A 43226-nucleotide genomic window follows, 5' to 3' on the forward strand; every position below is an offset into this window, starting at 1 on the left:
GCCTTCCAGCGGGCCCTCCGGGCGCTTCGTTCTTTCGTGTTTCCAGCTTATCAGATGTTTTCCGCTCCGTTTTCCGGAGTTTCATTCATCGGATTTGGCTTTCGCCTTTCGGCGCTCCCGAACTCTATCAGAGTTTCTCGGTCCGTTTTCCCGGATGTTCTCGAATTCGCATTCGAGGACTTCCTTGGGGCTCGTCCCGTGGGGCAACCCGGAGAACATTACGCACCGGGTCGCCCCACGTCAAACCAGCCTCAGCCGGGTCGGACGAGGGTCGGAGCGGAGGCTCAGACCTCGACGACGACCGGCAGGATCATCGGCCGGCGGCGGTAGTTGTCCGCCACCCACTTGCCGATGGTCCGACGGACGAGCTGCTGCACCTGGCGGGGCTCCAGCACGCCGTCGCTCGCCGAGCGGTCCAGGGCCTCCTGGAGCTTGGCGACGACCGGCACGAAGGCGTTGTCGTCGATACCGGAGCCGCGGGCCTGGATGGTCGGGCCACCGATGATCTTGCCGTTGGTCGAGTCGACCGCGACGAAGACCGAGATGAAGCCCTCCTCGCCGAGGATCCTGCGGTCCTTGAGCGAGGCCTCGGTGATGTCGCCGACCGAGGAGCCGTCCACGTAGACGTAGCCGGCCTGCACCTTGCCGACGATCCGGGCGACGCCCTTCTCCAGGTCGACGCAGACGCCGTCCTCCGCGATGACCACGCGGTTGCGCGGCACACCGGTCGCGATGCCCAGCTCGGCGGCGGCCCGCAGGTGGCGCCACTCGCCGTGCACCGGCATGAGGTTGCGCGGCTTGCAGATGTTGAAGAAGTACAGCAGCTCGCCGGCCGAGGCGTGGCCGGAGACGTGCACCTTGGCGTTGCCCTTGTGCACGACCTTGGCGCCCCAGCGGGTCAGGCCGTTGATCACGCGGTAGACCGCGTTCTCGTTGCCCGGGATCAGCGAGGAGGCCAGGACGACGGTGTCGCCCTCGACGATGCGGATCTGGTGGTCGCGGTTGGCCATCCGGGACAGCGCGGCCATCGGCTCGCCCTGGGAGCCGGTGCAGATCAGCACCACCTCCTTGTCCGGCAGGTCGTCCAGCTGCTTGACGTCGACGATCATGTTGCCCGGCACCTTGAGGTAGCCGAGGTCACGGGCGATGCCCATGTTGCGGACCATCGAGCGGCCGACGAAGGCGACCTTGCGCTTGTACTCGTGCGCGGCGTCCAGGACCTGCTGGATGCGGTGCACGTGGCTGGCGAAGGAGGCCACGATGATGCGCTTGTCGGCGTTCGCGAAAACGTTTCGGAGCGCGGCCGAGATGTCCCGCTCGTGCGGGATGAAGCCGGGTACCTCGGCGTTGGTGGAGTCCACCAGCAGCAGGTCCATGCCCTCCTCCGCCAGCTTGGCGAAGGTCGGCAGGTCGGTCAGGCGACCGTCCAGCGGCAGCTGGTCCATCTTGAAGTCACCGGTGGCCACGACCATGCCGGCGGGGGTGCGGACCGCCACCGCGAGGGCGTCCGGGATGGAGTGGTTGACCGCGATGAACTCGCAGTCGAAGGGACCGATGCGCTCGCGCTCGCCCTCCTTGACCTCCAGCACGTACGGCCGGATGCGGTGCTCGGCGAGCTTGGCCTCGATCAGGGCGAGGGTCAGCTTGGAGCCGATCAGCGGGATGTCCGGGTTCTCCCGGAGCAGGAAGGGGACGGCCCCGATGTGGTCCTCGTGCCCGTGGGTGAGGACGATGCCGTCGACCTTGTCCAGGCGGTCCCGGATGTAGCTGAAGTCCGGCAGGATCAGGTCCACGCCGGGCTGCTCGTCCTCGGGGAAGAGGACGCCGCAGTCGATGATCAGGATGCGGTCGCCGTACTCGAGGACCGTCATGTTGCGGCCGATCTCGCCGAGGCCGCCGAGCGGAGTGATGCGGAGGGCGCCCTCCTTGAGGGCCGGGGGTGCGCCGAGTTCGGGGTGCGGGTGGCTCAAAAGACTCTCCTCACGACGCACGCCATATGCCCGGGGTCCTCCCCTGGTGACATATGGCGTGCGTACTCAGTGTCGTTTTCCTACTGGGTCGGTGCTCTCGCGCCTTCGGTCCGGTCCAGCGGCGGACCCGGGCGGGGTCCGGCGAGCCGGGGCGCGCACGTCTTTGTCGGTTACAGGTGTACCCCGCCGGCGGCGAGATCCTGCCTCAATCGGTCGATCTCCTCGGGCGTCGCGCCGACCAGCGGCAGCCGCAGCGGCCCGGCCGGCAGGCCCTGGAGGTCCAGCGCGGCCTTGGTGAGGATCACGCCCTGGGTGCGGAACATACCGGTGAACACCGGCAGCAGGCCCTGGTGGACCACGGTGGCCTTGGCCACATCGCCGGCCAGGTAGGCCTCGATCATCGTCTTCAGCGAGCCGGCCACCACGTGCCCGACGACGCTGACCACGCCGACGGCCCCGACGGACAGCAGTGGCAGGTTGAGGATGTCGTCGCCGGAGTACCAGGCGAGGTCGGAGCGGGAGATCGCCCAGGCCGCCGCGCCGAGGTCGCCCTTGGCGTCCTTGTTGGCGACGATCCGCGGGTGCTCACCGAGCCGGACCAGGGTCTCGTGGCTCAGCGCGACCCCGCTGCGGCCCGGGATGTCGTACGCCATCACCGGCAGGCCGGTGGCGTCGGCGACCTGCGTGAAGTGCCGGTACAGGCCCTCCTGCGGGGGCTTGTTGTAGTACGGGGTGACGACCAGCAGGCCGTGCGCCCCGGCGGCCTCCGCCTGCCGGGCCAGCTCGACGCTGTGGTGGGTGTCGTTGGTGCCGACCCCGGCCACCACGTGGGCCCGGTCCCCGACCGCCTCCACCACGGCGCGGACGAGCTGGGCCTTCTCGGCGTCGTTGGTGGTCGGGGACTCACCGGTGGTGCCGTTGACGACGAGGCCGTCGTTCCCGGAGTCGACGAGGTGCGTGGCGAGGCGCTGGGCGCCGTCGATGTCGAGGGCGCCGTCGGCGGTGAACGGGGTGACCATAGCGGTCAGCACCCGGCCGAACGGCGTTTGGGGGGTGGAGGTCGGAGCCATGCGTCCAAAGCTACTCGTAGGCGGTGGGGCGGTACCCATGCCGGTCCATGGTTCGGACAGGTGGAGCAGGCCGGGGGCGGGGAATGGGATTCCGGTGCTGCCCGCTCGGGGGTTCGGGCAGCACCGGAATCCGTGGTCACGAATGTAGGGAGCGGCTAGAAAAGCCGCAATCCAGACATGCGCGACATCCAGCCCATATGCCTGTCCTCCCAGGTCAGGGGGCGACCCGGCCGTGCTTCTCGAAGGCCGCATGGGTGAGCGGCATGAGCCGGGCCCACTGCTCCTCCATCTGCTCCGCGACCATCTCGATCTCGCGCTGCGGGAACGACGGCACCGCCGAGTTCTCCCGCCGGGTGCGCAGCGAGAGGAAGTGCATCAGCGAACGCGCGTTGCAGGTCGCGTACATCGAGGAGAACAGGCCGACCGGCAGCACCGCCCGGGCCACCTCGCGGGCCACGCCGGCCGCCAGCATCTCCTGGTAGCGGGCGTAGGACTCCCGGTACGCGGCCTCCATCGCCTCGCCGGTGGTCCGGTGCTGCTCGGGGGTGCCCTGGTGGAACTCGTACTTGCCCGGGCGTCCCTGCTGGACCAGCTTGCGGTCCTCGGCCGGGACGTAGAAGACCGGCTCCAGCTCGCGGTAGCGGCCGGACTCCTCGTTGTAGGACCAGCCGCTGCGGTGCCGGTGGAACTCCCGGAACACGAAGATCGGCGCGCTGATGAAGAAGGTCATCGAGTTGTGCTCGAAGGGCGTGCCGTGCCGGTCGCGCATCAGGAAGTTGATCAGGCCCTTGGACTTCTCCGGGTCCTGCTGGAGCGCCTCCAGGGACTGCTCCCCCGCGGTCGAGACCCGGGCCGCCCAGATGACGTCCGAGTCGGCGGCGGCGCTGCGGACCAGCTCCACCGTCACATCGCTGCGGAAACTGGGGGCCGTCGGTTCTTCGCTCACGCGTTACTCCTTGCGGGTTCGGTGCTGTGCAGCTTGATGGCGTGCTGCATGGTCTTGCGGGCGCGCGGGGTGTCGCCGGCGTCGGCGTAGGCCACGGCGAGGCGGAACCACACCCGCCAGTCGCCGGGCTCGGCCTCCGCCTCGGCCTGGCGGCGGGCGAACACCGCGTCGGCCGAGGCCCGGTCGATCCGCCCGCCCTTGCTGCGCCGGAGCTCGTCCACCGGCAGCCCGCCCTCGGCGTCCAGCTCGCGGGCGAGCCGCTCGCTGGCCCGGCCGAAGCGGACGGTCTGGCGCAGGAACCAGACGCCGATCACCGGGATGACGAAGGCGCAGAGGCCGATGCCGATGCCGAGCGGCTTGCCGGTGGCGATCAGCTGGACGCCCTCCCCCACGCAGACGAGGGCGACCAGCAGCAGCACGCCGGACAGGACGAAGAAACCGGTGCGGGAGGTCATCTGCGGCTCACAGGTCCAGGAAGTGTTCGAGGCCGAAGGTCAGCCCCGGGGTGTCGACGACCTTGCGCACGCCCAGCAGGATGCCCGGCATGAAGCTGCTGTGGTGCAGCGAGTCGTGCCGGATGGTGAGCGTCTCGCCGGTGTCGCCGAACATCACCTGCTGGTGGGCCAGCAGGCCGCGCAGCCGGACGGCGTGCACCGGCACCCCGTCCACGTCGGCGCCGCGGGCGCCGGGCAGGCTGTGGCTGGTCGGGTCCTGCTGCTTCGGCCGGCCGGCCTCGGCGCGGGCCGCGGCGATCAGCTGGGCGGTGCGGGTGGCGGTGCCGCTGGGGGCGTCGGCCTTGCGGTCGTGGTGCAGCTCGACCACCTCGACCGACTCGAAGTAGCGGGCGGCGATCTGGGAGAACTTCATGCCGAGGATCGCACCGATGGAGAAGTTGGGCGCGATCAGCAGGCCTAGCTCCGGGGCGTCGGCCAGCCAGCCCTGCACGGTGGCGAGCCGCTCGTCCGTCCAACCGGTGGTGCCGGTGACCACGTGGATGCCGTGGTGCAGGCAGTGGTCGAGGTTGCCCATCACCGAGTCCGGGTGGGTCAGTTCGACGGCGACCTGGGCCCCGGCCTCGGTCAGCTCCGTCAGCTTCGACCCACGGCCCAGGGTGGCGACCAGCTCCAGGTCGGGCGCGGCCTCGACGGCCTTGACCGTCTCGGAGCCGATCCGTCCGTTGGCTCCGATCACGGCGACACGCAGCGTCATTGCGGAATTCCTCTCAGACAAGGCAGTCTCACACGAGCAGATCGGCGAGCCGGGCGGCCCGCTTGTCGTTGACCGGCCCGATCAGCGCCAGCGACGGCCGGTACGCGCCCAGCACATCACGGGCCACCGCGTGGACGTCCTCCAGGGTCACCGCCGCGATCCGCTCCAGCATGTCGTCCACCGACAGGTGGTGCCCGTAGCTGAGTTCGGCCTTGCCGATCCGGTTCATCAGCGAGCCGGTGTCCTCCATGCCGAGCACGGTGGAGCCGGAGATCTGCCCGATCGCGCGGTGCAGTTCCTCCTCGGTGATGCCGTCGGCGACGACCTTGGCCAGCTCCTCGCGGCAGATCCGCAGCACCTCCTCGACCCGCTTGGGCTGGCAGCCGGCGTAGATGCCGAACAGGCCGCTGTCCGCGTAGGACGAGGAGTACGAGTAGACCGAGTACGCCAGGCCGCGCTTCTCCCGGACCTCCTGGAACAGCCGGGAGCTCATCCCGCCGCCCAGGGCCGCGTTGAGCACGCCCATCGCCCAGCGGCGCTCGTCGTGCCGGGGCACCCCGGGGACGCCCAGCACCAGGTGGGCCTGCTCGGTGGAGCGGTTGAGCACCTCGACCTTGCCGGCCGTGCGCAGCGCCTTGACGCCGCGGCGGGCCTCGGCGGGCGCCGCGGTGGAGCGGGCCAGCACCGGGGCGAAGGCCTCCTGGACCTGCTTGACGACCTTGCGGTGGTCCAGGTTGCCGGCCGCGGCGACGACCAGGTGCTCCGGGCGGTAGCGGCGGTGGTAGAAGCCGGCGATCTGCTCCCGGGTGAGCGCCTTGATGGTCTCCTGGGTGCCGAGGATCGGGCGGCCGAGCGGGCCGCTGCCGAAGATCACCCTGGCGAACAGGTCGTGGACCACGTCGCCCGGGTCGTCCTCGGCCATCGCCATCTCTTCGAGGATGACGCCGCGCTCGGCGTCGACGTCCTCGGTGCGGATCAGCGAGCCGGTGAGCATGTCGCAGACCACGTCGATGGCCAGCGGCAGGTCGGTGTCCAGGACCCGGGCGTAGTAGCAGGTGTTCTCCTTCGCGGTGAAGGCGTTCATCTCGCCGCCGACCGCGTCCAGGGCCGCCGAGATGTCCAGCGCGCTGCGCCGCTCGGTGCCCTTGAAGAGCAGGTGCTCCAGGTAGTGGGTGGCGCCGTTGAGCTGCGGGGTCTCGTCCCGCGAGCCGACGCCGACCCAGATGCCGAACGTCGCGGAGCGAACCGTCGGCAGGGTTTCGGTGACGACCCGCAGGCCGCCGGGCAGGACGGTCCGGCGCACCGTGCCGGCGCCGTCGACGCCCTTGAGCAGGGTCCGGGTGGTGCCGGGACGCTGCTTTACCGCCGGGGCCTGGGCCACGGTGGGTACCTCCAGAGGAAACGCACGTGGAATGGCACGTACGGACGAACGCGTGGACAACGGGGTGCGGCCCGCACGCCGGGAGGCGTACGGGCCGCAAGGGTCAGCTAGCGGCGCTTCACTCGGAAGCGGCCTCGCCGGCCTCCTCGCCCTCGATGACCGGGATCAGCGAGAGCTTGCCGCGCGGGTCGATCTCGGCGATCTCGACCTGCACCTTGGCGCCGACGCCGAGGACGTCCTCGACGTTCTCCACGCGCTTGCCACCGGCGAGCTTGCGGATCTGCGAGATGTGCAGCAGGCCGTCCTTGCCCGGCATGAGCGAGACGAACGCGCCGAACGTCGTGGTCTTGACCACGGTGCCCAGGTAGCGCTCGCCGACCTCCGGCATGGTCGGGTTGGCGATCTGGTTGATCGTGGTGCGGGCGGCCTCGGCGGCCGGGCCGTCGGCGGCACCGATGTAGATGGTGCCGTCGTCCTCGATCGTGATCTCGGCGCCGGTGTCCTCCTGGATCTGGTTGATCATCTTGCCCTTGGGGCCGATGACCTCACCGATCTTGTCCACCGGGATCTTGATGGTGATGATGCGCGGCGCGTTCGGGGACATCTCGTCGGGCGAGTCGATGGCCTCGTTCATCACGTCGAGGATGTGCAGGCGGGCGTCCTTGGCCTGCTTCAGCGCGGCGGCCAGCACCGACGCCGGGATGCCGTTCAGCTTGGTGTCCAGCTGGAGGGCGGTGATGAAGTTGCGGGTACCGGCGACCTTGAAGTCCATGTCGCCGTACGCGTCCTCGGCGCCCAGGATGTCGGTCAGCGCGACGTAGTGGGTCTCGCCGTCGATCTCCTGGGAGATCAGGCCCATGGCGATGCCGGCGACGGCGGCCTTCAGCGGCACACCGGCGTTCAGCAGCGACATGGTGGACGCGCAGACCGAGCCCATCGAGGTGGAGCCGTTGGAGCTCAGCGCCTCGGAGACCTGGCGGATGGCGTACGGGAACTCCTCGCGGGTCGGCAGGACCGGCAGGATGGCGCGCTCGGCCAGCGCGCCGTGGCCGATCTCGCGACGCTTGGGCGAGCCCACGCGGCCGGTCTCGCCGACCGAGTACGGCGGGAAGTTGTAGTTGTGCATGTAGCGGCGACGCGTCTCCGGGGAGAGCGTGTCGAGCTGCTGCTCCATCCGGAGCATGTTCAGCGTGGTGACACCCAGGATCTGGGTCTCGCCGCGCTCGAACAGGGCCGAGCCGTGGACCCGCGGGATGGCCTCGACCTCGGCGGCCAGGGTGCGGATGTCGGTGACGCCGCGGCCGTCGATGCGGACCTTGTCCTTGATGACGCGCTCGCGGACGATCTTCTTGGTCAGCGCGTTGTAGGCGGCGCTGATCTCCTTCTCGCGACCCTCGAACTCGGGGAGCAGCTTCTCGGCGGCGACCGCCTTGACGCGGTCCAGCTCGGCGTTGCGCTCCTGCTTGCCCGGGATGGTGAGGGCCTTGGCCAGCTCGTCCTTGACGGCGGCGGTCAGGGCGGCCAGGACGTCGTCCTGGTAGTCCAGGAAGACCGGGAAGTCGGCGGTCGGCTTGGCGGCCTGGGCGGCCAGCTGCGCCTGCGCGGCGCACAGCACCTTGATGAAGGGCTTGGCGGCGTCGAGGCCGGAGGCCACGACCTCCTCGGTCGGCGCCTCGGCGCCGCCCTCGACCAGCTTGATGGTCTTGTCGGTGGCCTCGGCCTCGACCATCATGATCGCGACGTCGCCGTCCGGCAGGACGCGACCGGCGACGACCATGTCGAAGACGGCCGACTCCAGCTCGCTGTGGGTCGGGAAGGCCACCCACTGGCCGTTGATCAGCGCGACGCGGACGCCACCGATCGGGCCGGAGAACGGCAGGCCCGCCAGCTGGGTGGAGGCGGAGGCGGCGTTGATCGCGACCACGTCGTACAGGTGGTCGGGGTTGAGCGCCATGATCGTGCAGACGACCTGGACCTCGTTGCGCAGGCCCTTGACGAAGGACGGGCGCAGCGGGCGGTCGATCAGGCGGCAGGTGAGGATCGCGTCCTCGGACGGCCGGCCCTCGCGACGGAAGAACGAGCCGGGGATGCGGCCGGCGGCGTACATCCGCTCCTCGACGTCCACGGTCAGCGGGAAGAAGTCGAAGTGCTCCTTCGGCTGCTTGGACGCGCTGGTGGCCGACAGCACCATGGTGTCGTCGTCGAGGTAGGCCACGGCGGAGCCGGCGGCCTGACGGGCCAGACGGCCGGTCTCGAAGCGGATGGTACGGGTGCCGAAGGAACCGTTGTCGATCACGGCCTCGGCGTAGAACACGTTCTCTTCCACCTGGAAGATCTCCTCTTTCGTACGTCTCCGGGAGAGCGTCCCCGCGCTGCCTCTGTTCGGCCCTGGGGCCCTCCTGCCAAGGAGGGCGGCAGTCGGGCCGGTCTTCGATCGAAGCCTCCGGGGTGCCCCGCTCGGCTGCGGGGGTTCCGGGGGCCACTACCGAGGACCGGCGCCTCACGGCTGCCGGGCCGGGACGGGCGGTCCGCGTCTGGACGCTCTCTCGGATGCGGGCGGCTTCCGTTTGAAGCCTTCGTCCCGCGGGGGGTTCGGGCTTGCTGCCCGGGTGGCGCGCTGCTGCGCCATCACCCGGCATGCCCACAACCCTACGGTGCAATCCTCGGCCACCTGGGGAGGTGCGCGCGAGTTGTTATGTCAGGGTGCCGCGGTCGAACCGCGGCGGCATACGCACGCGGGGCGGCTCCCCGGTGTGGGGAGCCGCCCCGAGCGGCGGTCTTAGCGGGCGCCGCCGGCGGCACCGCGACGGATGCCCAGACGGTCGACGAGCGTACGGAAGCGCTCGATGTCCTTCTTGGCCAGGTACTGCAGGAGGCGGCGACGCTGGCCGACCAGGATCAGCAGGCCACGACGCGAGTGGTGGTCGTGCTTGTGGAACTTGAGGTGCTCGGTCAGGTCCGAGATACGGCGCGACAGCATGGCGACCTGGACCTCGGGGGAGCCGGTGTCGCCCTCCTTCTGGCCGAACTCGGCGAAGATCTGCTTCTTGACGTCAGAGGCGAGAGCCACTGCAACTCCTTCAAGGTCTACCGAGCGGTCCTGGTCGACTGCACAGGACTCTGCGAGAACTCGGTGTCGTGAGCGCGGCCCGCGGTCGGCTGCCCACGAGTGGGCGGACACATGGCTGCGCTCGGTGGCCAAGCGTACCAGTGCGGCCCACCCGGGTGACGGGCGGGTGCGCGGGCGCCCGTCGGGCGCTCAGCCGGTGGCGCCGCGGACCAGCCGGTAGACGTTCAGCACGGCCAGCGCCAGCGGGACCAGCGAGATCAGGGTGAGGCTGTCCACCAGGTCCAGGATGCGGCCCCAGAACGGGGAGACGCCGAGCCGGGGCACCACCAGGGCGATCGCGGTGAGCAGCGCGGCGCCGAAGGCGATGGAGGCGGCCAGCCAGACGGTGCGCAGGTCGAGCTGGGTGCCGGAGCCGGCCGCGCGCAGGATGAACTGCGGGGTGTGCAGGGACAGCCCGACGATCAGCAGGCACAGGCTCAGCAGGCCGGCGACGGTGAGGCCGAGGACCTGCGCGGTGTAGCGGAACAGCCGGGCGCGCAGCATGGTGGCGATGCCCAGGGCGAGTGCGAGCAGTTCGGGGAAGGTCCGGTCGGTGAAGGAGAGGACGGCGCAGGCGCCGACCACGACCGCGGCGCAGCCGCCGACCAGGCCGACCAGCACCTCGTGGCCGCGGCGGGCCTGGTGGGCGATCCGCTCGTACTGGACGGCCTCGGCGCGCTCGGCCTCCTCGTCGTAGTCGCGGCTGCGGGTGCGGGTCTGGCCGGGGGCGCTGAAGCCGACCGGCAGCCGGGCGAAGCGGGCGGAGAGGCCGGGCAGGAAGCCGACGGCGGCGACCGCGGCGACGCCGGTGACGGCGGCGATGTTGCCGGCCGGGGTGCCGGGCATCAGCACGGCGGCGAAGGTGGCGAGGGCGCCGGCGGTGGCGACGAGGGCGGCGGCGACGAACACCGCGTCCTGCTCCGGCAGCAGGCCGGCGAGCAGCACGGCGACCACCAGGACGGTGACGCAGCCGGCCAGGAACTGGAGCCGGCCCGGGCCGTCCCCCGGATGGGTGACGGCGATGACGCCGCTGCCGGCGATCATCGCGTGCGGGAGGGCGCCGAGGCCGAGCGCGACCGCGGCGTGCGGGTCCCGGTAGACCCGGGCGCGCACCCCGGCGAGCGCGGTGAGCACGACGGCGGTGACGCCGGCCAGCACCCCGGGCAGGCTGTGCATGTCGTGGCGCAGGTCGGAGAACCAGAGCGCGAAGCCGAGCAGGGTGAGCAGGACGCCGGCGCCGATCAGGCCGAAGCCGCGCATCAGGTCGACGGTCCAGAAGCGGCGGTCGGCCTCGACGGCGCTGGCGATGGCGTCGGCGACGTCGTCGTGGACGGCCGGCGGCAGCGACTCGGCGAAGGGGCGCAGCGCCAGCAGGTCGCCGTCGCGGACCTGCTGGGCGGCCAGCGACAGGCTGCTGTCGAGCACGGTGCCGTCGCGGCGGACCAGGTGGTAGCCGGTGGGGGCGCCCTCGGGCTGGCTCTGGTTGGCCAGTCGCAGCACCTCGGGGTAGACGTCGGCGAGGGGGACGTCCTCGGGCAGGGCGACGTCGATCCGGCGGTCCGGGGCGACGACGGTGACCCGGCAGTAGCCCGTGGCAGCCGTACTAGTGCTCATGCGCCCACCTCGCTGCGCTCGGCAGGGGCACTCGCCCACGCGCACCTCTCAATGATGAGCTCGCTCCGCTCACTCATTGGTCCGCACCTCGATCCTTCGACGCACTGAGCGCTCCCCCTGGGTTGACGGTGCCGCGGCACGGCGGCGCGCGGTGTGTGGCTGCGGAACCGGCCCGGCCGGGCCGCGAGTTGGCGCGGCGTTACCCTACCCGCTCGGTTCGTGCCCGCTGCCGCGGCGGGGTCGGGCGGGGAGGCCGCACGGCGCCGGGGTCTGGCGGGCGGTGCGGGGGCGACCGTTAGGATCGGCGCCTGCGCACGGTGGTACGGGGGCTGCGCTGCGTGGGGCGTCCTCAGCCACGGGATCCCGTACCGGAGCCGGCGCAGTCGCGTGAGGGCTGATGCCGAAGTGATCGATCGACGCCGCGGGGTGGATGACGCATGGGTGTGATCATGGTCAAGCGACCGGCCAGGGCCTACCCGCCGACCGTGCCGGACGAACCGGTGGAGCTGGTCAGTCCGCCCGAGCTGCCCCGGCAGGGCCACGAGGACTGGCTGATGAGCATCCTGCCGATGCTCGGCATGGGCGGCTCGGCGGTGTTCTTCTTCTCCCCCGGTGCGGCCGCCCCGATGAAGATCATGGGCGGTCTGATGATCGTCTCGACGCTCGGCATGGTGCTGGCCCAGATCGTCCGGGCCCGCAAGGGCGGCTCGACCGCGATGGCCGACGAGCGGCGCGACTACCTCAAGTACCTCCAGCAGACCCGCCGCCAGGTGCGCCGCACGGCGGAGAGCCAGCGCGGCGCGCTGCTGTTCCTGAACCCGGCGCCGGACCAGCTGTGGTCGATCGTCGAGGACGGCCGGCGGCTGTGGGAGCGGCGCACGGCGGACGGCGACTTCGCGCAGATCCGGGTGGGCCTCGGGCCGGTGCAGCTGTCCACCCCGCTGGTGGCGCCGCAGACCGCGCCGATGGACGAGCTGGAGCCACTGTCGGCGGCCGCGATGCACTCCTTCCTCAAGGCGCACGGCACCCTTCAGGACCTGCCGCTGGCGGTCTCGCTGCGGGCCTTCTACCACATCACGGTGTGCGGGGACCCGGACTCGGTGTACGGGAACGTGCGCGCGATGATCGCCCAACTGACCACCCTGCACTCGCCGGACGACCTGCTGGTCGCGGTCGCCGCGGCGCCCGGCGCGGCCGAGGAGTGGGACTGGACCAAGTGGCTCCCGCACAACCAGCACCGCAAGGAGAGCGACGGCGCGGGCTCGCGCCGGCTGAGCGCGAACGACCTGGGCGAGCTGGAGTACCTGCTGCAGGACGAGCTGTCCGGCCGCCAGCGCTTCGTCCGGGACGCGGCGCCCGCCGCGGACCAGCCGCACCTGGTGGTGGTCATGGACGGCGCCGGGGTGCCGCACGACTCGGTGCTGGCGAGCCCCGAGGGCGTGCAGGGGGTGACCGTGATCGAGGTCGTCCCGGGTGAGGTGGACGAGCCCAGCGGGCACCTGATGGTGACGGTCAACCCGCAGGAGCTGGTGCTGCGTTCGGCCTCCGGGGCGACCTACGCGGGCAAGCCGGACCTGCTCTCGCTGTGGCAGTCCGAGGCGCTGGCCCGGCAGCTGGCGCCGTACCGGGCCTCGGCCGGCGGGGACGACGAACCGCTGCTGTCCAACCTGGACTTCACCGACATGATGAACTCGGGCGACCCGGGCTCCTTCGACGTGGCCCGCAGCTGGCGCCCGCGCGCCCAGCACGAGCGGATGCGGGTGCCGATCGGCGTCGGCGCGGGCGGCGAGCACGTCTACCTGGACATCAAGGAGGCCGCGCTGGAGGGCATGGGCCCGCACGGCCTGTGCGTGGGCGCGACCGGTTCCGGCAAGTCGGAGCTGCTGCGCACGCTGGTGCTCGCACTGGCGATGACCCACTCCTCGGAGACGCTGAACTTCGTGCTCGCCGACTTCAAGGGCGGCGCGACCTTCCTCGGCATGGCGGACATGCCGCACACCTCCGCGGTGATCACCAACCTGGAGGGCGAGCTCACCCTGGTCGACCGCATGCGCGACGCGATCGAGGGCGAGCTGCACCGCCGCCAGGAACTGCTGCACCGCTCCGGCAACTACGCCAACATCCACGAGTACGAGCGGGCCCGGGCGGCCGGCGCGGCGCTGGACCCGCTGCCCTCACTGGTGCTGATCATCGACGAGTTCTCCGAACTCCTCACCGCCAAGCCCGACTTCATCGAGATGTTCATCCAGATCGGCCGGATCGGCCGCTCCCTGGGCGTGCACCTGCTGCTGGCCTCGCAGCGCCTGGAGGAGGGCAAGCTGCGCGGCCTGGACACCTACCTCTCGTACCGGATCGGTCTGCGCACCTTCTCGGCGGCCGAGTCGCGGGCGGCGATCGGCGTGCCGGACGCCTACCACCTGCCGCCGGTGCCGGGCGTCGGCTACCTGAAGTTCGGCGAGGACGTGATGGACCGGTTCAAGGCCGCGTACGTCTCGGGGCCGTACCGGGCGCCGGGGCAGCAGCGCTCGACCGGCGGGCGGCGGGTGAACGCCCGCCCGGTGGCCTTCACCTCGGCCTTCGTGGACCTGCCGCCGGCCCCGGCGGAGGAGGAGGCGCCGCAGGCCCCGGAGCAGGACGACGCGCTGGTGGACACCGTGCTGGACGTGTTCGTCCAGCGGATGGCCGGCCAGGGACCGGCCGCGCACCAGGTGTGGCTGCCGCCGCTGGACGAGGCGCCGAGCCTGGACCACCTGCTGCCGCCGCTGCAGGTCGTCCCGGAGCGCGGGCTGACCGCGCCGGGCTACCCGGGCGGGCGGCTGCGGGCGCCGATCGGGATCGTGGACAAGCCGCGCGAGCAGAAGACCGACATCCTGGAGGTCGACTTCTCCGGGGCGGCCGGCCACGGCCTGGTGGTGGGTGGCCCGCGGTCGGGCAAGTCCACCGTGCTGCGCACCATGACGGCCGCCTTCGGCCTCACCCACACCCCCCGCGAGGTGCAGTTCTACCTGCTGGACTTCGGCGCGGGCAGCTTCCAGTCGCTGCTCGGCCTGCCGCACGTCGGCGGGGTGGCCGGGCGGCTGGACGTGGACAAGGTGCGCCGGATGGTCTCCGAGGTGCACGCGGTGATGAACCGGCGCGAGGAGCTGTTCCGGGCGGCCGGGATCGACACCATCGCGACCTACCGGGCCCGCCGGGCGGCCGGACAGCTGCCGGACCAGGCCTTCGGCGACGTGTTCCTGATGATCGACGGCTGGAACACCTTCAAGCAGGAGTTCGAGGGGCTGGAGCCGGTCATCGGCGACCTCGCCCAGCGCGGCCTCGGCTACGGCGTCCACCTGGTGATCACCGCGGCCCGGTACGCGGAGGTGCGCCCGGCGCTGAAGGACCTGCTGCAGAACCGCATCGAGCTGCGGCTCGGTGACGCGATGGAGTCCGAGGTGGACCGCCGGGTGGCGCAGAACGTCCCGGCGCTGGCCGGGCGGGGCATCACCGCGGAGCGGCTGCACTTCCTCGGCGGCCTGCCGCGGCTGGACGGCTCCGCCGCGGTGGAGGACCTCCAGGACGGGGTGACCGGGCTGGTGGCCGCGGTCGACGGCGCCTGGACCGGGCCGCGCGCCCCCCAGGTGCGGATGCTGCCCGCCGTCCTGGACGGGACCTCGCTGCCGAAGGGCTTCGAGCACCCGGAGCGCGGGGTGTCCTTCGGCGTGGACGAGGCCGAACTGGCGCCGGTGTTCGTCAACTTCGAGACCGACCCGCTGTTCATCGTGTTCGGCGACACCGAGTCCGGGAAGTCGGCGCTGCTGCGGATGCTGATCAAGCAGATCACCGAGCGCTACTCCCCGGACCAGGCCGGCATCGTGGTCGGCGACTACCGGCGCGCCCTGCTGGGCACCGTCCCGCCGGAGTACCTGGTGGAGTACGCGGCCGCCCAGCCGGCCATGGCGGCGATCGTGGACATGCTGCGCGGGGCCTGCGCCCGCCGGCTGCCCGGCCCGGACGTGACCGCCGAGCAGCTGCGCAACCGCAGCTGGTACAGCGGCAAGGACATGTTCGTGATCGTCGACGACTACGAGCTGGTCGCGACCGGCTCGGGCAACCCGCTGGCGCCGCTGGCCGAGTTCCTGCCGTTCGCCCGGGACATCGGCCTGCGGGTGATCGTGGCCCGCAGCGCGGGCGGTGCCGGACGCTCGCTGTACGAGCCGGTGGTGCAGCGGATGCGCGAGCTGGGCGGGCAGGGCGTCATCCTGTCCGGCAACCGGGACGAGGGCGCGCTGCTGGGGACGGTCAAGCCGCAGGCGCTGCCGCCGGGCCGCGGGGTCTTCGTGTCACGCCGGGTGACCGGCGGGCAGATGGTCCAGACGGGCTGGCTGCCGGTCCAGTGAGCGCACGGAGTGACCGAGCCGTCCGCTACGGACGGTGATCGAGGGGGTCGGACTTCCGGAGTCCGGCCCCTTCGGCGTCCCAGGTGCTGAAACGTTACCTAGATCTTTCCGGCCCGGGGCTACGGTTCCCGTACCCGACCTGCGAGTTGTCGCCCTACCCGGGGCCACCTGGACGTGTCGCCGTCCGATCGAGATGCCGCCTTTGAAAGGTGGCTTGCAACAGACTGTTTACCTTTGATTCATATCCATTGTGGCCAAGGTAACAAGTCGGACAAACAGCGTGATGACGGTAAGTGATCATCGGATCGCATGTCTGCGCCGTCCACCGCAACGGATTCCGAAGCAGTTCCGGCGTTGACGCAATCAATACGCCCAAGGTTCCATGGCGGCCCGGGAGCGACCGGACCAGACCCGAGCAACCAGCCAGCGGAGGCGATACCCGCTCCCCTTCCAGGACCGTTCAGAGCCGATCGGATGCCACATGACCGACACGCTTCGCCCGCCACAGACCGTAGCCGCCACGGCGGACGGGGCAGTCGCGCCCCAGCAGCTCAAGCGCTCGATCGGCGTCGTGGGCGGCACCCTGCTCACGCTGTCCTGCGTCACGCCCGCGTCGACGCTCTTCGTGATCGTGCCGGAACTGTTCTCCAGCATCGGCAGCGCCACCGCCCTGGCCATCGCCATCGGCTCGGTGCTCTGCATCGCGGTCGCGTTCTGCTACTCCGAGCTCGGCACCCTGATCCCCAGCGCCGGCGGCGAGTACGCGATGGTCGGCACCCTGGCCGGACGGCTCGCGGGCTGGCTGGTCTTCATCCAGTCGCTGATCGTGGTGATGATCGTCCCCTCGGTCATCGCCCTCGGCACCGCCGACTACCTCGCGCCCGTGCTGCACGTCGACAAGCCGATCGCCGGCGCCGCCGTGATGCTCGCCGCCACCCTGGCCGGCCTGCTCGACCTGCGCGCCAACGCCTGGATCACCGGCATCTTCCTGGTCCTGGAGGTCATCGCGGCCGGCGTGGTCTCCGTGCTCGGCTTCGCCCACGCCAACCCGGAGCACGCCAGCCTGCTGCACGGCCTGGTCGCCGGGGACGGCGGCGCCACCAAGACGGTCGGCATCGGCGCCATCGTCGGAGCGCTCGGCATCGCGCTGTTCGCCACCCAGGGCTTCTCCACCGCCGTCTACCTCTCCGAGGAGCTGGAGAACCCCCGCCGCACCGTCTCCCGCACCGTGCTGTGGACCCTCGGCCTGTCCAGCGCCATCATCCTGATCCCGGTCGCCGCCATCACCATGGGCGCCCCCGACCTGCAGAGCCTGACCGACGGCGACATCTCCGGCATGGTCACCGCCTGGAGCAACTCCGCGGTCGGCACCTTCATCAGCCTCTGCATCGCGCTGGCCATCATCAACGCCGGCATCGTCATGGTCATCCAGAACTCCCGGGTGCTGTTCGCCTCCGCCCGCGACAAGGCCTGGCCCGAGCCGGTCAACAAGGCCTTCGGCACCCTCGGCCGCTTCGGCTCCCCGTGGGTCGCCACCCTGGCCGTCGGCCTGCCCGGCGCCGCGCTCTGCTTCGTCAAGGGCGAACTGCTCAGCAACATCACCGGCGTCGCCGTCACCGCGATGTACCTGCTGGTCGCCATCGCCTCGCTGCTCTCCCGCCGCGGCCACCACAAGCACGCCGCCGCCTGGCGGATGCCGCTGTGGCCGGCCGTCCCGGTGCTGCTGATCCTCGTCCTGCTCTACGTCATGACCAAGCTGGACGCCGAGCCGCTGCTGTGGACCGGCGGCATCACCGCCGCCGCCACCCTCTACTGGCTGCTCTACCTGCGCCCCCGGCAGGACACCCGCTGGGTGATCACCCTCCCCGAGGACCAGCGGGACTGACCCACCGACCCCCACCCCTCCCCCACACGGCGGTGCCCCGGGCCCTCCCCCAAGAGCCCGGGGCACCGCCGCATTCCGTCCGGCCCGCCGCTACTTCTTGAGCTTCCAGACCGGGGCCGCCGCGATCGTCTGCATCTGGTCGTCGGTCAGCACCGGGGCCTTGCGGGTCGGCGGGGTCTTCTGGGTGCCGCTGTTGAACGAGCTGATCACCACCCGCAGACCGTCCGGGTGCAGGGTGTCCACCGTCCACATGCCCGGGTTGCCGCCCTCCTTGCGGACCACCACCTTGGTGCCGTCCGGCAGCGTCCGGGCGTTGCCGAACAGGCCCCCCGTGCCGCCGTGGCTCCAGTCCTGCACGTTCAGCTGCACCAGGGACTTGCCCTTGCCGTCGTCCAGCACGAAGTTGGCGTAGCCGGAGCCGTCGCCGGCGGTCTCCGTCTCGGTCAGCCCGCTCGGCAGCAGCGTGGCGGTGATCTCCAGGATCTCCTTGGCGCTGTACTCCTTGCCGGTGTCCGGCAGCTTGACCGGCTTCGGCTCCGGGATCGCGGCGATGACCGGGTCCCAGGACTTGTCGGTGACGATCGCCTTGAGCTGCTCCGGCGACAGCGGCGGGTTCGGACGGCTGTCCGGCGCATCCTTCTCGGCCGGGGAGTTCCACTCGGACAGCTCGATCTGCCGGCCGTCCTGGCCGATCAGCTTGGCGTTCCACCACTTGGTGGAGACGTGCTTGTCCGGGTACTCGTAGCCCTGGAAGACGGTCAGCGAACCGCCGCCCGGCAGGCTGGTGGCGGTGCAGGCGTCGTACGGGACCAGCTTCTTGTCCGGGCAGGAGTTCTGCGCCCGGTTGGGGTCGTCCGGCGCCAGGCGGGTGAGCGAGATGCCCATCGCGGCCTGACCCTGGCCGTCGTCGAAGAGCAGGCTGGCGCCCGCGTGAACGCTCCAGCCCTTCTTGTCGGGCTCGGTGCCGGTGCCCTTGCCATCGGTGACCTGGCCCTTGGGCAGCAGCGCCTGGAAGGCGGCCAGCACCTCGGGGCCGGTGACCACCTTGGCGGCGGGCGTGCCGGCCGAGGCCGGGGTCAGGCTCGCACCGGCCGTGCCGGACGCCGTGCCCGTGGAGGCGGCGGCGACCGTGGCCGTACCGGTCGGCGAGCCGCCGCCGGTCAGGTACACCGCCCCGGTGCCCACCAGGGCCAGCGCGGCGGCGCCGCCCACCACCGCGGCGGTCGACCGGCGGCGCCAGCGGCGGCGGCCGCGCTGGTACCCGCCCGCGACCAGCCCGGCCTGGTCGGCCTGCTCGGGGTGGAAACCCTCACCGGTACGGGTGATGGCGTAGAGAAGATCGTCTTCGAACTTGTCCGACTCGGACATGGCTGATCACCGTCTCCTTGCGTCGTGGATGTGGCGGGAATGGCGGGATTGGCGGAATGGCGGAGGTGTTCGGCGGAGCGTTTCGGCGAAGCGTTTCGGCACGCCGTTTCAGCGGGCCCCGAGTTCGGCCAGCGTGTCGCCGAACTGGTCGCGCAGCCGGGCCAGCGCCCGGGTGGTCCTGGTCCGGACCGCACCGGAGGAGAGCCGCAGCACCTCGGCCGTCTCCTCGACGCTGCGGTCCTCCCAGTAGCGCAGCACCAGCACCGCGCGGTCCTTGGCGGGCATCCGCCCGAGCGCGTCCAGCAGGGTCAGCCGCAGACTGCTGTCCGCGTCCTGCCCCTCCGGCTCCGGCAGGGCCTCGGTCGGGCGCTCGCCGCTGGAGCGGCGGCGCTGCTGGGCGATGAAGGTGCGCACCATCACGGTGTGGGTGTAGGCCGCCGGGTTGTCGATCCGGTGCCGGCCGCCCGTGTAGGCGCTGCGCCGCCAGAGCACGTACATCCGGCTGAGGGCCTCCTGCACGAGGTCCTCGGCGTAGTGGGTGTCGCCGCTGGTGAGCAGACAGGCCGAGCGGTAGAGGTGCCCGGTCCGGCTGGAGACGAGTTCCAGGAACTCGGTGTCCTTGGCCTCGCGGCCGCCGCCGATCCACCCCATCGCCTTCGCTCCCCCGCGTTCGTGTGCCCCCTGACACTTGATGGATGCGGTGAACGGGCGCCGGTGTTACAGACGTTCCGCGGATTTCCCGGGCGGCCGGCGGCCGGACGGTCGGCGGACGGTCAGTCGGCGGATCCGCGGCGCCGGTCGCGCAGCACGACGCCGCCGCCGATCAGCAGCGCGACCAGCAGCGCCCCGACGCCGACCACATAGGTGGCGGTGCGGCCGTCGCGGTCGGCCTGGGTCTCGCCGAGCCCGACCGGCCGGGGCACGATCGGCGCGGCCGCGAGCTGCACCGGCGCGTCCGGGGCGGCGGCGGACGGCGGGTTCTCGGGCGCCTTGGTGACGGCCTTGACCGGGTCCACCACGCCCCAGCCGACGAACCGGTTCGGGCCGGGCTCGGTGCGCTGGGCGCTCTGCTCGATCCACGCCCGCACCTGGGCCGGCGTCCACTTGGGGTGGGCGCCGATCAGCAGCGCGGCCAGCCCGGAGACGTACGGGGCGGCGAAGCTGGTGCCGTTGTCCACGCACTGGCCGCCGCCGGGGACGGTGGAGAGCATGTCGACGCCCGGCGCGGCGACCTTCACGAAGGAGCCGTACTCGGAGAACGGGGCCCGCTCGTTGTTGCGGTCGGAGGCTCCGACGGAGAGCACGGTCGGGAAGGCCCCCGGGTAGGTGTCGCCCTCCTTGCCGTCGTTGCCGCTGGAGGCGACCACCACGATGCCGTTGTCCTCGGCGTCCTGGATCGCGGCCTTGAGCTCCTGGTAGCCGCCGAAGTGGGCGTCGCCCGCGCCGCGCACGTCCTGGGAGATGTTGACGACCCTGATCGGCGCCTTGTTCGGGTCCTTGTTGTTCTTGACGACGTCGACGATGGCCGCGGTGAGGCTGGAGACGTCGCCGTTGCCCTCGCTGTCGTTCTGCCGGATCGCGTAGATCCGGGCGTCGGGGGCCAGCCCGACGAAGCCGGTCCGGTCGCTGCGGCTCGCGGCGATGATCCCGGCCACCTTGGTGCCGTGGCCGACGGTGTCCGTCTTGGAGTTGCCGTCGACGAACTTGTTGTTCTGCTTGTCGTACAGCAGGTTCGGTCCGATGTCGACCTTGCCCGCCAGCTGCTGGTTGGCGTCGTCCACCCCGGTGTCGATGACGGCGACGGTCACGCCCCGGCCGGTGGTCGACCCGCCCTGCCACAGCTCGTCCAGGAGTATCCGCTGGAGCGACCACGGCACGGTCGGCACGTCCGGCGCGGGCTTGGGGCAGTCACCGGCGGCGGCGAGCCCCGGCCCGCCGTCCGCGTACGCCGGGGCGGCGAGCGGGCCGCCCAGCACCGTGAGCGCGGCCAGTGCCGCGGCCGTCCTGCGGAACCCGCGTCCGGACACCCTGCCACCCCTCATGTTCGCCACCCCGTGCCGCGCCGCGCGCCGAAGGGCGGGTGCCCGGAATCCGGGTACCCGCCCCTGTCGTTCCCGTCCGGGAACGGTCGATCAGCCCTGCCAGAGACCGGCGTTCTTCTTCTCGGTCGCGTGGTAGCTCTGCGCGGCGCTCTCCAGCGAGCTGGAGATCGTGGCGCAGGTGTCCTTCAGGTTCTGCGCGGCGGTGTCCCACTTGGTCTGCTGGGTGTTGTAGCCCTGCTGGGCCTGGCCCTGCCAGCCCTGGGAGATCTTGGTGACCTCCTTGCGCAGGTCGGACAGCATGTGGTCGATCTTGTTGGCCGAGGTCTGGACGTCCTGCGACGCCTGGTGGAGGGTCTGGAAGTTGACGAGGATGTGGTCGGTCACAATGTCTCCCTGGACGAGGATGCGGAGCACCCGGCGCTCAGCCGCGGGCACCCCGTCGAGCGGACGGTCGGAACGGCGTGGTGATCGGCTCGTCGACGATCGGCTCGTCGACGGTCAGCGCTGCGGTGGTCAGCCCTGCGGGCCGAACAGCGCCTTCTGCTCCTCTTCGGCGCTCGCGTAGTGCTTGGTGGTCAGCTCGATGGCGTGCTTGATCGCGGTCAGCGCTTCGTGCAGCGCCTTGACGTCGTCGTTGACATTGCGCTGGAGGGTCTTGTAGGCATCCGCCGCCTGGCCCTTCCAGCCGCTGGTGATGTTCTCGACCGTGGTCTGGAGCGCCTTGCGCTCCGTCTCGATCTGGCCGAGCGCCGTCTCGATCTTCCCGGCGAAGTCCATCATCTCCTGCGCGGTCACCGTGAACTGGCCGTCACTCATGCGCACCATCCCCCATGAGACAAACATTGTGTGTACGGAGGAACCTGGGCCCCGCCGTCGCATCACCCGTGTGATGTCCAGGAGCACTGTAGTCGGCACACGCAACTCACCCAACATCGAACGCTGAGTAGTTACCAGACCATGACACGGTGGCCAAGTCCGTTGCCGGGCCCGGCCGATCAGGCGTTCTGCGGCTGCGCGGCGCTCTTCGCCGTCAGTGGCGGACCGGCCGGGACCAGGTTCGACCACTCCTTGGGCACCGGCAGCGGCTGGACGTTCTGGTAGCCCAATCGCGCCTGGTTGCCGCCGGGTTGGTCGTCCGGGTTCTGGGTCGGCTGGTCCCCCGGCGCCGGGGCCGCCGTCTTCGGGGCGCTCGGGCTCGCCGACGGGGTGGGGCCGTGGCCGCCGTCGCCGTTGGCGGGGACGGAGTAGCGCAGGCCGGTCTCGGTGATCAGGAAGTCGGTGCCGGAGGCGGCCGCCGCAGCGCCGTTGGCGTTCGCGTTGGCATTCGCGTTGGCGTTGGCGTTGGCGTTCGGGTTGGCGTTGGTGCCGCCCTGGTTGCCGCCGGCCGCGTTGTCCATCGCCCGGTAGAACAGGCCGTGGCCGGGCGTCACGTACGCCGCGCCCGCGCCGTTGTTGTACGCCGCCGGGTAGGACGTCCCGGCCCAGACGCTGCGCTTGGCCGTGCGGCCGTCCTCCGTCATCCCGTCGAAGGTGCTGCACACGACCAGCCGGGCGTCCTGGGGCGCCTTCCAGTTGTTCACCGGCGCACCGGTCCGCAGCGGCCAGTCGTCCGAGGTCCTCGGCAGCTTGACGTCGGTGTTGAACCTGGACTGGTCGTCCGGGGTCATCTCGTCGCTGCGCGGCCGCTTGTCCTGGTCGTACTTGTAGAGCACCTGGTAGGCCGGGTTCTGCCGGATCAGCTCCGCCTGGAACGGGGTGACCAGGAACAGCCTGTCCTTGCCCACCACGTAGTCGCGGTCCTGGTAGTGCACCAGCCGGCCGATCCGGCGGTCCGCCGGGTTGCCGAGGTTCACCCCGGAGTTGGGGTTCGGGGCGTCGGCCATGTCCGGGACCTGCGGGAAGGTGATCGGACTCGCCGCGACCAGGGTGTCCAGCCACTCCCGCTTGACCCGCTGCGGCACCGCGTTGGGCCCGAAGACCGCGGTGACCAGCGCCTTGCGCTCGGTGGCGTCGGACTGCGGCGAGCCGATCTCGTGCTTGCGGCCCTGCGCGTCGACCAGGTACACCGGCGCCGCGGCCGGCTGGCCCGCCCCCGAGGAGGTCGAGACCTGCTGGTCGTCCGCCTGCTGCACCAGCATCAGCTGGTCCGGTCCGAGCATCCGGTCCTTGGCGGACAGCGCCGCCGCGTCCGCGCCGGCCGCCACGAACACCGCCTGGTTGACGGTCTCCTGCTTGTCGTCCGAGCCCGGGCGGTCGCACACCGCCCACTTCATCGGCCGGCTCGCGTTGTCCTTGCCCGGCAACTTGTCCGGGGCGTAAGGGATCCCGATGGTCGGGCCGTGGTTGGGGTAGCGGTCCAGCACCCCGTCGTCCACCACCACGACCTTGGCGTCCACCGGCAGCACCAGCCGCGCCGAGGACATGTTGAGCACCTGGTGCAGCCGCTTGGTCCGGCCGTCCGGGTCGGTCAGCACCACGTACCGGGTGGTCGACTGCTTGCCCTGGATGATGTTCTTGCCGTTGTCCCACTGCACCGGCGCGGCGGGCTTGAACACCCCCCACAGCCCGAACCCGGCCACCACCACCGCCCCGACCAGCACGCTCGGCAGCACCGCCTTCACCGGTCGCGGCGCGTCCTCGTCGCTGCCGCCGCCGGAGGGCGACAGGAACGCCCCCACCGTGCGCTTGCGCGCGAAGGTGTACGCGTTCAGCTCGTCCCGGCGCGATGCCATCCTCGTCGTCCCCCTCTGTCAGACGTGTCCCGGCCGCGGCCGGCCTCCCGTCGGACCGGCCGGCCCCGCGGTCCGCACCCGCCGGGCGGGACCCGGCTCGAACCCTCTACGATGCGGCAGCAGACGGTGAGTACGGTACGGGTACGGTCCGCGAACCAGCCAGCCGGGCCGCGCCAACGGATCAGAGAGGGCCATCGGGGGATGCCAAGCCAGACCGCTCCAGAACGCCGCGGCGCCGAGGGCGGCCCCGGGCCGGGCCGGCCCGGACGGGCCCGGCGCGGCGGCCCGCCCGACCGGACGGCGGCCGGCCACCCGTCGGCGACCGGCGCCGGCGGCCCGGTCCAGGTGCGCGTCAACCCCCGACCCGGGCTGCTCGGCGGCCGGTTGAAGCTCCAGCAGATCGTCCTGGTCGAGGTCGCGGCCGCCCTGGTCGCGGTCGGCTGGACGATCAGCCGCCCGGTCGCGGTCGGCTTCGGCGCGGTCGCGCTGGTCCTGCTGGTGCTGGCCGTCGTCCCGGTGCGCGGCCGCACCGTCCCGGAACTGCTGAGCGTGCGCGCCGCCCTCAAGTCCCGCCTGCGGCAGGCGAAGTCGCTGCTGCCGCCGCCCGGCACCGACCCGGCCCTGGCGCCCGCGCTGGAACTCGAACCGGGACTGCGCACCTGCACCCACGCCACCGAGGCCGACCTCGGCGGCCGCCCGGTCCGCCGGGAGACCGGCATGGTCGGCGACGGCACCTTCCTCACCTCGGTGCTGCTCGTCCAGGCCAAGGACCAGCCGCTGCGCCCGGTGCGCACCGCGCTGCCGCTGCCGCTGGACGTGATCTGCTCGGCGCTCACCGTGGACGACATCACCCTGGAGTCGGTGCAGCTGGTCCAGCACACCCAGCCCGCCCCGGCCCAGCACCTGCCCGAACAGTCGCTGGCCGCCCGCGCCTACCGCGAACTGCCCGACGGCACCTCCACCCCCGGGCTGCGGCTCACCTGGATCGCCCTCAAGCTCGACCCGGAGCGCGCGGCCACCGCCGTCCGGGCCCGCGGCGGCGGCGAGGAGGGCGCCCGCAAGGCGCTCCAGCGGGTGACCGACCAGCTGGCCGGGCGGCTGAACAGCGCCGGGTTCAACGCGACCGTGCTGGACGAGCGCGAACTGATCGCCGCCCTGTCCATCGCCACCTGCGCCAACCCGATCGCGGTGGCCGGGCGCCAGGGCACCGGCAGCGGCGGCGGCACCACCCGCCGCACCCAGGAGGGCACCCGCTTCTGGCGGATCGACGACCGCTGGCACAGCACCTACTGGATCTCCCGCTGGCCGCAGCTGTCCCGCCCCGGCGGCCCGGCCGGCCGGATCGGCGCCCCGGACCTGGTCAACCTGATCACCGGCACCCCCGCGCTGGCCAGCACCTTCAGCCTCACCGCCGGGCGCGGCACCGGCGGCTCGGTGACCGTCAGCGGACACCTGCGGGTGACCGGGCGCAACGAGAGCGAGGTCGGCCAGGTCGGCCGCCAGGTGGAGGCGCGGGCGCAGAGCGCCGGGCTCGGCCTGGTCCGGCTCGACCTCGAACAGGCCCCCGGCGTGCTCGCCACCCTGCCACTGGGAGGAACGTCCTGATGGCGTACCGGACCTACCCCACCGCCGGCCCCACGCCCGGCCCCGAGCGCCGCCGACCGCGGCCGCGGATCCTGCCCGGCTTCGGGCTGCGCGGGCCGCGCCGGGAGAAGCACGTGCTGGAGGCCGCCGACCTCGGGGCGCTGGCCTTCCCGGTCGGCGACGACGGCGTGGTCATCGGCGTCGACCCGCAGGGGTCACCCGCGGTGCTGGGACTGTTCCGTCCCAGCGCGTACGACCTGGTACTGGTCGGCGGCGTCTGGACGGCACAGGTCATCGCGCTGCGGGCGGCCGCGATCGGCGCCCGGGTCGCGGTGGAGACCGCCCGCGCGCAGCTCTGGGGCCCGATGGCGCAGGCCGCCGGCGGCGGACAGCCGTGCGTGACGGTCCACCAGGTCGGACGGCTCGGCCCGCAGGGCGCCTCGGTGGCCTCGCCGGTACTGGTGGTGCGCGACCTCGGCGCCCGTCCGCCGCGCAGCCGGCTCTCCGCCGCTCCCTGGCAGACCACCCTGACGCTGCTCCCGTACCTCGGCCCGAACGCCTCCCGGGTGCTCAACGCGGCCGACCTGGTCGGGGTGCAGCGGATCATGCCCCAGGAGGCCGAGTTGGTCGGCCGGGTGCTGTCGCTGCCGCCGGAGGACGTGGCCGCGCTGCCCGCGCTCGGCGACGACCTCACCCTGTGGGCCACCCGGATGCGGCGTCAGTACGTCCGGGCGGTGGCCGGACAGGCCGAACAGCAGGTGCTCGGCGGCCCGCGCCGAATGGACTGAGGGGCGTTCCCCGGCCGGTCGATCCCGGTCCGGAACCGCAGCCGCCTTCAACCGGAGCAGCCGAACGGCCTAGTCTTTGTTGCGGCAACGGCACCGCTGAACAAGCGGCGGCGAACACGAGGGAGCCCTAGTGAGCAGCGATCGGGACGGCGTCTACGTCGGCGACAACGCGGCGGAGGACGACGACGACTGGTCCGACGCGCCCGACTACACTCCCCCGTCCTGGTACGTCCAGTCGGGCCCGGCGACGCCGGCGGCCGAGCCCGCCGCCGACCCGGCCGCCCCGCCGACTCCGTCGGTTCCCGCCCCGGCCGCGGGCCCCGCGCCGGTGGCCGAGCCCGGTCCGGCGGCCGTGGCCGCACCCGTGCCGCCGGGGCCGCCCGTGCAGGCCGAGGCGCAGCACGTCCCGTTCCCGGTGGCGGCTCCGCCGGCCCCGCCGGTGCTGCCGGAGCAGCCGCAGGCCCCGCAGGCCCCCGTGTCCGCCGCCTGGCCGCCGGCCGCGGCGGCCCCGGCCCAGCCGAGCGCGCCGCTGTCGTACCCGGCGGCTCCGCAGGCACCCCAGGCACCGCAGGCATCCCAGCCGCCGCTGCCGCAGCCCGCACCGCCGCTGCCCGCGCCGCCGGTGGCGCCGCAGGACTTCGCGCAGCCGCCGGTCCCGCCGATGCCCGTCCAGCCGATGCCCGTTCAGGACGCGGCCGTCCCGCAGCCCCCGGCGGTTCCGCAGGCACCCCCGGCCCCGCAGCCGCCGCAGCTGCCGCAGGACCCGCAGGCCGGTTGGGACCCGCAGGCCGCCTGGGCCGCCCAGCAGGCGGCCGCCGGACAGCCGCAGCCGCCGCTGCCGCAGCCCGCGCCGCCGGTCCAGGCCCAGCCCGTCCAACCGCAGCCCGTCCAGCCGCAGCCCGCCCCGGTGGACCCGCGGCAGGGCGGTTGGCCGCAGCCCGGCGCCTACCCGCCGCCGGCCGCCGGTCAGCCCCAGCCCGGTTACGCCGGTCACCCTGGTTACCCCGGCCAGCCGCAGCAGCCCGGCCCCGCGCAGCCCTGGCCGCCGCAGGGCGCCGCCACGCCGCCGCCCGCCGCGTTCCAGCAGGCCGCCGCCCCGCAGCAGACCGCCCACGGCGCGCCGCTCGGCTACACCGCCGCCGTCGAGCTGTCCTCGGACCGGCTGCTGCGCAGCCAGCCCAAGCAGCAGCGCCAGCAGCCGCGGTTCCAGTTCGGCGGCAAGGCCGCGGCGGCCGAGAAGGCCCGCAAGCTGGAGATCATCCGCACCCCGGTGCTGAGCTGCTACCGGATCGCCGTGATCAGCCTCAAGGGCGGCGTCGGCAAGACCACGACCACCACCGCGCTCGGCGCGACCCTGGCCAGCGAGCGCCAGGACAAGGTGATCGCGATCGACGCCAACCCGGACGCCGGCACCCTGGGCCGCCGGGTCAAGCGCCAGACCGGCGCGACCATCCGCGACCTGGTGACGGCGATCCCGCACCTGCGCAGCTACATGGACATCCGTCAGTTCACCTCGCAGGACCTGAACTCGGGCCTGGAGATCCTGGCGAACGACGTCGACCCGGCCGTCTCGACCACCTTCAACGACTCGGACTACCGCCAGGTCATCGACGTGCTGGGCCGCCAGTACCCGATCGTCCTGACCGACTCCGGCACCGGTCTGCTGTACAGCGCGATGCGCGGGGTACTGGACCTCGCCGACCAGCTGATCATCGTCTCCACCCCGAGCGTGGACGGCGCCTCCAGCGCCTCGACCACCCTGGACTGGCTCTCCGCGCACGGCTACGCCGACCTGGTGCAGCGCAGCATCACGGTGGTCTCCGGGGTGCGCGAGACCAGCAAGATGATCAAGGTCGAGGACATCGTCGCGCACTTCCAGACCCGCTGCCGCGGCGTCGTCGTGGTGCCCTTCGACGAGAGCCTGGCGGCCGGCGCCGAGGTCAACCTCGACATGATGCGGCCCAAGGTCCGGGAGGCGTACTTCGAGCTGGCCACCCTGGTCGGCGAGGACATCGCCCGGGCCCAGCAGGCGGCCGCCCAGCAGTCCGGCTGGCAGCAGCAGGCCCAGGCGGCCCACCAGCAGCAGCCCGGCCAGCCGCAGCCGTACCCCGTCGACCCGCAGCAGGGCTACCCCGGCCAGGCCGCCCAGCCCGCCCCCGGGGCGCCGTGGGCACCGCAGCCCCAGCCCGGCCAGGCCCCGCCGCCCCCGCCCGGGTACGGCTACCCGCAGCAGCCCGCCCCCGGCGCGCCCTGGCCGCAGCAGCCGCCCGCCCCCCAGCCGGGCCCCGGCTACGGCTACCCGCCGCCGCAGGCGCAGCCGCCCCAGCAGTGACGACGAAGGGCCCGCCGACTCCGAGGAGTCGGCGGGCCCTTCCACGTGCGCGGGGTCAGACCCCGGTCAGCTCCCGGGCCCGCTTGACGTCGTCGGCCATCCGGTCCAGCAGCGCCTCGATGGAGTCGAACTTCTCCATCCCGCGCAGGTAGGCCAGGAAGTCGACGGCCACGTGCAGCCCGTACAGGTCGAGGCCGACCCGGTCGATGGCGTAGGCCTCGACGGTGCGGGCGGTGCCGTCGAAGGTCGGGTTGGTGCCGACCGAGATCGCGGCCGGCATCCGCTCGCCCTGGGCGGTGAGCCAGCCCGCGTACACCCCGTCGGCCGGGACCGCGCTGTGCGGCACGGTCTCCACGTTGGCCGTCGGGTAGCCCAGCTCGCGGCCGCGCTGGGCGCCGCGCACCACCACGCCCTCGACCCGGTGCGGACGGCCGAGCACCTCGTTGGCGCCGGCCATGTCCCCGGTCTCGACCAGGCGGCGGGTCAGGCTGGAGGAGAACGGCTCGCCGTCCCCGGCGGTGCCGGACACCTGGAGGTCCACCACCTCGACCTGGAAGTCGTCCGCCCGGCCCAGCTCGGCGAGCAGCGCGACGTTCCCGGCGGCCTTGTGCCCGAAGCGGAAGTTGGGGCCCTCGATGACCACCCGGGCGCGCAGCGCGTCCACCAGCACCTGCTGGACGAAGGTCTCCGGGGACTCCTTGGAGAACTCGGTGGTGAACGGCAGCACCAGCACCGCGTCCACGCCGAGTTCGGCGATCAGCTCGGCCCGGCGCGGGTGCGGCGCGAGCAGCGGCGGGTGGCTGCCCGGGCGGATCACCTCGCGCGGGTGCGGGTCGAAGGTCACCACGACCGAGGGGAGGCCGAGTTCGCGGGCCCGCTCGACCGCCCGACCGATGATCAGCTGATGCCCGCGGTGCACCCCGTCGAACGAGCCGATGGTGACGACGCTGCGTCCCCAGTCACCGGGGATCTCCTCCAGGCCACGCCAGCGCTGCACCCGACTGCTCCTTGTTCCGTACGGTGCGTACCCTCGTACGCTCAAACGCTCACAACCGAACCCCTATAGCGTGCCATGCGCCCGCCCCGGCTCCGGCACCGGAATGGGGGTTGGGCGCAGCGGTGCCCGAGGAGCCGACGCGGGTACGGTCCGTTCGGCCTCGGCGGCGGCGTACTGCGGGTCCCGGCCGGCCGCCACCAGGGCCCGCAGCCGGGCCAGCCGGGGGCCGTCCGGGGCGGTCGGCGCGGCATCCCGCGGCCAGCGGGCGAGCAGCCGGGCGAAGGCCGCCGAGCGCCCGGCGCAGCGCACCAGCAGCTCGTCGGCGCCGGTCAGCCCCGGGGTCGCCCGGGCCAGTACGGCGCGGGCCCGGGCGGGGTTCTCGGCCGCGCAGTGCTCGGCGAGGCGCTCCACGGCGACGGTCAGCACCGCCCGGTCGGTCTCGGTGGCGAGCAGGGTGTCCAGCAGCTCGCAGCGCAGCGCGTCCGCGGCCGGGTCCGTCACCGGCACGGACAGCACCTCGGCGAACGGCCGGCGCACGGCCGCCGCCCGGGCCGCCAGCGCGCCGCCGAGCAGCACCCGCAGTTCCAGCCGGGCGGCCGGACCGTCGATCGCGGCCTGCCGCAGCCGTCGGCCGAGGTAGTCGACGGCGACCGGCCCGGCCAGCTCCGGGTGCCGGCGCAGCAGCCGGGCGGCCAGTTCGGCGCTGCGCCGGGCGGCCACCGGGGCCCGGGCGTCGGCGAGCACCCGCAGGGTCTCGGCGGGGGCCGCGCCGGGGCGGGCGAGCCGGTCGGCGAGTGCGGCCAGCACGGGTTCCGGGTCGCTCTCCAGGGCCGGGGCGAGCGCGCTCGGGGTGAGGAAGGCGTCGCCGCCCGCGCGGTGCCGGGCGAGTGCGGCGTCCAGGTGCCCGGCCCGGGTCACCGGGTCGGCGACCAGCAGGGCCAGCGCGGCGCCGTGCAGGCCCGGTTCGTCCTCGCGGGCGAGCAGGGTCAGCGCGCCGAAGCGCAGCAGTTCGGCCCCGGCCCCGCCCGCGTACGGGGCGGTGCGCAGCGCGTGCACGGCGGCCGCGACGTGCCGCTCGGGCCGCCGGTCGTGGCTCCAGCGGTCCACCGCGCGGCAGAGCGTGGACGGTTCCTCGGCGGCGAGCACGGTGAGCAGGGCGTCCGCCCTCGGGTGGGCGGCGTCGGCCAGCGCGTCGGCCAACTCGTCGAGGGCCAGCCACCGGTGGGCGTACAGCAGGTCGTGGGCGAGCTCGGCGACCCTGGAGCCCTGATCGTCGAACCAGGTGCAGAGCAGCGGGAACACCGCGACCGGGTCGGCGCGCAGCCGTTCGGCCACCGCGCCGAGGAACCGCCGCCCGGGGCCGTCGGCGACCACCAGCCGTCGCAGCAGGGCGAGTTCGGCCTCGACCGGCAGACCGAGGCCGGTCCAGAACTCCGGACCGAAGCGGTTCAGTCCGTCGAGCGTCTCCCAACTCCCGTCGGTGGCCGCCCGTTCGGCCATCCGACGGGCCAACTGGTCGAGCAGCTCCCGGTGTTCGACCCGGTCGGGGCTGGCGGCGAGCCCGGCGGCGAGCAACCGGGCCGCCCACCAGGCGGGTTCGCTGCCCGGCGGGCGCAGGTCCAGCGCGCGCCAGATCCGGTGCAGCCACGGGTCCAGGGCGGGCGCGCCCCAGGTCTCGCCGATCCGGCGCAGCGCGGCGGCGACCGGGCCGATCCGGTGCCGGGGGACGGCCGGGCCGGCTCCCTCCGGTCCGGGCGGGGTGTCCTCGGCCTCGCCCAGCAGCATCCGTAGCGCCGCATCCAGGTCCAGGTGCCGGCCCTGCAACCAGTCGGCGAACTCCCCGTGGGCGAAGCGGAAACCGGGCCCGGCGGGAACGAACAGCCCCTCGGCGAGCACCGCCGTGGCCCAGCCGCCGTCGACCGGGAACAGTTCCTCGAAGGCCTCCCGCCCCAGCGCCCCCGGCTCCGCGCCGAGCATCCGCCGGGCCGCCTCGTGCACCCGCCCGGCCACCGCCGCCGCGAGCCGGCGCACCCGGCGCTGGCGCGGTCCGGTGGGCCGGGCGGTGCCGCGGCGGTGGGCGCCCGGGCGGCGCGGCCGGCCGTCCTCGGCCAGCCGCTGGGCCACCCGCAGGCAGCACAGGTCCAGGTGGGCGCCGAACAGCTCGCCGCGCCGGGCCGGCCCGTCGTGCAGGCCCTGCGCCCACAGCTCCGCGGCCAGTCGGACGGCGAGCGGGTGCCGGGCGTCCTCGGCGGCGGCCGGTCGGCCCGGTGGCAGCCCGTAGCGGCGGCGGACCCGCTCGGCCGCCTCCGCGGGCAGCGGGCCCAGCCGGTGCCCGGCCAGGGTCGGCGCGCCGGGGCCGCCGCCGTCCATCCGGACGGTCGGGGCGCTGGCCAGGTCGCCGTCCGGTCCGGGTTCGGCCGAACAGGTGAGGTCGGGACCGCCGCGCCCCCAGGGCTCGGCCGCCAGCCGTTCCCAGACCTCCTCGCCGCAGGCCGTCAGCAGCCGGGCCCCGCAGCCGGTCAGCCACTGCCCGGCGCCGCGCAGCCAGCGCGGGTCCGGCTCGGCCGGGGCCTCCTCCGGGCCGTCCAGCACCACCAGCAGCGGGCGTCCTGCCGCCGCGCACAGCGCCGCGAGGGGCTCCGGCGGGGGTGCGGGGACGCCGAGCCCGGCCGCGGCGGCGGCCAGCGCCCGTTCCACGGGTTCGGCCAGCGAGCGGTCCTCGGCGCGCAGGTCGGCGCCGCGCAGCCAGAGCGTGGGCCGCGGCCGGTCGCCGCCGGAGCGGCGGACGGCCAGCGCGGCCAGTTCGGTGGAGCGACCGCTGCCGGGCGCGCCGACCAGGGCGGTGACGGTCGCCTCCGGCTCGTCCCCGGCCAGGCCGTCCGGCCGGTCCACCCGGTCGGCGGCCAGCCCGGACACCCGGTCCGGTCCGGCCCCGGCGGCGGCCAGCTGGGCGGCGGCCAGCCGCAGCACCCCGGCCAGGTTCAGCGCCGGACCGTACCCGGGCACCGCCGCCGCGTTGCGCGCCAGCAGCCCGGCCAGCGCCTGCGCGACCACCGCCCCGCCACCGGCCGGCACGGCCGCCAGCGCCCCACCGGGCCCGGAACCGCCGTACTGCGAGCCGCGCAGGGCGGGCGCGGCCAGCGCCACCACGGCACCGCTGCGGGCGTCCAGCACCGGCGAGCCGGCCGGCACCGCGACCCCGGCCACCAGCGGCACGTCCAGCACCAGCACCCCGGCCAGCCGGTGCCCGCCGTACGCCGCACCGCCGACGCCCAGCAGCCCGCAGCGCAGCACCACCGCCCGATCGTCCTCGCCGGTGAGCGCGGGCAGCAGCACCTCGTGCCCGGCGCCGACCGCGGCCACCGGCAGCGGCGGCACCGGCAGCCCGCCGAGCGCCTCGGTGCGCAGCAGGGCGAGCCCGTGCTCGGGCAGCGGCAGCACGGCGTCCGGGCCGAGCACCAGGGTCCGGCCGCCGGGGGTGTGCAGCACCACCCGGTCCAGGCCGGCCACGGCCTCGTGCGCGGTGAGCACGCCGCCCTGCCGGTCGGCCGCGAACCCTAAGCCGTGCAGCCGCCCGTTGAGGTCGCGGATCCGCAGCAGGTACCGCCCCGGATCGCCCTCCGCAAACCCCGGCATGGAAGCCCCTTCGCCCGTCGTCCGGGCCCGTCGCCCGCTCGCCGCGGGGAGCCTGCCCCCGGTCGGGTCGCCCCGACCGCCCCCGCGCCGTTCACCACGGTCGTTCACCTCGCGCGCTCCCCCGTGGGGGTGAATGCGTCCGCACAGGGGAAACCCCCGCCGGGAGGACTCCCGACGGGGGTTTCGACGCGACCGGTTCTGCCGGCCCCAGAGATTCAGTGGCCCCGGGGCTCAGCCGACGAACACCGCGACCGGCTTCGCCTGCCCGCCCTTCTCCTCGACCAGCGCGAGGAACCGCCCGTCCGGCCCGAACACCGCGATCGGCCCGTCCACGCCCAGCCCGGGCGCCTTCAGCCGGGCCCCGTGCGACAGCTTCTCCGCCGAGTCCTCGTCCAGGTCCCAGCGCGGGAAGGCGGCCGCCGCGGCCGCCGCGATCGGCAGCACCTCCAGCGGCGCGCCGGACTCGCCGGTGACGGCGGCCTCCAGCTCCTCCAGGGTGCGCGCCGACTCCACCCCGTACGGCCCGACCTTGGTGCGCCGCAGCGCCGTCAGGTGCCCGCCGACGCCCAGCCCGGCGCCCAGGTCGCGGGCCAGCGCCCGGATGTAGGTGCCGGAGGAGCACTCGACGGTCACGTCCAGGTCGATCACCGGGGTGCCGTCCTCGGCGACCGCCGCGCGCTGCCCGTGCACGGTGAAGGAGTGGATCGTGGTGGGCCGGGCCGCGATTTCGAAGTCCTCGCCCTCGCGCACCCGGGCGTAGGACCGCTTGCCGTCGATCTTGATCGCGCTGACCTTGGACGGCACCTGCATGATCTCGCCGGTGAGCGCCGCGATCCCGGCGTCGATCGCCTCCCGGGTGACCGCGTCCGCCGGGGCGGAGGCGGTGACCTCGCCCTCCCGGTCGTCGGTGACGGTGGTCTGGCCGAGCCGGATGGTCGCCTCGTACGTCTTGGCGGTCAGCATCAGGTGGCCGAGCAGCCGGGTGGCCCGCTCGATGCCGATCACCAGCACGCCGGTGGCCATCGGGTCCAGCGTGCCGGCGTGCCCGACCTTGCGGGTCCCGGCCAGCCACCGCAGTTTGGCGACGACCCCGTGCGAGGTGATGCCCTCGGGCTTGTCCACGATCACCAGGCCGTCCGGGCCGGTGCCTTTGCGCTTCATCGAGTTCTTCGGGTCTTTCTCTAGGACGTGCGGACGTGCTCCAGGACACCGTACGAGAGGTGCGGGCCGGTCAGCGGACGGGTCGGCCTCAGCGGACGGGCCGCAGCGCGCCCCGGAACCGCTCGACCACCACGGCGACGTCCTCCCGGGCGCTGAACCCGGCCGCGAAGACGTGCCCGCCGCCGCCCAGTTCGGCGCAGGCGGCGGCCACGTCCACCGCCCCCTTGGAGCGGGAGGAGCCGCGCAGGGTGCCGTCCGGGTCCTGCTTGAGCACCAGCGCCACCTCGGCCTCGGCCGGGCGGCGCAGGATGTCGATCAGCCCCTCGATCTCCTCGACCGTGACGCTGAACAGCGCCAGGTCCTGGTACGGCACCCAGGTCCACACCAGGCCCAGCCCGTCGGCCGCCGCCGGCTCGTAGACGGCCCGGTCCAGCGCGGCCGCGAGCACCTTGAGGTAGCCGAAGGAGGAGGTGTCCCACAGCTGCCGGGAGATCAGGTCGTGCCGGATGCCGGTGGCCAGCAGCCGCCCGGCGAGTTCGTGGGTCGCGGGCGTGGTCGCCCGGTACTTGAAGGAGCCGGTGTCGGTGGCGACCCCGGTGTAGAGGCAGGTGGCCAGCGACTGGTCGAGTTCGACGCCGAGCCGGCGCAGCAGCTCGTCCACCAGGACGGCGGTGGCCGGCGCGGTCGGGTCGATCAGCTGGTGGGTGCCGAAGCCCGGGTTGGAGGCGTGGTGGTCGAACACCACCAGGACGGGCGCGGCGAAGGCCTTGTCGTGCAGCAGCCCCAGCCGGCTCTGCGCGGCGACGTCGAAGCAGAGCACCAGCTCGGGCACGTCCGGCACCTCGGCGGCCGGCACGATCAGCTCCTGACCGGGCAGGAAGGCCAGCGACTCGGGCACGATCTGCGGGTCGTCGCCGAACGAGACCCGGACCTGCTTGCCGAGCGCGCGCAGGGCCAGGGCCGCCGCCAGCGAGGAGCCCAGCGCGTCGCCGTCCGGGCAGATGTGGCAGATCAGGTCGATCGAGCGGGCCCGCCCGATCTCCGCCACCACCTGCTGCCAGATCAGCTCGAAGCCGCTCTCCTCGGTGCGCGGGCCGGGGAGCGCCGCGAGGGCACCCTCCACCGTGCTGGTGGAGGACGCCCCCGTGGTCGATCCGGCTCGCGAGGCGGCCTGCGCCGGCTCACCCGCCATGACTACTCGTCCTCGTCGTCACGCTCGGACGCCGGCACCCGGTACGGGTCCGCGTCGCCGGCGTAGGCCGCCCCCGCGGCGGTGGTGCGCACCGCCGCGTCGATGGCCTTGGCCCGGTCGAGCAGGTCGTCGATGTTCCGGGCGTTCTCCGGCAGCGCGTCCGCGACGAAGGTCAGGGTGGGGGTGAAGCGCACCCCGATCTTGCCGACCTCGGAGCGGATCACGCCCTTGGCGCTCTCCAGCGCCGCGGCGGTGGCCTCGCGGTCGGTCTCGTCACCGAAGACGGTGTAGAAGACGGTGGCCTCGCGCAGGTCGCCGGTCACCCGGGTGTCGGTGATGGTCACGAACCCCAGTCGCGGGTCCTTGATCCGGCGCTCCAGGGTCTGGGCGACGACCACCTGGATGCGGTCGGCGAGCTTGCGCGCCCTTGCGGTGTCGGTCACGTTGCCTCCTCGTGCAGTGGGCCCGGTACCGGGGCGAGTTGCGCACCCGTCGGGGCCCATGCCCCAAAGTACCGGCCCGCGCCCGGCCTTGCGGGCGCTCTCGGTCCTGATCTGTGTGAGAACGGCGACTTCCGCCGGCCGGCTCCACAGCTCTCATTCATCGTCGTCGTTGTGGTAGCGCCTCCTCGCGGAGAGGAGTTGCACCTCGGGGCGGCCGGCGACCAACCGCTCACAGCTGTCCAGGACCTCGGTGACGTACCCGGCTTCGCCGGAGACCACCGCGAGGCCGATCTCGGCCCGGCGGTGCAGGTCCTGGTTCCCGGTCTCGGCAGCGCACACGCTGTACTTGCGCTGCAGTTCGGCCACGATGGGCCGCACGATCGAACGCTTCTCCTTGAGCGAGTGGACGTCGCCCAGCAGCAGGTCGAAGGTGAGTGTTCCCACGAACATGTAGTGACAGGTCAAGCCGACCTGGGAGGCCTCGGGGAGCAGCCCTGAACCGGGCTGACACCCCGGACCCTACACAGCGAGACCGGGGCCGGTCGACGGAAATACCACCCGTCGACCGGCCCCGGCTGACACCGACTAGGCGCGCGGCTTCTCGCGCATCTCGTAGGTCTCGATGATGTCCTCGACCTTGATGTCGTTGAACGACCCCAGGGTGACACCGGCCTCGAAGCCCTCGCGGACCTCGGTCGCGTCGTCCTTGAAGCGGCGCAGGCCCTCGATGGTGAGGCCCTCCGCCACGACCTTGCCGTCGCGCAGCAGACGGGCCTTGGTGTTGCGGCGGATGATGCCGTCGCGGACCAGGACACCGGCGATGTTGCCGAACTTGGAGGAGCGGAAGACCTCGCGGATCTCCGCGGCGCCGAGGCGCACCTCCTCGTACTCCGGCTTGAGCTTGCCCTTGAGGGCGTTCTCGATCTCCTCGATCGCCTGGTAGATGACCGAGTAGTACCGGACGTCCACGCCTTCCTTGTCGGCCGCGGTGCGCGCACGGCCTTCGGCGCGCACGTTGAAGCCGATGATGATGGCGTCCGAGCCCATCGCCAGGTCCACGTCGGACTCGGTGATGGCACCCACACCGCGGTGCAGGACCCGGAGCTCGACCTCCTCGCCCACGTCCAGCTTGACGAGGGCGTCCTCAAGGGCCTCCACCGAACCGGAGACGTCACCCTTGATGATGAGGTTGAGCTGCTCGATGGAGCCGGCGGCGATGGCCTTGTCCAGGTCCTCCAGGGACACCCGGACCCGACGCTGCGCGAAGGCGGCGTTGCGGTCGCGGGCCGAGCGCTTCTCGGCGATCTGACGGGCGGTGCGGTCCTCGTCGACGACGATGAAGCTGTCGCCGGCGCGGGGCACCGAGGTCAGACCGAGCAGCAGCACCGGACGGGACGGGCCGGCCTCGGCGAGGTTGTTGCCGTTCTCGTCGAGCATCGCGCGGACGCGGCCGTAGGCGTCGCCCACGACGATCGAGTCACCGACGCGGAGGGTACCGCGCTGGACCAGGACGGTCGCCATGGCGCCGCGGCCCTTGTCCAGGTGGGCTTCGATCGCAATACCCTGCGCGTCCTGCTCGGGGTTGGCCCGCAGGTCGAGCGAGGCGTCCGCGGTCAGGACCACGGCCTCCAGCAGCTGGTCGATGTTCAGACCCTGGCGCGCGGAGATGTCGACGAACATGGTGTCGCCGCCGTACTCCTCGGCCACCAGGCCGAACTCGGTCAGCTGGCCGCGGACCTTGGTCGGGTCGGCGCCCTCGACGTCGATCTTGTTGACGGCGACCACGATCGGCACACCGGCGGCCTTGGCGTGGTTCAGCGCCTCGACCGTCTGCGGCATGACACCGTCGTTGGCCGCGACCACCAGGATCGCGATGTCGGTGGACTTGGCACCACGGGCACGCATGGCGGAGAACGCCTCGTGACCCGGGGTGTCGAGGAAGGTGATCGGGCGCTCTTCGCCGTTCACCATCGTCGCCACCTGGTAGGCACCGATGTGCTGGGTGATGCCACCGGCCTCGCCGGCCACCACGTTGGACTTGCGGATGGCGTCCAGCAGGCGGGTCTTACCGTGGTCGACGTGACCCATGACGGTGACGACCGGCGGGCGCGGGGCCAGCTGGTCCTCGTCGCCCTCGTCGGCACCGAAGTCGATGTCGAACGACTCCAGCAGCTCGCGGTCCTCGTCGTCCCGGCTGACGATCTCCAGCTGGAAGCCCATCTCGCCGGCCAGCAGCTCAAGGGTCGCGTCGGAGACCGACTGGGTCGCGGTGACCATCTCACCGAGGTTGAACATGACGGAGACGAGCGCGGCCGGGTTGGCGTTGATCTTCTCCGCGAAGTCCATCAGCGAGGCGCCGCTCGACAGGCGAACGGTCTGGCCGTTGCCGCGAGGGAGCATCACACCGCCGACGGACGGGGCCTGCATGGCCTCGTACTCCTGGCGCTTCGCCCGCTTCGACTTGCGACCGCGCGCCGGGCGACCGCCCGGGCCACGACCGAAGGCGCCCTGCGTGCCACCACGGGCACCCGGGCCGCCGGGACGACCGCCGAAGCCACCGGGACGCGGGCCGCCGAAGCCGCCGCCACCACCGGGAGCACCGCCACCCGGACGCGGGCCGCCGAAGCCGCCGCCACCGGCCGGACGCGAGCCCGGACCGGCCGGACGACCCTGGAAGCCGGGACGGGCACCGCCGGCGCCGCCCGGACCACCCGGACGACCGCCGGGGCCACCCGGGCCACGGCCGCCGGGGCCCGGACGCGGACCGGCCGGACGCTGCGGCATCATGCCCGGGTTCGGACGAGGCATGCCGGACGGGGACGGGGCGCCACCGGGGCGCGGGCCGGCCGGACGCGGCATGCCGTCGGGGCGCGGAGCACCACCGGGACGCGGGGCGCCACGGTCGGCACCCGGAGCACCGGCGGGACGCGGACGGTCGCCACCGGGACGCGGGGCGCCACGGTCGGCACCCGGAGCACCGGCCGGACGCGGACGGTCGCCACCGGGACGCGGGGCGCCACGGTCAGCACCGGGGGCACCGGCGGGACGCGGACGGTCGCCACCGGGACGCGGACGGTCGCCGCCCTGCGCGCCCGGAGCACCCGGACGGGCACCCGGCGCGCCCGGACGGCGGTCGCCGGGGCGGGCCATGCCGGTCGCGCTGCCGGAGGTGAAGGGGTTGTTGCCCGGACGCGGGCCGGCCGGACGCGGGCCCGGACGGGCACCACCGGAGGCCTGGGCCGCCGGACGCGGGGCCTGGGCGGCCGGACGCGCGGCCTCGCCACCGGCCGGAGCCGGCGAGGAGAACTCGGCCGCGGGAGCGGCCGGGGCCGCCGGAGCGGCGGGACGCGCGGCCGGGCGCGGGCCCGGGGTCGGCGCACCGGCCGGACGCGGGGCGGCCGGCGCGGGGGCGGCCGGAGCGGCCGGAGCCGCGGCAGCCGCAGGGGTCGGACGGGGACCAGGGGTCGCGGCGGGGCGCGGACCCGGGGTCGGGGCACCCGGCTTGGGTGCACCCGCGGCACCTGCCGCGGGCTGGGGCGCCGCGGGCTTCCGCGGGCCAGGCTTGGCAGCGCCACCACCGGTGGGGGCCACGCCAAGCGCGTCAGTCAGCTTGCGCACGACCGGCGCCTCGATCGTCGAGGACGCCGAACGGACGAACTCACCGAGCTCGGTGAGCTTGGCCATGACGGCCTTGCTCTCCAAGCCAAGCTCCTTGGCGAGTTCATAAACCCGGACCTTAGCCACTTCACTCCTGTCTATGAGTCCGGGGGTCTCGTCCGCCGGACTGTCGCTACTTCATGGGCGTACCCATCGCGTACTCATCGCGTACTCATCGAGTGCTCATCGCAATCTCGACCTACTTCCACATCGCGAGGTACCTGACTGGTGGCACGGCGCGCGGCTGCCCGCGCACTGGGCTTGTTGCGGTGGTTCTCCGCCGCGGTGAGCGGCGGCCGTCGCGTGGGGGCGGCCCGCCTAGGAGGCTCCGCCCGCCCGCTCCTCGATGAACCCGCGGAGCCGCTCCGTGTCGAGCGTCCCCTGGAGCCGGAAGGCCCGGGGAAACGCCCGACGGCGGACCGCGAGGTCGAGGCAGGCCGGATCGAGGTGCAGGTGAGCGCCTCGGCCCGGCAGTGCGCCCCGGGGATCGGGGACGCAGACGCCCTCGACCGCCGTGACACGCAACAGCTGGTGCTTGGCCGCTCGCTTGCGGCAGCCCACGCAGGTGCGTTCCGGGCGTGCTCGGACATGCGTCCGGCCAGACGAAGGCAAGTCTACCCCTCCGAAGGGACATGGCGCCGCCCCATAGATCCCGGAGGACCGACGGAGGGCGCCGGGAACAACGCTGACTACTGGGCCGCGGCTTCCTCGGGCTGACCCTCGGTGTCCGGCCGGATGTCGATCCGCCACCCGGTGAGGCGCGCGGCCAGGCGGGCGTTCTGCCCCTCCTTGCCGATCGCCAGCGACAGCTGGTAGTCCGGCACGATCACCCGGGCGGAACGCTGGGCGAGGTCCACGATCTCCACGCTGGTCACCCGCGCGGGGGACAGCGCGGCGGCGACCATCTCCCGCGGGTCCTCGGACCAGTCGACGATGTCGATCTTCTCGCCGTGCAGCTCGCCCATCACGGCGCGGACCCGGGAGCCCATCGGACCGATGCAGGCGCCCTTGGCGTTCAGCCCGGCCCGGCGCGACCAGACCGCGATCTTGGTGCGGTGGCCGGCCTCACGGGCGATCGCGGCGATCTCGACGCTGCCGTCGGCGATCTCCGGGACCTCCAGCGCGAACAGCTTCTTCACCAGGCTGGGGTGGGTGCGCGAGAGCGTCACCGACGGCCCGCGGACACCGCGGCGCACCGCCACCACGTAGCACTTCAGCCGGGTGCCGTGCCGGTAGTCCTCGCCCGGGACCTGCTCCTGCGGCGGCAGGATGGCCTCCAGCTTGCCGATGTCGACCAGCACGCTCTTCGGGTCGTTGCCCTGCTGGACGACACCGGTGACGATGTCGCCCTCCTTGCCCGCGTACTCACCGAAGGTCTGGTCGTCGGCGGCGTCGCGCAGGCGCTGCATCATCACCTGGATGCCGATGCTGGACGCGATCCGGCCGAAGCCGTTCGGGGTGTCGTCGAACTCCTTCGGCTCGACGCCCTCGTCCAGCTCCGCCGGGTCCTCCACGGCCCACACGGTGACGTGGCCGCTCTTGCGGTCCAGCTGCACCCGGGCGCGGCGGCGCGAGCCCTCGGTGCGGTGGTACGCGGTGAGGAGGGCTGACTCGATGGACTCGACCAGCAGGTCGAAGGGGATGTTCTTCTCGTTGACCAGCGTGCGCAGGGCACTCATGTCGATGTCCACGGCTACGCCTCCTCGTCTTTCGTCACGTTCATCATGGTCGTACGGCGGCCGGCTCACTCGGCGCCGTCGTCCCCCTCGTCGAAGTCGGCGGCCTCGTCCAGGAGGTTCTCGTCTTCCTTGCGGTTGAACTCGACCTGGACCCGCGCCCGAGCCACCTCGACGTACTCCAGACGGCGCTCCTTGGGGCGGCCGCGCCCCTTCACCGGCTGCACCTCGACCAGCGCGCCGGCCTCGTCGGCCTCCAGCACCCGGGCGACCAGCTCCCCGCCGTCGACCAGGTGGATCTGGGCCAGCCGACCCTCCGCGCGCTGCCAGTGCCGGGGCAGCACCAGCGGGCGCTCCGCACCCGGAGAACCGACCTCCAGCAGGTAGGGCTCGTCGCCCATCACGTCCGAGGCGTCCAGGGCCTCGCCGACCACCCGGCTGAACTCGGCGATGGCGTCCATGTCCACACCGCCGTCGGTGTCGACGTCGATCTGCACCTGCCGACGGTTGCCCGCCTTGGTGACCTTGACGTCCTCCAGGTCCAGTCCGGCCTGGACGGCCAGCGGCTCCAGCAACGCGCGCAGCCGGTCGGTGTGGGTGGTGCTCATCCGGGTGGACTCCTCGGCCGCGTCTGCTGTTGTCAGAGGTCGCCCCGCGCCCCCTCCGCGCGCCCCACGGGCGCACACCGGGTCACGGCAGCTCGGCCCAAAGCCTAGCCGGTGAAGGCGCGAACCACCGATTCCGGACCTGCCACGACCAGTCGGACACCACCCACTGCGAGCAAGCTCACACCGCCCCACCCCTCGCACGCGACCCTCGAACACCACTCGCAAACATGGGGATTCTGCGAAGATTCACGCCAACGAGGCAGGCGGGGAGGCCGTCCTCCCGTACCAGCCCCCGGAGTGAACCCGATGCAGCCGCCCAGCCGACGCACCTTCCTGGCCCTCGGACTGCTCACCCTCACCACCGCCTGCACCGGCCACGACCCCACCAGCACCGCGACGCCCGGTGGCCCCGACCCGGACCTCCCCGTCCGCCTGCGCGCCGTCGCCGCCACCGACACCCTGCTGACGGCCTACGACGCCCTGCTCGCCGCCCCCGGAGCGCAGACCGCCCTGCTGCAACCCCTGCGCGCCGAGACCGCCCAGCACCGCGCCGCCCTCTCCGACGGCATCCCCGCCGCCTCCACCGGCGCGACCCCCGGCACGGCATCCCCCACCGGCACACCGACCCAGGCGACCCTGGCCGCCCTGGAACGCCAGACCGCCCAGTCCCGCCTGGCCGACCTCGGCGCCGCCGGCCCGCCCCTGGCCCGCCTGCTCGCCTCGGTCGCCGCCGCCAACGCCCTGCACGCCGCCGCCCTCGGCGCCCCCGCCGACCAGCCCACCCCGGCCCCCACCGCCACGCCCACCCCCGCCGCCACCCCCGGTGCCGCCGCCCCCGCCCTCCAGAAGGCCCTGAGCGCCGAACACGCCGCCGTCTACGGCTACGGCGTCGTCGGCGCCCACCTCCCCGAGGACCAACAGCGCACCGACGCCCGCGCCGCCTACGCCGCCCACCAGTCCCAGCGCGACACCTGGCAACGCCTCCTCAGCACCCTCGGCGCCACCCCCACCCCCGCCGCCGGCGGCTACCAGCTCCCGTTCCCCGTCACCGACCCCGCCGGCGCCACCAAGCTCGCCGCCCACCTGGAGACCGGCCTCACCACCGTCTACGCCGACCTGGTCGCCGACCTCCCCGCCCCCCACCGCCCCACCGCAGCCACCGCCCTCCGCGACTGCACCCTCCGCGCCCACCGCTGGGGCGCCCCCGACACCCCCTTCCCCGGCATCCCCGACCCCCTCCCCACCCCCACCACCCCGAACTGACCCATCCCCACACCCCATCTCCTCCGGGCGCGCGGGCCCCAACCCGCACCCACCCACCCCCAGCAACCACCCACCCCCTCCCCTCCACCAGGCGAGAGGGACGCGCTGCGGGAGGGGGCGGTGGAGGGGGTGGGTGCGGAGAGGGGCGTGACGGGTGATTTTCAGACTGCCAACGGCGGCC

At 73.2% G+C, this 43226-nt stretch carries 31 protein-coding genes; 6 read left to right on the forward strand and 25 right to left on the reverse strand.

What is annotated here, in order from left to right:
- Positions 1 to 284: 284 nt before the first annotated feature.
- The 9 genes from ACIP4P_RS44130 to eccD form a co-directional block, all read right to left on the reverse strand.
- Complete coding sequence (locus ACIP4P_RS44130) at positions 285 to 1970, reverse strand: ribonuclease J (protein ID WP_350517801.1); 1686 nt, start codon at positions 1968 to 1970, stop codon at positions 285 to 287.
- Positions 1971 to 2140: 170 nt separating this feature from the next.
- Positions 2141 to 3040 (reverse strand): 4-hydroxy-tetrahydrodipicolinate synthase, encoded by a 900-nt coding sequence (dapA, locus tag ACIP4P_RS44135; protein ID WP_400929888.1) that lies wholly within the window; start codon positions 3038 to 3040, stop codon positions 2141 to 2143.
- Positions 3041 to 3254: 214 nt separating this feature from the next.
- Complete coding sequence (gene thyX, locus ACIP4P_RS44140) at positions 3255 to 3986, reverse strand: FAD-dependent thymidylate synthase (RefSeq protein WP_350517799.1); 732 nt, start codon at positions 3984 to 3986, stop codon at positions 3255 to 3257.
- A complete protein-coding gene (locus tag ACIP4P_RS44145) occupies positions 3983 to 4441 on the reverse strand; it encodes a hypothetical protein (protein ID WP_400929893.1) in 459 nt (152 codons plus the stop codon). Before ACIP4P_RS44145 ends, thyX begins: the two co-directional genes overlap by 4 nt.
- Positions 4442 to 4448: 7 nt before the next feature.
- Positions 4449 to 5195 carry a 4-hydroxy-tetrahydrodipicolinate reductase gene (gene dapB, locus ACIP4P_RS44150; protein WP_400929896.1) on the reverse strand — a complete coding sequence of 249 codons (747 nt, stop codon included), beginning with the start codon at positions 5193 to 5195 and terminating at the stop codon, positions 4449 to 4451.
- Between the two features lie 28 nt (positions 5196 to 5223).
- Positions 5224 to 6576 carry a pitrilysin family protein gene (locus ACIP4P_RS44155; RefSeq protein ID WP_350517796.1) on the reverse strand — a complete coding sequence of 451 codons (1353 nt, stop codon included), beginning with the start codon at positions 6574 to 6576 and terminating at the stop codon, positions 5224 to 5226.
- A 118-nt stretch (positions 6577 to 6694) separates the two neighbouring features.
- On the reverse strand, positions 6695 to 8902 hold the full coding sequence (locus ACIP4P_RS44160) for a polyribonucleotide nucleotidyltransferase (RefSeq protein ID WP_350517795.1): 2208 nt from the start codon (positions 8900 to 8902) through the stop codon (positions 6695 to 6697).
- 453 nt (positions 8903 to 9355) lie between these two features.
- Positions 9356 to 9646 carry a 30S ribosomal protein S15 gene (gene rpsO, locus ACIP4P_RS44165; RefSeq protein ID WP_188302791.1) on the reverse strand — a complete coding sequence of 97 codons (291 nt, stop codon included), beginning with the start codon at positions 9644 to 9646 and terminating at the stop codon, positions 9356 to 9358.
- 189 nt (positions 9647 to 9835) lie between these two features.
- Positions 9836 to 11299 (reverse strand): type VII secretion integral membrane protein EccD, encoded by a 1464-nt coding sequence (eccD, locus tag ACIP4P_RS44170; protein WP_400929900.1) that lies wholly within the window; start codon positions 11297 to 11299, stop codon positions 9836 to 9838.
- A 437-nt stretch (positions 11300 to 11736) separates the two neighbouring features.
- Between eccD and eccCa the strand changes: the two genes are divergently transcribed.
- Positions 11737 to 15681 carry a type VII secretion protein EccCa gene (gene eccCa / locus ACIP4P_RS44175; RefSeq protein WP_400929903.1) on the forward strand — a complete coding sequence of 1315 codons (3945 nt, stop codon included), beginning with the start codon at positions 11737 to 11739 and terminating at the stop codon, positions 15679 to 15681.
- 481 nt (positions 15682 to 16162) lie between these two features.
- Positions 16163 to 17566, forward strand: coding sequence for an APC family permease (locus ACIP4P_RS44180; protein WP_350517792.1), 1404 nt, complete (start codon positions 16163 to 16165; stop codon positions 17564 to 17566).
- 90 nt (positions 17567 to 17656) lie between these two features.
- On the opposite strand, the gene ACIP4P_RS44185 is transcribed toward ACIP4P_RS44180, so the two are convergent.
- The 6 genes from ACIP4P_RS44185 to ACIP4P_RS44210 form a co-directional block, all read right to left on the reverse strand.
- The gene (locus ACIP4P_RS44185; protein WP_400929907.1) at positions 17657 to 18934 is read right to left on the reverse strand and encodes a hypothetical protein; all 1278 of its coding nucleotides are present in this window, start codon (positions 18932 to 18934) and stop codon (positions 17657 to 17659) included.
- A gap of 108 nt (positions 18935 to 19042) precedes the next feature.
- A complete protein-coding gene (locus ACIP4P_RS44190; protein WP_400929910.1) occupies positions 19043 to 19585 on the reverse strand; it encodes a SigE family RNA polymerase sigma factor in 543 nt (180 codons plus the stop codon).
- A 122-nt stretch (positions 19586 to 19707) separates the two neighbouring features.
- The gene (locus ACIP4P_RS44195) at positions 19708 to 20961 is read right to left on the reverse strand and encodes a S8 family serine peptidase (RefSeq protein WP_400929913.1); all 1254 of its coding nucleotides are present in this window, start codon (positions 20959 to 20961) and stop codon (positions 19708 to 19710) included.
- A gap of 105 nt (positions 20962 to 21066) precedes the next feature.
- Complete coding sequence (locus ACIP4P_RS44200; protein WP_400929916.1) at positions 21067 to 21360, reverse strand: WXG100 family type VII secretion target; 294 nt, start codon at positions 21358 to 21360, stop codon at positions 21067 to 21069.
- 129 nt (positions 21361 to 21489) lie between these two features.
- Positions 21490 to 21792 carry a WXG100 family type VII secretion target gene (locus tag ACIP4P_RS44205; RefSeq protein WP_400929918.1) on the reverse strand — a complete coding sequence of 101 codons (303 nt, stop codon included), beginning with the start codon at positions 21790 to 21792 and terminating at the stop codon, positions 21490 to 21492.
- 179 nt (positions 21793 to 21971) lie between these two features.
- Positions 21972 to 23708, reverse strand: a complete 1737-nt coding sequence (locus ACIP4P_RS44210) for a type VII secretion protein EccB (protein ID WP_400929921.1) — start codon at positions 23706 to 23708, stop codon at positions 21972 to 21974.
- Positions 23709 to 23909: 201 nt separating this feature from the next.
- Here ACIP4P_RS44210 and eccE point away from each other — a divergent pair, with 201 nt between their 5' ends.
- The 3 genes from eccE to ACIP4P_RS44225 all read left to right on the forward strand — a co-directional run bounded on the left by eccE (position 23910) and on the right by ACIP4P_RS44225 (position 28412).
- Positions 23910 to 25313, forward strand: coding sequence for a type VII secretion protein EccE (gene eccE, locus ACIP4P_RS44215; protein WP_400929924.1), 1404 nt, complete (start codon positions 23910 to 23912; stop codon positions 25311 to 25313).
- Positions 25313 to 26080, forward strand: a complete 768-nt coding sequence (locus ACIP4P_RS44220) for a hypothetical protein (protein ID WP_400929927.1) — start codon at positions 25313 to 25315, stop codon at positions 26078 to 26080. The genes eccE and ACIP4P_RS44220 overlap by 1 nt, the downstream gene beginning before the upstream one ends.
- A gap of 130 nt (positions 26081 to 26210) precedes the next feature.
- Positions 26211 to 28412, forward strand: coding sequence for a MinD/ParA family protein (locus tag ACIP4P_RS44225; protein WP_400929930.1), 2202 nt, complete (start codon positions 26211 to 26213; stop codon positions 28410 to 28412).
- 55 nt (positions 28413 to 28467) lie between these two features.
- On the opposite strand, the gene ACIP4P_RS44230 is transcribed toward ACIP4P_RS44225, so the two are convergent.
- The 10 genes from ACIP4P_RS44230 to rimP all read right to left on the reverse strand — a co-directional run bounded on the left by ACIP4P_RS44230 (position 28468) and on the right by rimP (position 41782).
- Entirely contained in the window at positions 28468 to 29409 is a 942-nt protein-coding gene (locus ACIP4P_RS44230; protein WP_400929933.1) for a bifunctional riboflavin kinase/FAD synthetase, read from the reverse strand.
- A gap of 63 nt (positions 29410 to 29472) precedes the next feature.
- Entirely contained in the window at positions 29473 to 33045 is a 3573-nt protein-coding gene (locus tag ACIP4P_RS44235) for a serine protease (RefSeq protein ID WP_400929936.1), read from the reverse strand.
- A gap of 231 nt (positions 33046 to 33276) precedes the next feature.
- Complete coding sequence (gene truB, locus ACIP4P_RS44240; protein ID WP_400929939.1) at positions 33277 to 34206, reverse strand: tRNA pseudouridine(55) synthase TruB; 930 nt, start codon at positions 34204 to 34206, stop codon at positions 33277 to 33279.
- Positions 34207 to 34294: 88 nt separating this feature from the next.
- Positions 34295 to 35398, reverse strand: a complete 1104-nt coding sequence (locus ACIP4P_RS44245) for a bifunctional oligoribonuclease/PAP phosphatase NrnA (RefSeq protein WP_400929942.1) — start codon at positions 35396 to 35398, stop codon at positions 34295 to 34297.
- A gap of 2 nt (positions 35399 to 35400) precedes the next feature.
- Positions 35401 to 35841 carry a 30S ribosome-binding factor RbfA gene (gene rbfA / locus ACIP4P_RS44250; protein ID WP_350517778.1) on the reverse strand — a complete coding sequence of 147 codons (441 nt, stop codon included), beginning with the start codon at positions 35839 to 35841 and terminating at the stop codon, positions 35401 to 35403.
- A 153-nt stretch (positions 35842 to 35994) separates the two neighbouring features.
- Positions 35995 to 36291, reverse strand: coding sequence for a DUF503 domain-containing protein (locus ACIP4P_RS44255; protein ID WP_030289887.1), 297 nt, complete (start codon positions 36289 to 36291; stop codon positions 35995 to 35997).
- Between the two features lie 135 nt (positions 36292 to 36426).
- A complete protein-coding gene (infB, locus tag ACIP4P_RS44260) occupies positions 36427 to 39585 on the reverse strand; it encodes a translation initiation factor IF-2 (RefSeq protein ID WP_400929947.1) in 3159 nt (1052 codons plus the stop codon).
- A gap of 231 nt (positions 39586 to 39816) precedes the next feature.
- On the reverse strand, positions 39817 to 40110 hold the full coding sequence (locus ACIP4P_RS44265; protein ID WP_188306572.1) for a YlxR family protein: 294 nt from the start codon (positions 40108 to 40110) through the stop codon (positions 39817 to 39819).
- A gap of 77 nt (positions 40111 to 40187) precedes the next feature.
- Positions 40188 to 41189, reverse strand: a complete 1002-nt coding sequence (gene nusA / locus ACIP4P_RS44270) for a transcription termination factor NusA (RefSeq protein ID WP_350518919.1) — start codon at positions 41187 to 41189, stop codon at positions 40188 to 40190.
- 53 nt (positions 41190 to 41242) lie between these two features.
- The gene (gene rimP, locus ACIP4P_RS44275; RefSeq protein WP_400929952.1) at positions 41243 to 41782 is read right to left on the reverse strand and encodes a ribosome maturation factor RimP; all 540 of its coding nucleotides are present in this window, start codon (positions 41780 to 41782) and stop codon (positions 41243 to 41245) included.
- 306 nt (positions 41783 to 42088) lie between these two features.
- On the opposite strand from rimP, the gene ACIP4P_RS44280 reads away from it, so the two are divergent.
- Positions 42089 to 43045, forward strand: coding sequence for a ferritin-like domain-containing protein (locus tag ACIP4P_RS44280; RefSeq protein ID WP_400929955.1), 957 nt, complete (start codon positions 42089 to 42091; stop codon positions 43043 to 43045).
- The last annotated feature ends 181 nt before the right edge of the window (positions 43046 to 43226 follow it).

This window comes from Kitasatospora sp. NPDC089509 (assembly GCF_044749365.1).
Lineage (GTDB): Bacteria > Actinomycetota > Actinomycetes > Streptomycetales > Streptomycetaceae > Kitasatospora.

Bases quoted from the DNA above. Each gene is read 5' to 3' on its own strand.
- dapA (WP_400929888.1), bottom strand. From the start codon at position 3,040: ATGGCTCCGACCTCCACCCCCCAAACGCCGTTCGGCCGGGTGCTGACC.
- ACIP4P_RS44145 (WP_400929893.1), bottom strand. From the start codon at position 4,441: ATGACCTCCCGCACCGGTTTCTTCGTCCTGTCCGGCGTGCTGCTGCTG.
- dapB (WP_400929896.1), bottom strand. From the start codon at position 5,195: ATGACGCTGCGTGTCGCCGTGATCGGAGCCAACGGACGGATCGGCTCC.
- eccD (WP_400929900.1), bottom strand. From the start codon at position 11,299: ATGAGCACTAGTACGGCTGCCACGGGCTACTGCCGGGTCACCGTCGTC.
- eccCa (WP_400929903.1), top strand. From the start codon at position 11,737: ATGGGTGTGATCATGGTCAAGCGACCGGCCAGGGCCTACCCGCCGACC.
- ACIP4P_RS44180 (WP_350517792.1), top strand. From the start codon at position 16,163: ATGACCGACACGCTTCGCCCGCCACAGACCGTAGCCGCCACGGCGGAC.
- ACIP4P_RS44185 (WP_400929907.1), bottom strand. From the start codon at position 18,934: ATGTCCGAGTCGGACAAGTTCGAAGACGATCTTCTCTACGCCATCACC.
- ACIP4P_RS44190 (WP_400929910.1), bottom strand. From the start codon at position 19,585: ATGGGGTGGATCGGCGGCGGCCGCGAGGCCAAGGACACCGAGTTCCTG.
- ACIP4P_RS44205 (WP_400929918.1), bottom strand. From the start codon at position 21,792: ATGAGTGACGGCCAGTTCACGGTGACCGCGCAGGAGATGATGGACTTC.
- ACIP4P_RS44210 (WP_400929921.1), bottom strand. From the start codon at position 23,708: ATGGCATCGCGCCGGGACGAGCTGAACGCGTACACCTTCGCGCGCAAG.
- eccE (WP_400929924.1), top strand. From the start codon at position 23,910: ATGCCAAGCCAGACCGCTCCAGAACGCCGCGGCGCCGAGGGCGGCCCC.
- ACIP4P_RS44220 (WP_400929927.1), top strand. From the start codon at position 25,313: ATGGCGTACCGGACCTACCCCACCGCCGGCCCCACGCCCGGCCCCGAG.
- ACIP4P_RS44235 (WP_400929936.1), bottom strand. From the start codon at position 33,045: ATGCCGGGGTTTGCGGAGGGCGATCCGGGGCGGTACCTGCTGCGGATC.
- truB (WP_400929939.1), bottom strand. From the start codon at position 34,206: ATGAAGCGCAAAGGCACCGGCCCGGACGGCCTGGTGATCGTGGACAAG.
- ACIP4P_RS44245 (WP_400929942.1), bottom strand. From the start codon at position 35,398: ATGGCGGGTGAGCCGGCGCAGGCCGCCTCGCGAGCCGGATCGACCACG.
- ACIP4P_RS44255 (WP_030289887.1), bottom strand. From the start codon at position 36,291: ATGTTCGTGGGAACACTCACCTTCGACCTGCTGCTGGGCGACGTCCAC.
- rimP (WP_400929952.1), bottom strand. From the start codon at position 41,782: ATGAGCACCACCCACACCGACCGGCTGCGCGCGTTGCTGGAGCCGCTG.
- ACIP4P_RS44280 (WP_400929955.1), top strand. From the start codon at position 42,089: ATGCAGCCGCCCAGCCGACGCACCTTCCTGGCCCTCGGACTGCTCACC.